This window comes from Actibacterium sp. 188UL27-1 (assembly GCF_016901225.1).
Taxonomy (GTDB): domain Bacteria; phylum Pseudomonadota; class Alphaproteobacteria; order Rhodobacterales; family Rhodobacteraceae; genus 188UL27-1.
In genome coordinates, this window is record NZ_JAFEUL010000004.1 from 230,687 (window position 1) to 286,897 (window position 56,211).

Below are 56,211 nucleotides of genomic sequence, written 5' to 3' on the forward strand. Positions count from 1 at the left end.
CGGCAATTCTTCTATCTGCCGCTTGAACATTCCGAAAGCCTGCAGCACCAATCCCGCGCCGTGCGGCTGATCCAGACCCGGATGCCAGAAGACGGGGCCCAGACCCTGCTCCATGCCCGAGCCCACCGGGATGTCATCCGCCGGTTCGGCCGGTTCCCTGGTCGCAATGTCGCATTGGGCCGCAACAGCTCCCCCGCAGAGATCGAATTCATCGAAAATCACGGATATGCTACAGTGTTGAAAGAACTCGCACCAAAACAGGGACTGGCGGCCTAGGCCAATCCTTGCGTCACGATCACGCGCAATTCCGCTCTTTCGGTCCTGCCCACAGATAGTTTAACATCAAACCAATTCTGGTGCAGGAGGCTGGCATGGCTACGCAATCATTCGATATGATCGTCATCGGGGCAGGGCCGGGCGGCTATGTGGCCGCCATCCGCGGTGCACAACTGGGCCTCAATGTCGCTGTGGTCGAACGGGAGCATATGGGCGGCATCTGCCTCAACTGGGGCTGCATCCCGACCAAGGCCATGTTGCGCTCATCAGAGGTGTTCCATCTCATGCACCGCGCCAAGGAATTTGGACTCAAGGCCGAGGGGATCGGCTATGACCTTGATGCCGTCGTCGCTCGCTCCCGCTCAGTCGCCAAACAGTTGAACGGTGGCGTGGGCCATCTGCTCAAGAAAAACAAGGTGACCGCCATCATGGGGGAGGCGACACTGCCCGCCAAGGGCAAGGTCAGCGTCAAGACCGATAAGGGCACCCAGGAACTGACCGCCCCCAACATCATCGTCGCCACCGGGGCTCGGGCCCGCGAATTGCCGGGGCTGGAGGCCGACGGGGAGCAGGTCTGGACTTACAAGGCAGCCCTGACACCGAAACACATGCCCAAGAAGCTGCTGGTCATCGGCTCGGGCGCCATCGGGATCGAATTTGCCAGTTTCTACAACACGCTGGGTGCCGACACGACTGTGGTGGAGGTCATGGACCGGATCCTGCCCGTCGAAGATGCAGAGATCAGCGCCTTCGCCAAGAAGAGCTTCATCAAGCAAGGCATGAAGATCATGGAGAAATCCATGGTCAAGAAACTCGACCGCGCCAAGGGCAAGGTCACCGCCCATATCGAGACCGGCGGTAAGGTTGAGAAGATGGAGTTTGACACTGTCATCTCTGCCGTCGGCATCGTGGCCAACACAGAAAACCTCGGGCTGGAAAAGCTGGGCGCCAGGATCGACCGTTCCTTTGTGGTGACGGATGAATATTGCCGCACCGGGATCGAAGGGCTCTATGTCATCGGCGACGCCACAAACGGCCCTTGGCTCGCTCACAAGGCCAGCCATGAAGGCGTCATGGTGGCCGAACTGATCGCAGGCAAAAACAACGTCCATCCGGTCAAGCCAGAAGCCATCGCGGGTTGCACCTACTGCCACCCGCAGGTCGCCAGTGTGGGCCTGACCGAAGCCAAAGCGAAAGAGCAGGGTCGTCAGATCAAGGTCGGTCGCTTCCCCTTCATGGGCAATGGCAAGGCAATCGCCCTGGGCGAACCCGACGGCATGATAAAAACCGTCTTCGACGCCAAAACAGGCGAACTGCTGGGCGCTCATATGATCGGCGCCGAAGTGACCGAGTTGATCCAAGGCTACGTCGTGGGCCAAAAGCTGGAAACGACTGAAGAGGATCTGATGGAAACCGTCTTTCCGCATCCTACGCTCAGCGAAATGATGCACGAAAGTGTCCTGGACGCCTATGACCGCGTCATCCACATTTAGCATGCTAAGTGCGGGTCCGGTTTTACCAACGCTATAGTTGGGCTGAAGGGAATTGCTTTGGTTCGGCTGGTGAGGGGATGGAAATCCTCTCTACGATCAGAAACTCAATTCTGCCTATACCGCCTTGGTATGCGCTTAAACAACACAAGCGAAAGGAAGCCCCAAAAACCGATCGGTTTTATGTTATTTGCCTCAGCCGCGGCGGCAAAGTCTTCTTCCGTCAACTCGATCCGTTCGATCTTGGCAAATGGGGTATCTGCCACAGCCTGATATACAGCCTTTTCCGCGTGGTCGAAATCGTTGACGGTAAATCCAAAGTTAACCTCACCAGATCCGATTTCGGCGCCCGCCCATTCACCCAAATTGGCTGCCTTCAAAGCGTGTTCAATATGAGCCATGGCCGAATTGCGAAAGTCCAATGCTCCCGGACTCCAAGCGCTCCGGTCAGTAAAATCGGGGATCTCGGCAATCTTGTAGTATATCTCGATGGATTTGTCGGTCATGGCCCGCTCGTATTGGTGAAAAATAGCTTTCGATAAGCGTGACGGTTTCGGAAGTCATTTTTGTGTCTACCGTAGAGCATTTCGCGGAAGCCCGGCCGCTATGTTCGGCGTCGCCGCCTGCCCAAGACCACGAGGTGATCCCACCCCTGGGGTTAACGGAATGTGGATCCTGCGCACAAATCGTATGCATGGTTTGTGCATCGGATGTGTATGATATGTGCGCCGCTGTTTTGGGCAGCGATGGGCGTGGAGCGGGTAGCGGGAATCGAACCCGCGCGTTCAGCTTGGGAAGCTGACAGGCTACCATTACATCATACCCGCGCGGACGTGGTGGTAGTGGTTTGATCGGAGGAAGACAAGCCCGGCCTGATCCGCAGGCATTGGCGCGAATGGTGTTCAAGCGCGTTGGGCGACCCTAATCGTCGTCAGATCCTTCGATCAGGGCATCAATCATCGACAGATGATCGCCGCGCAAGGCACGCGCTTCGGCTTTGGCTTTTTCGGCACGTTTTTCGGCTTCCTCCGCTTCGGCAGCGAGGCGTCGCGCCTGCATCAGGGCGCGAACGGGATCCTTTGACTGTGCGTCAGGATCAAATGCGGTTTCCTCTTCTGCAGCCGGTTCAGTGTCATTCGGTTTCGCGTCAGACGGGGCATCCATGGCCTGCTCGGGATCAGGCTCCGGCATCGGTGCGATATCCGCCTCGTCATCCTCTTCGACCTCAGCGGCGGCGGCGAGCAGAATGGCAGTTTCGTCAATGGGCTGGGGGGCCATGGGTTGCGGTGGCAGCGGTGTCGGATGAAAGGATCTGGCCGGGGCAGGGCGCAGGCCGTGCTTGGCCATATGTTCTGCCACGAGGGCCTGACCCCGGGCCGCTGCGCGGTGAAGCCGGACCATGGTCTGATAGGCTTCCTGCAAGGTTGGGGACATGTCGCCGATGCTTTTGGAGACGTCATCTACGATGGTGTCGTCACTGTCCCGCTCAGCCGCAATCGCATTGATGGCCAGATCATTGGCCAGGTTTTCAAGAACGCTCATATGGTTATCCCGTCACCAGAACCCACCCAAACGGATGGCCCGAAGCCGTGTTTTAGTGGTCAAACAGCCCGCAGGGGGCTTGTTCAACACCAATGTGGCTATCGTGTGGTCTCGGTCAACCGTCGCTGCACATAGTCGGTCACATGTTCCACCATCGTATCCATGAAGGGGTCTTCAAAGAAATGGCCAGATCCCTCGATTTCCGTATGGGTGATGGTGATGCCCTTTTGCTCATGCAGTTTGCCGACAAGCGATTGCGTGTCGCGCGGCGGCGCCACACGGTCTGCCGTGCCATTGATGATCAGACCAGAGGATGGGCAGGGCGCAAGGAACGAAAAGTCATACATGTTGGCGGGCGGGGATGCCGAGATGAACCCCGTGATCTCGGGCCGCCGCATCAGCAGTTGCATCCCGATCCAGGCGCCAAAGCTGAAACCGGCCACCCAGCAATGTTTGGCATTCTGGTTCATGGATTGCAGGTAATCCAAGGCGGAGGCCGCATCCGACAGCTCACCGATCCCCTGGTCGTATTCGCCTTGGGACCGCCCGACACCGCGGAAATTGAACCGCAGCACCGTGAACCCCATGTTGTAAAAGGCGTAATGCAGCGCATAGACGACGCGATTGTTCATCGTGCCGCCGAATTGCGGATGCGGGTGCAACACGATTGCGATGGGGGAGTCTTTCTCTTTCTGCGGGTGGTAGCGTCCTTCCAGCCGGCCGTCGGGGCCTGGGAATATCACTTCGGGCATATCTGCCTCTCTTTTGGTCAGGCGGGTCCTGGCGGCGGTTGACGGGTGACCCGGGGCAATCTAGAACTATTCTAAATCCGGCTGATATGACGGATAGAGTGGCAGGCAGTTAAGCGCTCCGGCCTGTATCGTCAATGGTTTGTCACGGGTTCTGGGCAGGCGTTGCAGGGAGGTTGCCATGAAACTAAGCACCAAGGGACGCTATGCCATGGTTGCGCTCTCTGACATTGCCCTGGCTCAAGCGGATGGTCTGGTGAATTTGACCGAAATCTCGAAGCGTCAGGATATTTCGTTGCCCTATCTGGAGCAGCTCTTTGTCAAGCTGCGGCGGGCAAACCTGGTCGAAAGCGTGCGCGGGCCCGGCGGCGGCTACAAGCTGGCGCGCCCCCCGAGCGAGATCAGGGTCAGCGAGATCCTGGCCGCCGTGGACGAGACCGTAAGCGCGCTGCATACCGGGGCGGGGGCCAAGGGTGCCGTTTCAGGCAGCCGGGCGCAGTCGATGACCAACCGATTGTGGGAGGGGCTGAGCGCCCATGTTTACGTGTTTTTGCATCAGACGCGATTATCGGATGTGATCGGCAATGAGTTGACGCCGTGCCCTGCTGTACCGTCGCTGTTCGAGATGGTGGACGAATGAGAGAGTTGGTCCCGTGGAGAGGCTGGGGGTTTTCCACCCCCAGACCCCCGGAGAGTATTTTTATCAATAAGAAAGCGGGATTGGACCTTTGACCCTGGCACGCGCTTATCTGGACTGGAACGCGACAGCGCCGCTGCGACCAGAGGCGCGCGACGCGATGATTGCCGCCATGGATGTTGTGGGAAATCCGTCGAGCGTTCATGCCGAGGGTCGGGCCGCTAAGGCAATTGTCGAGCGGGCGCGGGGGCAGGTTGCCGAAGCGCTTGGAGCCGATGCGAGCCAGTTGGTATTTGTCGCGAGTGCAACCGAAGCGGCGGCATTGGTCCGAGGATTGGTACGACCGCAGATCGATTTTCGCGATGAACCAAGAAAATTTATTGTCAGCGCGGTCGAGCATGACGCGGTCTATGCCCATAAAGGCGACGCTCCGGAAATTCGGGTGGATGGGTCTGGGATTTGCGATTTGGCATCCTCTGCCGCGGCGGAAACGGATCTATTCGCGTGTACCCAAGGCGATCATGTCTTTGCCATGCAGGCGGCGAATAGCGAAACCGGGGTTTTGCAGGATGTTTTGGAGAATATCGGCATCCTGAGGTCGTTTGGCGGCGGGCAGAGTTTCTTGCTTTGTGATGCCACGCAGATTTTCGGGAAGATGCCGTGGTCGTTTGCGTGGTCAGAGGCTGATTTGGCGATGGCATCGGCCCATAAGGTCGGCGGACCAAAGGGTGTTGGCGTGCTTGCGTTGCGGTCTGGGGTGGATGTTGTCGCTCAGATCGCTGGCGGTGGGCAGGAGATGGGGCGGCGTTCAGGTACGGAGAATGTAATCGGGATCGCAGGTTTCGGAGCTGCGGTAGAGGCGGCGGCGCGGGACTTGGCCGATGGTGTCTGGGAACGGGTGGCCCAACTTAGAAATATTCTAGAAATAAGTCTGGACGCCGCCGAAAAGGATATTATTTTTGTCGGGAAAGATGCGGCACGACTCCCGAACACCTCCTGTTTCGCGGTTCCCGGATGGAAAGGTGAGACGCAAGTAATGCAGATGGATCTGGCGGGTTTTGCGGTGTCGGCAGGGTCAGCCTGTTCCAGCGGTAAGGTCAAACCCAGCCGGGTGTTGCGGGCCATGGGATATGACGAGGTCACTGCGGCAAGCGCCATTCGCGTGTCACTTGGCCCGACGACGACGGAAGATGAGGTGCTGCGGTTCGCCGATGCGTGGATCGCGGCATACAGACGGCACAAGGCGCGAGCCGCATGAACAGAAACGTGCAAGTTATCGGATTTGCTCAGATAAAGGGAGACGGACATGGTTGCTTTGGACACGAACGCCGATCTTGAAGTCCGGGAAGGTGTGGACCGCGAAACGGTCGAGACCGTCCAAAATATGGGCACATACAAGTATGGCTGGGAAACCGAGATCGAGATGGAGTTCGCGCCCAAGGGCCTGAATGAAGACATCGTTCGTCTGATCAGCGAGAAAAACAAAGAGCCGCAATGGATGCTCGATTGGCGGCTGGCAGCCTACAGGCGCTGGACCGAGATGGAGGAACCAGAATGGGCGATGGTCGATTATCCCAAGATCGACTACCAGGAGCAGTATTACTATGCCTCGCCCAAGAGCATGGCAGAAAAGCCCAAATCGTTGGATGAGGTCGACCCCAAGCTGCTGGAAACCTACAAGAAACTTGGCATCCCTCTGAAAGAACAGATGATCCTGGCCGGTGTCGAAGGGGCCGAGGATATGCCTGCTGAAGGTCGCAAGGTCGCTGTGGATGCCGTGTTCGACAGTGTTTCGGTCGGCACGACATTTCAGGCGGAGTTGAAAAAGGCGGGCGTGATCTTTTGTTCGATCTCGGAGGCCATTCAGGAGCATCCCGATCTGGTGAAGCAATATCTGGGGACGGTCGTGCCGGCCTCGGACAACTACTTTGCCACGCTCAATTCGGCGGTCTTTTCCGATGGGTCGTTTGTCTATATTCCGCCCGGCGTGCGCTGCCCGATGGAGTTGAGCACCTATTTCCGGATCAATGCGGAAAATACGGGGCAGTTTGAGCGGACGTTGATCATCGCCGACAAAGAGGCCTATGTCAGTTATCTGGAAGGCTGCACGGCGCCGATGCGCGACACAAACCAGTTGCACGCCGCGGTGGTTGAGCTGGTGCTGCTGGACGATGCCGAGATCAAGTATTCCACTGTCCAAAACTGGTTCCCCGGCGACGAGAACGGGGTGGGCGGTATCTATAATTTTGTGACAAAACGGGCCGATTGCCGGGGGGACCGGGCCAAGGTGATGTGGACGCAGGTTGAGACCGGCTCGGCCGTGACTTGGAAATACCCGTCCTGCATTTTGCGGGGCGAGGAGAGCCAGGGTGAGTTTTATTCCATCGCCATAGCCAACAACTATCAGCAGGCTGATACGGGCACCAAGATGGTGCATCTGGGCAAAAACACCAAGTCGCGGATCGTCAGCAAAGGCATCAGCGCGGGCAAGGCCCAGAACACCTATCGCGGGCTGGTTTCGATGCACCCAAAGGCCAAAGACAGCCGGAACTACACGCAATGCGATAGCCTGCTGATCGGTGATCAGTGCGGGGCGCATACGGTGCCGTATATTGAGGTGAAGAACAATTCCTCCCGCGTGGAGCATGAGGCGACGACCAGCAAAGTGGATGACGATCAACTCTTTTACTGCCGCCAACGCGGCATGGACGAGGAAGAGGCGGTTGCCCTCGTCGTCAACGGCTTTTGCAAAGAGGTGCTGCAAGCGCTGCCCATGGAGTTCGCCATGGAAGCCCAACAACTTGTCGCGATCTCATTAGAAGGCAGCGTGGGTTAACATGATCAATTGGCCCAAACGGAGTGAGGTTATTGCAGGTGTTCTGTTAGCGTCTAGCTGGACCTTTCCAGGCCTGATAGTCCTGCTGTCTCTCCAGTTGACAACTGGTGGCAATATTGCAGGATTACTATTGGTTCCGTGGGCTATGATTGGACTATGGGCTCTCTGCATGTGGCACTCCTTCAAGTCGACAACTCAAGATGGTGGGACCTAGCGTTTGGCAAAAAATGGTCCTGGCCTCCATTGGCTCAACGGGGATGGTATTTTGCACCAACGATAGGGACCGCGGTTCATCGAGTATCGAGGGTTAGTAAAAAGCAGTGTCACCTTGGGGTAATTCGAAGATGATCGTGACGACGACACCGACGATTGAGGGAAAGGCCATCCGGTCTTACCACGGGGTGGTCGTGGGAGAGGCCATTCTTGGGGCGAATGTCTTTCGGGATATCTTCGCGGGGATCACCGACATCATTGGTGGTCGATCCTCGGCCTATGAAGCCAGCCTCGGTGAGGCGCGCGAGACGGCTTTGCGTGAGTTGGAGGAGCGGGCCGTCGCCGCGGGGGCCAATGCAGTGGTGGGTGTCGATCTGGATTACGAAGTGATCAACAACATACTCATGGTTTCGGCCTCGGGCACGGCGGTAAAGGTCGGCTGAGCCGTGATACTGCAAGTGATATATCCTTTGCGTTGCGGTCGCGCTGTTTTCGCGCTCTTGCCGTTTTGTCGCCGCATTACGGCGGCAGATTGTTCGACGTTAGGGGACAATGATGGGATCGCGTCGGGATATGGATCACCGGTTTGCAGAACGGATCAAACGGATCGAAGGCGGGACGCAGTGGGAGCCCGACGGCGTGCTGTTGCCCGACCGGTCGGTAGATCGCAAAAAACGCTCGAAAAAAGGCGAAGTGGCCAGCAACGCGGCCTATCCGCTGTCCATCGTGCTGGCCTTTGTGCTGGGCATGCTGACCGTTTTGATCGCCCGTTATGTGCGGTTCCAGATGTTTGGCATGCCGGGCGGCGGCGGAGATGTTTTGGCCGATCACCTGTTCATGGATGCGGCCATGTCATCATGCATCGGCTTTCTGATCCGCATGGTAACCAATATGAAATCGCCGATACATATGTCGGCAAAGGGTTTTGGGATCACAGCAGGTGTGCTGACCATGCATATGGCCGTGCACCGGATGCCAGACCTGTTCGAACGGTTGTTCAGCCCCGATTGGGTCTACCAGGTGATCGCGACGACCGAGCCCAACGGATTTTTGTTCTTCACCCTTGGCGGCTGATCCGTGCCCGAGCCGGATTTCGACTTTCAACAACGCGTCAAGCGGATCGTCGGGACAGAGGCGCTCAAGCCCGCCATCGCATCAAAACGGACCAGGGCAGGGCCGCTGGATTATCTTGGGACGCTGGCACACGCCCTGCGGCTGCCGTTTGCCTTTGTGATTGGAATGGCGGCGGGATTTGCGACACGGTGCGCCGGGTTCCACTACGGCGCGCCAAGCATTTTCTTTGGTGCGGGCAGCGGTCAGGTGTCGCTGTTTGCATCCGACATCCCGCTCGCGTTCTTCTTTGGACTGGCTTTCGCCGCGATCTTTCGCATGACCGGTTTCCTGGCGATCATTGTCCAGGTGACCGGGTTGGTCTTTTTCATCCTGGCCGAGGCGAGCCTGGCCGATCAGTTCCCATGGCTTTGGGAAAACGCGTTCTCACGCCGCTACATGCTGTCGATGACATCGGCATTTGGAGCACTGGCCCGGTAGCAAGGCTTGCTTTGGGGGCCGCGCGCTCCTTTCACCATATCTGTCAACGAACCGCGTTCAGCCATCCCCGTATGCGGGCTGTGGCAGCGCACCATTCTCAACGAGGGCACCATGCTTGAGATCAAGAACCTTCATGTGAAGCTGGAAGAAGAAGACAAGGCGATCCTGAAAGGGGTAAACCTGACAGTGGAGGCGGGCAAGGTCCATGCGATCATGGGGCCCAATGGCTCTGGCAAATCGACCCTGTCCTATGTGATGTCCGGCCGGGACGGGTATGAGGTGACCGATGGAACCGCCGCTTTGGGGGGCGAAGATATCCTGGATATGGATCCAGAAGAGCGCGCCGCGGCCGGTCTGTTTCTGGCGTTTCAATATCCGGTTGAGATCCCCGGTGTGGGCAATATGACCTTCCTGCGCACGGCATTGAATGCCCAACGCAAGGCCCGCGGCGAAGATGAAATGAGCGCCGCTGATTTTCTGAAACTGGTCCGTGCCAAGGCCAAGGACCTAAAGATTGATGCCGATATGCTTAAGCGTCCAGTCAATGTGGGTTTCTCGGGCGGGGAGAAAAAGCGCAACGAGATCCTGCAGATGGCCATGTTGGAACCTAAGATGTGCATTCTGGACGAGACGGATTCGGGGCTGGACGTCGATGCAATGAAGCTGGTCAGCGATGGCGTGAATGCCTTGCGCGACGAGGGGCGGTCTTTCCTGGTGATCACCCACTACCAGCGCCTGTTGGATCATATCAAACCGGATGTCGTACATATCATGGCTGACGGCCGCATTGTGAAATCGGGCGGGCCCGATCTGGCGCTGGAAGTCGAAAACAATGGGTATGCCGACATTCTTGCGGAGGTTGCGTGATGGGCGCCTTGAAACAGGTGAGTCAGGCAAAAACCAACGCGACCGAGGAGCGGTTAGCCAGGCTGACGCTGCCGCAGGGGGCCGGTTGGGCGACCGAAGCGCGTGAGGGGGCGTTGGCCCGCCTGCGGGCGATGGGTTTGCCGGGGCGTCGGGACGAATACTGGCGTTACACTAGACCGGATACCTTGGTGCAGCCATCGGCGCCCGAGGCAGCGTTGTTCCACAATGATGAAGGGCCGTTGTTCGACACCATTGATCGCGTCAAGCTGGTTTTTGTCGATGGCGTCTTTGACCCAGACCTTTCCGACGATCCGGCCCTCGGCGGGGTGGAGATTGAACGGCTGAGCGATGCAAGCCAGGCAGACATTCACTGGTCCAAGGATTTGTATGGTGTGCTTGAAACAGACGGTCAGTCCCATGTGGATCGCCCCTTTGCTGCGATGAACACGGCCTTTGCCGGCGATGGCATCGTCATCCGCGCAACCGGCAAGGCGGAGAAGCCGGTAAACCTCGTTTACCTTCATAAATCAGTGAGTTCTGATGCGATCCTCCACCATGTTGTCCGCGTGGAAAGCGGCGCTGAATTGACCATGCTGGAGACAGGCCCAGCCGCGGCCCGGTTCAACAAATGCATGGAGGTGGACGTGGCTGCCGGTGGCACTTTCCACCACATCCGTGCCCAGGGTCGTGACCATGAACGCCGGGCCGTCACCCATATTTTCGCCCGGTTGGCAGAAAAATCCGTGTTCAAGTCATTCACGATGACAGCCAATGGTGTGCTGACGCGGAACGAGGCCGTGATCGACATAACTGGCGATGATGCTGTGGCCCATATCGCCGGCGCCGCATTGGGTGATGGCGACTTCTTGCATGACGACACCGTGTTCATCACCCATGATGCCGTTGGATGCGAAAGCCGCCAGGTGTTCAAGAAAGTGCTGCGCAATGGCGCTGTCGGAGTGTTCCAGGGCAAGATCCTTGTCAAACAGGGCGCGCAAAAGACCGACGGCTACCAGATCAGTCAATCACTGCTGTTGGATGATGACAGCCAGTTCCTCGCCAAACCGGAATTGGAAATCTATGCCGATGATGTCGCGTGTTCCCATGGCTCAACATCTGGCGCAATTGATGAGGAGGGGCTATTCTACTTGCGCTCCCGCGGCATCCCCGAAGGTCCGGCGACAGATCTGATGGTGCTCGCCTTCCTGGCTGAGGCGATCGAAGAGATCGATGATCAGGAGATCGCCGCCGACATCACCGACCGTCTGGAAAGCTGGCTGGCGCGTCGGCGCGGGTAAGCAATGGCTGTCACGACAGAGATCCTAAGGACATATCGGGCGCCGCGTGCGGTCATGCGGCGCCTGCTCAGTGATGGGCCACGCGAAGATCGCGCCATCGCCTTTGTGATGGCGGCCTGTTTCGTGATCTTCATCGGCCAATGGCCCCTTGCCAGCCGTTTGGCGTTCGAAGAGCCCGACATCCCATTGCAGGCCCGTCTCAGCAGCGCGCTTTTGGTTTGGGTTTTTGCAATGCCGATTTTCTTTTACGGTCTGGCGGGTCTCAGCCATCTGATCGCCAAGGTAGTGGGCGGGCAGGGCAGCTACTACCGCGCGCGGGTGGCCCTGTTTTGGACATTGCTGGTGATATCGCCGCTGATGCTGTTGCGGGGATTGGTCGCGGGGTTCATCGGGGCAGGGCCGGAGTTGACAGCGACCGATATCGCGGTGACCCTTGCATTCTTCACGCTTTGGTTCATATCGCTCAGCGAAGCAGAGCGCGGCACCTGAATTCCCGCGCGTCAGGACACATCCATGGCAGAAACCACGTTTTCAGTCCCTGATTTGGTGCGCCGTTCGTTTACGGATGCGCGCGGCGCCGCGCGTCAGGTCATCGATCTGAACCTTCCCATCGCCGCCTTGGCCCAGGCACTGGTTCTGGTCGTGATCGCAAATGTTCTGCTGGAGCATGTCGCGGTCAGCATGGGAGGTGGTTTCCCAACCCTTCCTGAGGCCAATGATCCACGCACCGAAGCGGGCTATCAACTGGTCAAGACGTTCTATGACAACCCGTTTTACTATGCCCTAGTACAGGCCTGTTTACTTGGGATCACGGTCTTCGCAATCCACGTCATCGGGCGGGCCTTTGACGGTGTTGGCCGGTTGGAAGACGCGCTTGGCGTCATCGTCTGGTTCCAGGTCCTGCTGATCATCATGCAGGCGCTCCAGGCGGTCACGGATCTCATCCTGCCGCCATTGACCGTCTTCGTCAGCTTTGCGACGGTAATTTTGTTTTTCTATTGGCTCACCCAGTTCGTCATGGAAGTCCACAGTTTCGACTCCGCATTGTCTGTTCTGACCATGATCATCGTCTCCACCATCGGCATTCTGATTGCCGTGTCCCTGGTATTGGCGATCCTGGGTGTGACCATGATCGGAGATGTACCCAATGTATGATGTGACCCTGATCCGGAACGACTTTCCGATCCTCTCGCGTGAGGTCAACGGCAAGCCGCTGACCTATCTCGATAGCGGAGCGTCCGCGCAAAAGCCCCAGGTCGTGATCGATGCGATCACCCAGGCCTACGCCCAGGAATACTCGAACGTTCACCGCGGGTTACATTACCTAAGCAACCTTGCAACTGAGAAATATGAGGGCGTGCGCAGCACCATCGCGCGGTTCCTCGGCGTGCGTGATGAGGATGAGATCGTATTTACCAGCGGCACGACCGAGGCCATCAACATGGTTGCCTATGGGTGGGCCATGCCTCGGTTTGAAGCCGGGGACGAGATTATCCTGAGCGTGATGGAGCACCACGCCAACATTGTGCCGTGGCACTTCCTGCGCGAGCGCCAGGGGGTCGTCCTGAAATGGGTCGATGTCGACGTGAACGGCGATCTGGACCCTCAAGCCGTGCTGAACGCGATCACCCCAAAGACGAAGCTGATAGCCGTGACCCATATGTCCAACGTGTTGGGTACCGTGGTTGATATCGCGGCGATCACGGCGGGCGCGGAAGAGCAGGGGGTCGCTGTGCTGGTTGATGGCAGTCAGGCCGCGGTCCATATGCCGCTAGATCTGGATACGCTGGGTGCGGATTTTTACGCGGTAACCGGTCACAAACTCTATGGTCCCTCAGGGTCCGGTGCGGTGCATATCCGCAAGGACCGCATGGCCGAGATGCAGCCGTTCATTGGCGGCGGTGACATGATCCGCGAGGTTCACAAGGACAGCGTGATCTACAACGATCCGCCGATGAAGTTTGAGGCGGGAACCCCTGGGATCGTTCAACAAATCGGTCTTGGTGTTGCGCTTGACTACATGATGGCCCACGGGATGGATGCGATCGCTGCCCATGAGCGCGACCTCTGCGGGTATGCGCGCACACGGCTGGACGGGCTGAATTGGCTGACGGTTCAGGGCAATTCAAAGACCAAGGGCGCGATCTTCAGTTTTACGCTGGACGGTGCGGCCCATGCCCATGACATTTCCACGGTCCTCGACAAAAAGGGAGTGGCTGTCCGCGCCGGTCAACACTGTGCAGGCCCCTTGATGGATCATCTGGGCCTTGCCGCGACCTGCCGCGCGTCATTCGCCATGTATAACACTCGGGACGAGGTCGACGTGCTGATCGATGCACTTGAACTGTGCCACGAACTCTTCTCGTGACCCCCAGGCCAATTGTCGATTGCGGGCCGCATAACCACCCGCTATACGACGCGTTAGGCACCCGTAGCTCAGCTGGATAGAGCGCCGCCCTCCGAAGGCGGATGTCAAGTCTGGCGATCGCGAAAGGTGCTGGAAGAAAGACTTGACTAAACAACGGCTTGAGCGGATGTCGGGTTCGCTCTTCAAGAGGCCGAAAATCTCGCGTAAGCATGGCGTAAGCATCTCGCGAACGGTATGCACCCGTAGCTCAGCTGGATAGAGCGCCGCCCTCCGAAGGCGGAGGCCAGAGGTTCGAATCCTCTCGGGTGCGCCACTTTTTTTCAACAAGATCAGTTCCTTAGAAATTTCTGTTCAGCAGGAAATGGTGCTTACGTCGTGCTTACGTGGCCATTTCGCGGAAGCAAGTGGCTTACTCGACCACGTTGAACGTCCACCGGCCCTTTCAATCATGTTGCGCTTTCGGACTTGAATCTCATGTCTCCCAGCTGTCCCCACCCGAGGGCGCTTAAGTCCCCTTGCAGTTCCGTCCGGCCAAACCGATGCTTGAGCAACGCTACTATACGGCGTATAGTAAGTGATCGTACTTGCTAAAAGATCGTGCCAATGCCGACCCCCAACCGCCCCTCTGGCCACATCAATATGGCGATGACGCTCGACGGGTTCGTCGCGCGTGACGATCATTCGCTCGACTGGCTAATGAAGCAGCCCAACGCCGAGGATCCGTCTTTCGCCGAGTTCTCCGCGCGCATGGACGTGATTGTCATGGGGTCAGGCTCTCTACGGACAGTGATGGGCTTCGAGCCCTGGCCCTACGAGCTACCGGTGATCGTGCTGTCGCGCTCAATGACGACGGATGACCTACCGGAGGCCCTGCGCGAGAAGGTCGAGATCCGGACGGACTCCCCTCAGGATCTTATGGCGGTACTGCACGAACGGGGCGTGCGGCGGGTTTACGTCGACGGGGGGGCGGTGATTCAGTCGTTCCTGGCCGAGGGGCTGATCGACGAGTTCAATGTCGCGATCGTTCCAATCCTTATCGGTTCCGGCATCCGCATCTTCGGCGACATAAATGCGGATATCGACCTGAAGCAGAAGTCCGTGCAGCGCTACGACAACGGCATCGTGCGACTTACTTACACAACGGCCGAAGGGACTGGCGGATAACTATGACGTCCCTCCGCAAAGCACGTGGATCGCTGACGCAAGAGCGCGTACTCGACGTGGCGCTCGCGGGGCTGCGTCGCCGCGGCGCGGCAGGGCTGAGCTTTCGCGCTCTCGCGGCGGCTCTGGACGTCACACCGATGGCGGTGCACCATTGCGTCGGCAGCCGCGCTGAGATGCTGCGCCTGCTCTTTGCTCATACAATGGGTGCCCCGGTCGATGGGCTATCGGACGGACCGCCTGCCGAGCGCCTGCGCGCTCTGATGACGGCCTATTGTGCACGAGCAGTCGCCTATGCGCCGCTCCTACGCGAGGCGTTTGCTGATCCCGACCTTGCGGGAGGGCCGCAGACGCCCATCGTTGCGGCCTTGCGACAAGAACTGGCCGCGCTCAATCAAGCGGATAGCCCATTGCTCGATCTGCTAATTGATCATGCCCATGGCTTCGCGCTTTCCATATCGGCTCAACCAGCAAAGTTGAAACATGTCGAGGAGGCTTATGCCGAGGCTCTCGATTGGGTGATCCGGCGGGCCGTGGTCGTGGAGGGCAAGTGAAACGTCCCGCTTTCTTCGCCGCAATGAATCAGCAATCCCCTCGAAGTGATTATCGAACTGGAGAGCAGATCGCGCCGGACAGTATTAATGTGTTGGTTTTGCTGCAACGCGCAACGAGCGAAACAGGCCAGGTTCCGCAGGCAGGAGTCGAACTTCAATGCTTGGCTCGTCTGTCTTCATAATGAGGGAGAAAGGTAACCACGAGGGATTGACGCTCCCTGTGTCGGACATCGATCTCGCTCGCGTGGAAGTTTTGCAGCTTATCAGCTTCCTCACTGTCGCTGAGGCTGGGAGCTTCCGACAAGGTGCATTCAAGCTGGAAGTTGGACAATCGACGGTCAGTCGCCGGATGCAACGTCTCGAAGATCATCTTGGAGTCTCGCTCTTCGAGCGCCGCACCAACGGCGTGCGATTGACCTTTGCTGGAAAGCGCTTCTCAGCTCGTGGCCGCGCGGTCCTCGCCGATCTTGCGAGCGCAGTGGACACCGCCCGGGCCGGTGGCATAGCGGGCAATGGAGATCTAGCGGTCGGATTGATCACCTCCTTGTCGCGCGGCCCGGTTCGCGCGCTGATCAATCGGTTCAGAGCGGAACACGGAGACGTGGATCTTCATCTCACGGAGGCCGACAGAGGCGAACTCCTTTCATTGCTGTGCCACCGACGTATGGACGTGGTGCTAGCATCGGGTGAACCGAGCCCAGAAGATGGCGATGGCTTGCTCTTTGCCCGTGAACGGATCTTCCTCGCGGTCGCTTCCGACCACCGTTGGGCCGAATTAGATCAGCTGCGGTGGGAAGACGTTCGAAAAGCAACCTACGTCGTAAGCGCCCGCGAGCCTGGCCCGGAGATCCACGACTATATTTTGCGCCGGGTTAGCGATCTCGGTCGCAGCGCTAATGTCAGACGTCACCGTCTCGGTCGGGAGGGTATTATGAACCTCGTTGGACTCGGTCTTGGTGTCAGCCTCGTTGCCGACCATTGGCGAGGGGTACAGTACCCAAACGTGACCTTCGTGCCTATCGGCGAGGCGTACGAGACGATCCCGTTTTCGCTCGTGTGGCGTCCCGAGAATGACAACCCCGCCTTGCGCCGGTTCATCTCTCTGGCGCGGATCGAGGCGAAGCGGAACGGCGTTCTCTCCTGAGCTTCGCAAAGCCCCGATCCGTCTTCATGAAGCGCTCCAGCATCGGCGCGACCAGTTTTGCGGGTTCAAGCTCCTGCCCATTCTCCGCGCCAAGGATCTCCGCATAAGCGGTCAAATCGCGATGTACCTGCGCCGGTAGTTCTACGGTTAGCTTGATCGGCTTGTCGTCGCGTATGTCGCCCAGTTTCAGCTTGCTCATTGGGCAACTCCTTGTGGTTCGAGGATCAGATCGTGCGTAACCATCACCCGCACGGGAAATCCTGGTCGGATCGTCAGCGTCGGCGGGATATTGAGCTGGCGCTGGACGATGGCTTCGCCCGCGCGCCCAATCGTGTTCTGCGTGCCGTCGCGAATGGCCTCGGCAATCTCATCGCCGCCTTCTTCACCAGTCTCCAATCCGATATTGAGGATGGTCGCAAGACCCGCGGCCCGAAACAGCCTTCCCCAGTGATTGTCAACACTGTCTTCGAGGCCTGCATATCCGGCTTGATCGGTGCCGGGCTGGCGTTCGAGGACGATGGAGCGCCCGTCGGGCAGGATCAGCCGCGTCCATGCCAAAAGGACGCGCCGCTGACCGGTCTCGACGCGGCTGTCATATTCGCCGAGCAGACGCGATCCTTGCGGCATCAGCAGGAACTGCCCTGTTGGGCTGTCATAGACGTTGGCTGTGACCTGCGCTGTGATCTGCCCCGGAAGGTCGGAGCGCAGCCCGGTCAGGAGCGCGGCTTCGATGACTGATCCTGCTTGCAGGACGTAGGGACTTGGTGGGGATTGCAGCCGGTCCGCAGCGGTTGTCCTTCGGTCGACCTCGCGATCCAGAAATGCCTCCTGACGTTCAGTCGTGTCGGGTTGCGGAGACGTACCGGCAGATGCTGGAAAAAGACCTTGCAGCCCAGGCGCCGGAGATGTTCCGGATACTGACTGTGGGCGCGCAGCACCCGCGCCGCTCGTCCTCGCGTCTGCAAAGAGCGTTGCGAGCCGCGCGGCTTCGGCCTCTTGCAAGCGCAGTTGCTCTTCCGGATTGATCGCTGGACCCGTCGCTGGGACGACAGGCACGGGCTCACCCCGCCTCTGAGCAGACAGGACCGGACGCCCCAGTTCACCCGGTAGCGGTGGCCCGAGTTGTGGGATGGACGCATAGTCCCGCGGCAGCCCTAAAAGCCCCTCGGCCTCCTGGATTCGTTCGGTCGAGAAGAGTTCAGAAGGCTCATCGCCTGGATCTGAGCCTTGCAAGGCCACGATCAGGATCGCGCCGATGCCGAGCCCGCCTGCGACTGCGAGCACCGTGATGGCTTTGCGCGAGAGACGCATGACCCGCGGAGGATCGGGCCGCAGTCGCAGTTCCTTGGCGATGTCCTGTTCTGAGCGCGGCGGGTCGTCGGGGCGTTCGTCCGGTTGCTTATCATGGATCCCGGTCATGACTCAGCGGCCCTCATCGGGACGCCAGGCGGAGACGATCCGTTCCTCGCGTTGTGCCGAGCGCCGGACGCCATCCGTTCGGACGATCCTAACCACGCGCTGGCGATCGCCCAGACGCAGCTCGGCGGCGGCGAAGAGCCGATCAACGATCATGTAGTTGCGGCGGATGCGGTAATTGACGAGTTGGCCGTCCCCTTCCGGCCCGATCACGAAGAGCGGCGGCATCTCGCCCTGGCCGATCCCGCGCGGGAACTCGATGAAGACTTGCCGTCCATCGTCGAAGGCGCGGCGCGGCCGCCAGGGCGCGCGGTCGCCGGTGATACGGTAGCGGAAGTTTAGGTCGTCGAGATCGACGTTGCGCCCGATCGGAAGGCTCGCTTCCGCGCGATCGTTTTGGCGGCGGAGCGCGATCAACTCGTCTTCGGGATATTGCCACGAGACCGAGGCCATATAGGCCTGCGGCGTCGCGCGCAGTTCGAGGTGATAGGTGCGCCGGTCTGTGTTGATGACCAGATTGGTTAGAAGGTCGGGCCGTGTCGGCTTCACGAGCACATGGATGCGGCGGTTATCGCCGGAGCCGCTCTCGGTGTCGCCGATGATCCAACGGGCCGTGTCGCCTGCGGCGATCGGACCGCTCCCGACAAGGCTCTCGCCTGCCTGTAACGCGATGTCCGTGACCTGGCCGGGAGAGGTGTAGACCTGATAAAGCGCGCCAGAGCTGTAGGGGTAGAGCTGGACCGCGTTGATGAAGCCGTCGCGGACGGGTTCGATCCGGGCGGCGGCGTTGGCGTTGGTCACGCGCTCGGTCGGTTCCGCGGCTTCTGCCGGCCGATCGTCGGCATCGACCCGCATGAGCTGGCCCGGCAGCGGCAAAGGCTCTGGTGTTTCCACGATCCTGACTGGCCTTGGCGGTTCGGCAACGAGTGTCGCGACAACGGGATTGTCATAGCTGATCTCGGGTGGTTTGAAGGTAGCACAGCCGCTGAGCGCTGCTGCCGCTGCCATCGTTGTCAATAAGCGTGTCGAGCAAACGAAGTTTGTCATTGGGCGTTCTCCCGTGACCAGTTGATGGCGTGAACGAAGACGCCGAGGGGGTTCTTGCGGAGGCGGTCGGCATCGCGGGGCGGTTGGATGACGACGCTGAGGATGCCGGTCCAGCGTTCGGTGTCGGAGAGCTGGCCGTTCACGTAGCGGCGTTCGGTCCAGGCGACGCGGAAGCTGGAATCGGATGCCCGGATGACGCTGGAAATCTCGGCGGTGACCTGAACCTCGCCGACGCGGGCGAAGGGGTCGTTCTCGCGCGCGAAATCGTTGAGCGCGACAGAGCCGCGATCGGTGGTGAAGTCGTATGCACGCAGCCAGTTCTGCCGGAGCACGATCGGGTCGGCGGGAACCTGACGGACGTTCTCGATGAAGCGCGCGAGGTGGAAGGCGATCTGCGGATCGGTCGGGTGGTAGTTCGCGGTCGCGGGCGCGACGGCCTGGGCCGCGCCGAGCCGGTCGACTTCGACCACGTAGGGCACGATCGTGCCCTGGGTCGATTGCCAGACCAGCGCGAGGCCGAAGGTCGCCGTCGTCACGAGACAGCCGATGGCCATGAGCCGCCAGTTGCGGGCCTGGACGCGGGCCGAGCCCATGCGCTCATCCCAGACCTGTGCGGCTTTCTGGTAGGGGGTCACCGGTTCTGGAGTCTTGGCGTATCGCACGCTGGGTCGCTTGAATCTCATGATCTCTCCGAAAGGCTGATGGCCGTACCCGCGCCGCCGCCATCGCCGGAGCGGATGGCGTGAGCAGCGACGGCGGTGCCGTGCTGAAGGCTTTGTTGTCGTTTCATGCGGCGCGCCCAGGCGGGCGGGCCGTCATTGGCGGGCGTCGGCATGGAAGACGGGGAATTGCTGAACTTGCCGCCCGTAGCTTCGAAGGCGGCACGCGAGCCCGAGCGATAGCTATCGCCGACGGCGCGCTTCAGCGGGCTGACGGCAGTCGACATCCCGGCCTGACCGACCGCGGCTATGCCACTCGCGGCTTTCCCGGCGGTCGATGTGCCTGAGGCCGCGCCAATCTTGAAGGCGGTCGACGCGCCACCGGCGACGGCAGACCCGCCGCGCAGCGCGGCTCCACCGGCGGCCCCGGCCATCTTGGCACCCGCAAGGCCGCCCGCGACCACGCCGCCCGCTGCGAGGCCGGCTCCGACCGCCGCGCCTGCTCCAAGCTGCGGTCCGCCCGAGACGATGCCGTTGGCGATGCCGGGGCCGAAGATGCCAAGCGCGAGCAGCGACAGCGCAGCGAGGACAACGGCCATCGCATCCTCGATGGTCGGTTCGCCGGTGAACCCAGCGGTGAACTCGCCGAAGATGGTCGAACCGATCCCGACGATAACGGCGAGCACCAGCACTTTGACACCCGAGGAGATTACGAGTCCGAGCACGCGCTCGGCCATGAAGGCGGTCTTGTTGAAGAGCCCGAAGGGCACGAGGATGAAGCCCGCGAGCGTGGCCAGCTTGAACTCGATCAGCGTGACGAAGAGTTGGATCGCGAGGATGAAGAAGGACAGCAGAACCACGATCCAGGCGAAGAGCAGGATCGAGATCTGGATGAAGTTCTCGAAGAAGGAAACGAACCCCATCAGGTCGGCGACGGATTCGAGAATGGGCTGCCCAGCTTCCAGCCCGACGGCGGCGATGCGGCCCGGCTGCAGGAGCTCGCCCGCGCCGATTGCTCCGCCTGTGGCGACAAGCCCGAGGCCCGCGAAGCTCTCGAAGACGATGCGCGCGAGCGTGTTCCAGTTGCTGATGATGTAGGCGAACACGCCCACAAAGAGCGTTTTCTTCACGAGCCGCCCGATGATGTCGTCGTCTGCGCCCCAGGCCCAGAAGAGCGCCGCGAGCGTGACGTCGATCACGATGAGCGTCGTGGCGAGGAAGGCGACATCGCCGCCGAGCAGGCCGAACCCGCTGTCGATATAGGTCGTGAAGACCTCCAAGAACCGATCGATGACGCCGACGCCGTCCATGGCCTAGTCCGTTTCCGGATCGTTGGCGGATGTGCCGAAGAAGCGGCGGCGGTTCTCCTCCCAGGCGGCCTGACACTCGGTGTCGGCTTGCAGCGCTTCCGGAGTGAGCGTGCGGCAGCGCTGCAAGGTTTCGCGCAACGGATCGTCCGAGACCACGGCGGGTCGCTCCATCCGTTCCACTTCCAACGCGCGCTGGAGTTCCATCGCCGCCATGAGTGCGGCTACAGCGCCCATGGCGATCGCGATCCCCTTCAGCGTGGTCTCGGCGGTCAGCTTCATCGCGGCCTACCGGAACATCCGCACGGTCGTCGGCTCGTAGCCGGAGCCGTAATCGAGGAAGCGCGTGAGGTTCTCGCGCGCTTGCGCTTCGGCCGTCGCGACGCGCGCGGCTTCGAGCGATTGCGCGCGGTTCTGCGCAGCGATGGCGGCGGTCAGGTCGGAGATCTGTTGGCTCTGTAGAGCGAGAAGCTGATTGCCGGCCTGGGTCGCCTGCAAGGCGCCGGTGGCGGCCTGGCTGCGACCCACGAGCGCCTGCATCTCGGCGCGGGCCGTCTCGATATTGCCGACGACGCCGGCCTGGACCTTGAGCGCATCCTCGAACCCGGCGACCGACGTGCGCCAGCGATCCTGCGCACCCGCGATCATGTCGTCGAAATCGCCCCGTGCGGCAGCGGCGCCGTAATCCTGCGTGAAGGCCTGGTCGATCGTCGCCACATCATGGGCGATGCGTTGCGCCTGACCCAGAAGTTGCTGGGTCTGCTGCACCGAAGACTGTAGCCGCGACAGCGAAGAATACGGCAGGCTCGCGAGATTGCGGGCTTGGTTCACCAGCATCTGCGCCTCGTTCTGGAGCTGCGCGATCTGGTTGTTGATCTGCTCCAGCGTTCGGGCGGCGGTCAGCAGGTTCTCGGCATGGTTGGTTGGGTCATAGACGATCCCGCCGAACCCGCCGCCGAAGAACGCGTGGGCGGGCGGCGCAGTCGCGGGGGTCATCGCGACCGCGCTCGACAGCAACAGGGCTGCAGCGGCGCGGCCCGCCAGTTTACGTGTGTTAGTCTTGAACATCAGTTGTCTCCTCGTCGTTGGCTTCTGGGGTTGCGGATGGGGTGGCCTCGATCGCTTCGTCCGAAGGTCCAAGCAGCTCGGTTGCCCAGCCAAGATCGCGCCGGGCGAGCCAGGCGGCGGCGAAGCCGTCGCGCCCATGCTCTTCGAGGATCGCGTCGATGGCGGCGTGGTCGGATTTCGAGGAGGCCGCGGTAAAGGCGAGCGCGACCTCGCCCAGCCCGAGCGCGAACAGCCGGTTGCCGCGGCGCGACTGGCAGTAATAGTCGCGCTTGGGCGTTGCCCGCGCGACGATCTCGATCTGCCGGTCGTTGAGACCAAAGCTGCGATAGGTGGCGGCGATCTGGGGCTCGAAGGCGCGTTCGTTCGGCAAGAAGATGCGTGTCGGGCAGCTCTCGACGATGGCGGGTGCGATGTCGGACCCGTCGATGTCGGCGAGCGATTGGGTGGCGAAGATGACGGAGGCGTTCTTCTTGCGGAGCGTCTTCAGCCATTCGCGCAGTTGCGAGCCGAAGGTGGAGTCGTCGAGCGCGAGCCAGCCCTCGTCGACGATGATGAGGCTCGGTCGCCCGTCGAGCCGCGCTTCGATCCGGTGGAAGAGGTAAGCGAGAACGGCAGGCGCGGCGGCGGATCCGATCAACCCCTCGGTCTCGAAGGCCTGGAAGTCGGCCGTGCCGAGCGCCTCGCTTTCCGCGTCGAGCAAGCGGCCGAACGGACCGCTGAGGCAGAATGGGGCCAGCGCGCGTTTCAAATCGTTCGATTGCAGCAGGATCGAGAGGCCCGTCAGCGTGCGCTCTTCGATCGGGGCCGAAGCCAGCGAGGTCAGCGCCGACCAGAGATGGTCTCGCGCCACCGGGTCGATGGTGACGCCTTCGCGGGCGAGCAGCCCAGCGAGCCAGTCCTGTGCCCAGCTGCGTTCCGCCGGATCGTCGATGTGGGCGAGCGGTTGGAGTTGGACCGCATCGTCTTCGTCGGACAGGGCGAGGCCGAGATCTTCCCAATCCCCACCGCAAGCCAGTGTCGCGCAGCGGATCGAGCCGCCGAAATCGAAGGCGAAGATCTGGGCGCCGTCATAGCGCCGGAATTGCAGCGCCATGAGCGCCAGCAGGACGGATTTGCCCGCGCCGGTTGGCCCGACCATGAGTGTGTGGCCGACATCGCCGACATGGGTGGAGAAGCGGAACGGTGTCGCGCCCTGCGTCTCGGCATAGAAGAGCGGCGGACCGTCCAGATGATCGTTGCGCTGAGGCCCCGCCCAGACCGCCGATATCGGGATCATATGCGCGAGATTGAGCGTAGAGATCGGTGGCTGCCGGACATTGGCATAGAGGTGCCCGGGCAGCGAGCCGAGCCAGGCTTCGATCGCGTTCAGCGTTTCGGGAATGCAGGTGAAGTCGCGGCCCTGCACGACCTTCTCGGCGAGCTTGATCTTGGCGTCAGCCGCGCGTTCGTCCGCGTCCCAAACTGTGATCGTCGCGGTGACATAGGCCGCGCCGACGATGTCGCTCCCGAGTTCTTGCAAGGCTTCGTCCGCATCGAGCGCTTTGTTGTCCGCATCTGAATCCAGAAGCGTCGAGGCTTCGTTGGTCATCACCTCCTTGAGGATCGCTGCGACCGATTTGCGCTTGGCGAACCATTGGCGGCGGATGCGGGTGAAAAGCTTGGTCGCGTCGGTCTTGTCGAGACAGATGGCGCGTGTTGCCCAGCGATACTCGAACGCTTGCGCGTTGAGTTCATCGAGCAGACCCGGCCAGGTCGAAGTTGGGAAGCCAACGATGGAGAGCGTGCGCAGATGCGTGTCGCCGAGGCGCGGCGCGAGACCCCCGACCAATGCTTCGTCGGCGAGATAGGCGTCGAGATGCATCGGCGTCTCGGGCACGCGGACGGTCTGCCGCCGCGTCGAGATCGTCGAATGCAGGTAAGTGAGCTTGTCCGCGTCGTTGAGCCAGGCGGCTTCCGGCATGAAGCCTTCAAAGAGGTCGAGCAGTCGATCCGTGCGAGAGCGGAACGCGGCGAGATGCTCGCGTGGGTTCGCGCCCTTGCTTGGGGCGTCCTCAAAGAGCCATCCGCTCGCGCGGCTCGTGTCATCGGCGGGTGGCATCCAGGTCAGCGTCAGGAAATAGCGGCTCTCATAGTGGGATGACGCTTCCTCGAATTGCGCGCGGCGCTCGGCATCGACCAGCGCAGACACCGGATCGGGAAATTCCGACAGCGGATACTCGCGCGCCGGGATGCGCTGTGCTTCGATGAACACCGCCCATCGCGATCCCAGGCGTCGCAAGGCACTGTTGAGCCGAGCTGCGGTCGAGACCAGTTCAGAAGGCGTCGCGGAGTCGAGGTCCGGTCCCCGGAAGGTTGCCGTCCGCTGGAAACTGCCATCCTTGTTGAGGATGACGCCGTCAGCAATCAGCGCGGCCCAAGGCAGGAAATCCGACAGCAGCGCGGCTTTGGAACGGTATTCGGCGAGGCGCATCATTGGGTCACACCCCCATCCAAGTCGGATAACGGAGGTGACGGCGCGCGACGTCGGCGATCTGCGCGTCGCGCTTGGCGGCATAGACGGCGAGCATGTGGCCGATGGCCCAGAGAGCGAGCCCGACCAGCCAGAGCCGGAGGCCCAGACCCACGGCGGCCGCTATTGTGCCGTTGGCAATCGCGATGGTGCGCGGCGCGCCACCCAAAAGGATCGGCTCGGTCAGCGCGCGATGCACGGGCGCGGTGAAGCCGGGGATGTCGGTCGGATCGCTCATACGAGGACGCCGCCTCCGAAGGAGAAGAATGACAGGAAGAAGCTCGACGCCGCGAATGCGATCGACAGACCGAAGACGATCTGCACAAGCCGGCGCGCACCACCGGACGTGTCGCCAAACGCGAGCGTCAAGCCGGTGATGATGATGATCATGACCGCGACGATCTTGGCGACAGGCCCTTCGATCGATTCAAGGATCGCTTGCAGCGGCGCTTCCCAGGGCATGCCGGACCCCGCGGCCTCGGCCTGTCCTGCGGCGAGGAGGAAGCCGAACGCGAGGGCGGACGCGTAAAGCGGTGCGCGGGGATAGAGTTGGAGGGTTCGGGTCATGTGGCGGGTCCTTTCGGGGTAGTGAGAAGGGAGTGGAGCGCGTAGTCGCCGGTGTCGGTGAGCCTTATAACGCGTGTGAGGTCCGCGAGGCGGCGATCGCTGCCGCGTCCTTCCAGGATTGCGAGCACGTCGATGGTCTCCGCGATCAGTGCCCGCGGGACGGTGACGACGGCTTCCTGAATGAGCTGTTCGAGGCGTCGCAGCGCACCGATGGCCGAGCCTGCGTGGATGGTGCCGATCCCGCCGGGATGGCCGGTGCCCCAGGCTTTGAGCAGATCGAGGGCTTCAAACCCGCGCACCTCGCCGATTGGGATTCGATCCGGGCGCAGGCGCAGGGAAGAACGAACGAGATCGGAGAGCGTCGCGACGCCGTCCTTGGTGCGCAGCGCGACCAGATTGGGCGTCGTGCATTGTAGCTCGCGGATGTCTTCGATGAGGACCACGCGGTCGGCGGTTTTGGCGACTTCGGCGAGCAGTGCGTTGGTGAGCGTGGTCTTGCCCGTCGATGTGCCGCCGGCGACGAGGATGTTGGAGCGGGACACAACGGCTTCGCGAAGTGCGTCGGCGGCAGCGGCGTCCATGATCCCGGTGCGGACATAATCGTCGAGCGTGAAGACGGCGATGGCGGGCTTGCGGATGGCGAAGGTTGGGGCCGCGACGACCGGAGGGAGCAATCCCTCGAAGCGTTCACCCGTTCCAGGCAACTCGGCCGAGACGCGCGGCGCCTCGGCGTGGACCTCCGCTCCCACATGATGGGCGACCAAGCGGACAATCCGCTCGCCATCGTCGGCGGTCAGCGTCGCGCCCGTATCGCAGAGGCCGTCACCGAGCCGGTCGACCCACAGGCGACCGCAGGGATTGAGCATCACCTCGATGACGGCGTCCTCGTCGAGCCACTCTGCGATATCGGCGCCAAGCGCCGTGCGGAGCATGCGGGAACCGCGCTCGATCGCTGCTGATTTAAGAGTGTGGACGGTCATTCGCGGCCCCGCATCTGGTTACGGGGTCGATCAAGAATACCGGAATCAGGTCACCGGCAACAGGTTTGAGGGCGTAGTAGTGTGTTAGCGTAGAGAGGCAGGCGGCTGGGTATTTGGCTCCATTATCTTGTCGACGGCAGATGTCCGACGTACGGGACTTTTCGGACTTTCGCGGCGCTGCTTACGAATGTCCGGGCCCAAGAGCTTGCGTTGCCGAACGTCTCGCTACTTGACGGCCCGGACAGCCGCCACCTTTAGAAAGTCGATGATGACACGGAGCCGTTGCGCTCGCGCGGCGCCGGTCGGGTAGTAAAGGAACAAGCCCGGCACAGATGGGCAGAGTTCGTCGAAGAGAGAGACGAGACCGCCGTCCTCGATGTCTGCCTCGACCAGCGGTCGGAGAAGATAGCCGATCCCTACGCCTGCCAAGGCCGCCGCCCGTAGCGCATTGGGGTCGTTCACCACCGGTCCGCCGCGCGGATCGACCACTCGCCGCCCGGCGCGCGTCTCGAACGCAAATGGCGCGAGGGTGCCGGAACGGCCAAAGCGGTATCGAATACAGGTGTGATCCAGCAGGTCCTCCGGTGCCTCTGGACGGCCATTCCGGTCGAGGTAATCTGGCGAAGCGAAGACCGCCTCGGGCAGCGGCGGGCCAAGGCGGACGGCCACCATGTCCTCTTGTATTGCGTCCTGTATCCGGATGCCGGCGTCGATGCCCAAGGCCACGATGTCGGTGAAAGCGTCTTCGACGATCAGTTCGAGCGAAATGGCGGGATAGGCCCGCTGGAAGGCCCATAGCCTCTGCCCGAGGATATGATCGTGCACGATCCGCGGCAGCGTCACCCGCAAAGGCCCACTAGGCGTGTTGGCGCGTCCGCGCACCTCGTCGAGCACAGCGTCAAGCCGGCCAGTAGCCTGCGTTCCTCCGCGCAGGAGGATCTCGCCATACTCGGTCAGTGACAAGGATCGTGTAGTGCGCTGGATCAGCGTGACGCCAAGTGAGTCCTCAAATTGCTTGAGGCGTTGGCTTACGGCAGGCGGCTGGACGTTCAGCGCCGCCGCCGCGCCGCGCAGGCTGCCCGCACGCACGACTGCAAGGAAGACCTCCAGCCCGGCCCAGTCTGTACGCGCCATTGATAAGCTCCACTTATCTCTGTGCTAATTCCAAGCGGAATTTTCCGAAGTGTCAACCTCCGTCATTCTTTCTTCATTGAAACCCGGACGATCGTCCGAACCAGATGGAGAGACCCATGCAGATTGAGACACTGACCGCCGGCCAATCCCCCGAGGCCGTCCGCCACCACACCGCGCTGATCAAGCGCTACTTCGGCGTGCAGGAGACGCACGACATCGACACCTGGGCCGAGATGTGGACCGAGGACGCCGTGTTTCGCGCGCCCTACGGCCCGTCCTCGTTTCCCGACAAGTTCGAGGGCCGGGACGTGTTCGTGCCGATGTTCCGCGAACTCTTCGAAGGCTACGGCACGGTCAAGATCGGCGGCATCGACGTCTATGCCGCACCGGACCCCGGCGTCTTTGCCGCCGTCTGGGACGTTTCGATCGAGATCAAGGCGACCGGGCTGCGCTACGAGAGCCGCAACTTCGGCATCTTCAGGTTCCGGGGCGACCAGATCGAGGACTTTGTGGAGTACTTCAATCCGCTCAAGTTCGCCAAGGCCGCCGGCCTTGACCTGACCGCCGATCTCTAGCGAAGTTCGGCGCGGTGAACTGAACATGAGGGTCGCCGCGCCTCAAGCTATGGTGGGGATTCGACGCGTTCGATATCGTGAGGAACCCGTCTTGTTAGGTACGCCCGCGTAAGACGCCGACGAGAAACGGTTTCAAGGTTAAAATAGGGTCGTCGTCAGGTTTCGGCAAAGCTGGATAGGCACGTCTAGAGGCGTGGGAACGCCGGAAGCTGCCGTTCATCCACTCCGGCGCATCACGCAATTTGGGCTCGAAGCCGTCATTTGACATCCGCCGCGGGCAGATCCTCCGAGACTTCCTTGGTGAGCGTTTTGCCTTTCACCAATCGCCGCCCGAGCGCTTCGACGAATCCGTCATATCGTTCTTTGCCGGACGCCTGTGCTGCATCGCGCATTTCTTCGGGCAGCGGCGGCGTTGTGGTCAGCCAGAACTTGACGAACAGCGCCACGGCTTCGTTTCCAATGGAATGGTCACGCTCCAGCCGCTCGACAGCCCGGGTGAGCCGATCTAGGCGCCGGACAATCGCCGCCTCGCGCTGATCGGCTCCGTCAGGCGACAGGAATTCAGCGAGCGCCGCTTCCACGATCTGCGATTTCGAGACCTTCCGGCGGGCAGCCAGCGCTTCCAGCTCACCCGACAGAACCGGATCGAAGTACACATTCAGGCGCTCTTTCTTCACGGCCAACTCTTAAAGCTCGATCCCGTCATCGGGATCGAGCGAGGCCTGTCGTGCGACCGTGCCGAACCGGTCCAGCATGGCTTTCGCTCGTTGCGCGTCATCTTCCGGTTCGTCATCGAGATCGGCGAACTCGCTGCGTGTCGGTGTCGGCTGAGGAGAGATGTCTTCGTGCTCGGGGAGATCGGGCTCACGTCGAATGCCGCCATCGGTGTCGTCCGATGATTTCTTCCGCTTCCTAGGTGGTGGCGCGGCGATCGGTTCGCGACTGCTCCAATCGTCTGCCGTGCTGCCAACCAACTCATCGCTGGCAGTCCGATCCGGTGGCGGTGCGATCCGAGCCTTGAACTGCGGATCGGTGTAGTAGCGCGCCTTCTCTGCCCGCACCGGAGGCGCACCGGAAATCAGGACAATCTCGTCCGTCGGCGGGAGCTGCATCATCTCGCCGGGCGTCAGCAGCGGCCGCGCTGTCTCCTGACGGGACACCATCAAATGCCCAAGCCAGGGTGAGAGCCTGTGCCCGGCATAGTTCTTCATCGCCCGCATCTCGGTCGCGGTGCCGAGTGCGTCGGACACGCGCTTCGCGGTGCGCTCATCATTGGTCGCGAAGGCGACGCGCACATGGCAATTGTCGAGGATGGCGTTGTTTTGCCCGTAGGCCTTCTCGATCTGATTGAGCGACTGGGCGATCAGGAACGCCTTGATGCCGTAGCCTGCCATGAAGGCGAGTTGGCTTTCGAAGAAGTCGAGCCTCCCGAGCGCCGGGAATTCGTCGAGCATCAGCAGCATGCGGTGGTTGCGCTTGGCGTGCAGATCTTCGGTTAGCCGTCGACCGATCTGGTTGAGCACGAGCCGGATCAGCGGCTTGGTGCGCGAGATGTCGGAGGGCGGCACGACGAGATAGAGCGTCACCGGCCTGTCGCCGGTCACGAGATCGTCGATCCGCCAGTCGCAGCGGCGCGTGACTGTGGCCACGACCGGATCGCGATAGAGCCCGAGGAAACTCATCGCCGTCGAGAGGACGCCTGATCGTTCGTTCTCGGATTTGTTCAGGAGTTCGCGCGCGGCCTGCGCGACGACAGGATGCGGGTGATCTCCGAGATGCGGCGTCCGCATCATGGCGGCTAGGGTCGACTCGATCGGCCGCTTTGGATCGGACAGGAACGCCGCGACCCCGGCCAGCGTCTTGTCGGCCTCGGCGTATAGCACATGCAGGATCGCGCCGACGAGAAGCGAGTGGCTCGTTTTCTCCCAGTGGTTCCGGCGTTCGAGCAATCCTTCGGGATCGACCAGGATGTCGGCGACATTCTGGACGTCGCGCACTTCACTGTCGCCGCGCCGCACTTCGAGCAGCGGATTGTAGGCTGCCGAGTTTGGATCGGTCGGATCGAAGAGCAGCACCCGGCTAAAGCGGGAACGATAGTTTGCCGTGAGTTGCCAGTTCTCACCCTTGATGTCGTGGACGATCGCCGAGCCCGGCCAGGTCAGAAGCGACGGCACGACCAGGCCAACTCCCTTGCCGGAGCGCGTCGGTGCAAAGCAGAGCACATGCTCTGGTCCGTCGTGCCGGAGGTAGCGGGACCGGTAGCGTCCGAGGACCACGCCATCATCCACGAACAATCCCGCCTCGCGCATATCCTTCTCGGTCCCCCATCGCGCGGAGCCGTAAGTCGTCACGTTGCTCGCTTCGCGAGCGCGCAGAACGGAGAGGAAGATCGCGACGCAAACAGAAGCGATGCCGCCCGCGCCCGCGATGATTGCGCCCTCCATGAAGACGCGCGGCGCATAGGCGTCGTACCAGTACCACCAGACAAAGACGTTCCAGGGCGGGTAGATCGGCAGGCCGAAGATGGTCGCCACCGGGTCGCCCAGTTCGGACTGGAAGCCGAGCCGGAACGCCACCCATTGCGTCGCCGCCCAGACGAAGAGCAGCGCGACCGTCGAGACGACGAGGATCTGGCCCCAGAGGATGGCGGTGGCCGGTGATGCATGTTTCTTCGAGGTCATAGAGTTCTCCGGGTCAGATCGACAGGCCGCGCTTGCGGCCGAGCGACCAGTCGATGCCGCCGCCGGCCGCGACGGTGCCAGAGACGGTCTGGCCGAGATGCTTTTCCAGCTGGGGCTTCCAGGGGACGAGCTCGAAGCCCATCCCGTCATCGATCATGGCGAAACGGCCCGACGCGAGATCGAGGCGTTGGCGATACGTGCCAGCCACGGTCTCGCCGTCACCGGACTTGCGGAAGGACAGACCGGTGTCGTCGGCGATCTTGCTTGCAGCTTGATCGAGATCGCGCCGGCGCAGTGTCTTCAGGAGATCGCGGTTGAAGGTGAAGCGCTGACCTTGCCGCGTCGCCAGACCCTGTCCAACCAAATGCTCGGCCCGCTTCTCCAATGCGTCGCGGACCTCCGCGCCAAACCCGCTCTGCGCGAGCGGCGCGCGAGTCTTGGCGAGCGCCAGCCGATCGACCCAGGTCGCGCCATCGGCATCGACCTGCTTTTCCAACGCAACGTCCGACCGGCCGACCAGCGCCAACCGTTTCGCCCCTCCATCCTTTCCGGACCAACTCCGCGTCTCGACGATTCCGCCGACCGGCGTGTCGCCGGTGAGATCGAGATCGCGGAACCGCAAGTGATGAAGACGTCCGTCGACTCCGTCGATGATGGCGTAGGCTTCGCCGGAGAGTTCGTTGTGCAACCCGCGATCGACCAGCTTTCCGAGAATCGGTGTGTCCGGCTGCCCCTCGATTGCAAAGTCGGTTTGTGCGCGGGACTGACCATCCATCGCCTGGTGCATTGTCTTGATGATGTCGCCGCGCACGGCCATCTCGCGCAGCATTTCTTCCATGCCGGGCTTGAGCTGCCAGACCGCGGGCGCGAGCTTTTCGGCGAGGCCGAACCGTTCCAACGTCTGTGCCCGTCCGATCATTCGGCGCTTGAGGCCTTTGTCGTCGAGATCGGGTGCGCCTGGCCGCAAGTCAGCGACGCCGAGGGTGTCATCGGCGTAAGACCGCAGCACTCGGTCCAGACCGGTCCAGCGCTCGGCTTTCACTTCGGCATCCAGCCCGGCCGCGATCTCCTTCTCACTGCGGGGACCGAGCTCCAGCTCCACAAGCTCTTCGGCCCGGCCCCGCAGACCGCGGCTGATGTAGTCCCGGGAGATAACCAGGTCTTTGCCGTCATCGGCCCTGCCGCAGACCAGGACATGGACATGCGGATTGTCGGTGTTCCAATGATCGACGGCGACCCAATCGAGTTCGGTGCCGAGATCGCGCTCGGCCTGGGCCATGAGGTCGCGAGTGAAGGCGCGCAGATCCTCCATCTGTCCGGCGTCTTCCGGCGAGACGATGAAGCGGAAATGATGCCGGTCATCTTCGGTGCTCGCGGCGAAGGCGCGATCGTCGGCCTGGTCGTGCTCCTTGTCGAACATCGCCGCATCTCGGCCGTCCTTGGTGACGCCCTCGCGTTTCAGATAATCGAGATGCTTGGCGAGCGGTGCGGACCGATATTTCTGGCCGCGATGTCGGACGATCCGCGCATTCACCACGACCCGGCGCTGCGTCCGCGCAAGCCCGCGAGACACTCTGACGAAGCGCCCGCGTCCGAATGTCGACCGACCGGCGCGAACGCCGCTCGTCCTGAAATGATTGCCGGTATGCCCGGCTTTCTTCGCGGCGCGCATGACCTGTCCGACGAAGCTCTTGGCCCGTTTGGCCGACGGTCCTTTGTCGCGGATACGCCCTGGCTTGATGCGGATGTCGCTATCGCGCTGGCTCACGCTCGTACCTTCCCAAAATCTGGCATGGCACGATGAAAGGCGCATATAATCAGAGGGATAGCTGGGAGTGCAGCACTGTGACCAAGTGCGCAGCACGCAAAAACCCCAAAAACAACAACGCCGTAGCGCCCCCGCGCGTCCGGCCTTTTATCTTGCCCTCCCGTCGTTGATATCGGGTGGAATCCTTCGTCTACCGCATTCCATACGAGGCAGCACGACGGAACGGGGCGGAGCCAGATCACTGCGCTCATCGCTCTGGCTCCCCGGTTCTGGAGACGAAAAGCGGGTTCGATTGGCTGTGCTGTGAACGCGGCAGAGGCGGTTCTTCGGCGGTCTGAACATCGGCTGATGTGCGGTCTGGTTCGGCTCCGAGTTGCGTTTCACGCGAAGTTGAGACGGGCGCAAAGAGCGGCGCGGCTTGCCACCGGTCGGCAGATACGGTGCGGATTGGCTGCAGCGGCAGTGCATCCGAGAAACCGAGTTCTTGCGAAAGCGATGCAACGTAGCGGCGTGTCTCGCGTGGCAGAGAGCGCCCGGTTCGCAGATGCTCGGCATACCGTCCGGGGCCAGCATTATAGGCCGCGAGAAACCCCGGCGCGCCGAATTGGTCGTACATCTGGCGCAGATAGGCCGTACCCGCGAGGATGTTCTCGCGGCGGTCGAACGGGTTCGCGCCAAAGCCATGGGCTGCACGAAGCTCGGCCCAAGTGCCCGGCATGATCTGCATCAGGCCCATCGCACCGGCACTGCTGACGGCGCGTGCATTGCCCGCGCTCTCGGCCTCCATGACGGCGCGTATCCAGCGCTCGGGAATGCCGAAGCGTTGCGCAGCTTCGGCAATATGAGCGTCGCCATCGGAGGCTGGCGTCGCAGTCTCCGCGGAGCGCGAGACCCTGTCCTGTGCGCCAGCGGCGGGCGGATTGGCGCAGCCGGAAAGCGCGAACAAGATCGCGGAAGCGGCAGCGAAGCGACGGCCGGAAGGAGGGAGGAAGGTCATCGTGTCAGCCCTCCCGTGTCCAGATCGGCACCGCACGACCGAGGATCGTGTCGCGCGGCAAAGGCCCGAAATACCGACCGTCGAGGCTCGCCTCGGTGTTGGGATTGAGGAAGAAGATCTGATCGTCGGTGAGCCGCTGGCAGCCCTGCCAGACGGGCAACAGGCGATCGATACGGTCGCGTGTCTTGGCGATCGCGACGGTCTCGCCATCGATGCTGATGGTGACGCCCGCGCGGCAGACGCGCTGTCCGGGGAGCGCGGCGACATGCTTGATGAGCGGGACATCGGCGCCGAGATAGCCGTGCTCCAGGAGCCAGTCGCCGAGCGGCGATGGTGGTTCGAGAACCACGAGATCGCCGACATTCGGCGCGTCGAGCGGCTGCACGGCATAAAAGCCGATTGGCACGCTGGCCGACGCATTCCAGACCAGGATAGGGTTGGCGCGGATAATCGCCGAAAGTGCGATCAAGGCTATGCCGGCGCTGCCGATGATGAGCGAGGGGCGCGCGCGTCTCATGCCGCCAGCGCCCGACGTTTGAGCCAGGCCTCATGCCGAAAAGGCGTGTAGCGGCGCGGCTCGAGATTGCAGCTGAGGCGGTTGTGGAGGTGCCGCCAATGGTCCGGGCAGGCATCCTCCGGTGGGATGTCTTCGGCCTCGATCTGGTCGATTGAGAGCAACACCGCTTCGACCTTCGGCCAACCGGAAAGCCGTAAGAGCGACATCCCGCCGGGCGTCACGAACGGCACCGTCGAATAGCGCTCGTCGGGACTGACGGCTTTCAAGATGTCGATCCGGCTCTCGACAGTGCCGTAGTCGTTCGCGGCCCAGCGGACGAAGGCAAAGACACTGCCGGGATCGAGCCCGACAACGCGAACCGATCGGTTGAGAACCGTTTCTTGAACGATCCGGCCGAAGCGCAACCAGCGCTCGATGCGGCCTTCGATCCACGTCAATTCGATGGTCGTGCGCCCGCTCATGAGCGCTTCTCGCCGCTATAGGCCGGCGAAATTGCGGCATGGCGCTTGGCGGGAAGGACGGTGTCGCCCGTGTCGTCCGAGGTCGAGCTTTTCTCGCCGCGGCTGACCCAGGCTTGCAGATCTTCGACCGCGTAAACGACCCGTCCGCCGATCTTGGAATACTTCGGGCCGGTTCCGTAGGTGCGGTGTTTCTCGAGCGTGCGGCCGGACAGGCCGAGAAAACGGGCGGCTTCGGGGGTTCTGAGATAGCGCGGCGGCAGGCCGGCATTCGGATCGGGCATCGGGGGCTCCTCTGGTCATCGCGGGTCCGTCGCGGGATGCGAGGGACGGCTGATGGTCAGAGAAGCGGAGAAGAGCGCCCAGGAGGGATGACGAAGATTCTCGCGAGAAATCGTCACCCCCTCGATAAGGGCGAGAAGTGTCTCGATAGAATCTGTTTGGGGGACGGTGGGACGGTTACTTTCGACGCAATCGGGTTGCCGATTTTCCGCGCAATAGCTGTCGATAGCCGTCGCCGACGAGAGTGCGTCCGTATACGGCGAGACGCGCGACCTGCGCTTTCAGAGCGCTCGTCTTCCAAGGTTCGGCGGCGACCCGTCGTGCGCCGAAATAGGTCACCGCAATGTCGCGCAGACGCGTCCCCGATTGCCGCGCATCGTTCGTGCGCAGCGCATGACCGATGCGTTTACGCCGTTGAAGGGTGAACAGAGCGCGCGAGGTTTGACCGCGCCAGACACGCCTTAGACGCTCTGCCGTGGCGACTCTGATGGACCAGTCAGGCGTCAAAGGAACGATGACGGCGCGGGGGCGGTCTTCGGTCAAGGCGTCGTCCGAAACAACGATCAATCCGGTACGAACGCACGACCAGTAGCGACCACGGGCGCCGCGCCTTGTTTCGACGATGACCTGATCAAAAACGGCGTTTTCCGCCTCACCGAGGCTTCTGGCCGTCATCAAACATGTCACGGCTGGTGCAACAGAAGGTCGCCAGTAGAGTTTCGCATCCGTTGCCTTTAGCTCAGGATCGACTGGGAAATCGCAACCCCCAAGCGACCGCCTCGTTCTCGGTCATATTTGGAAACGCGGCGCGGTAGTCTGGATTGCGCCTGAGGCATTCCCACGCCAGACCTGAGGCATCGAGTTTTTCGATGTAATCGTAGTCGGTTTCGTCTCGCCAGTTCGTCGGCATATCCGCTCTCCAACTGTTACGCGCCGAGCGTCAGACGCTTTGGACTCAGCAATATGCTCGCGTTAAACGGGAAAGCGTAGGGAGACGGACGGCATAGGGCGATGCGCGAAAGGCATCACGCGCAAGCTCGCTTATTGCGGCTTCAGGCGTTGGTCAGGAGGTCGCGGTAGCCTTGCTCAGCGACCCAGTGAGCGCGCACGAGATGATTGTCATGCACGCGTCTGGCGCGCTCCGGTTCGTCTTCGGCGTCGATCCCGAACAGGTGGTGCGCGACTTCCGAAAGCGCCGCCCCATCGGCTTCCGCGTCGAGGAGGCGTGCGTAAAGCTTGAGTTGGGCCCGGTCATAGTCGGTCAAGTGGTCGCTGTTTGGCGGGGCATCGGTAAGTCTTCGACTAATCTCACTGCTCATCTTATCCCCCACGAGCACCGTCGATGCCCATATGGTTAATGCCTCATTTACATGGCTTCGCGCAACTGCCGCACGGCTGAAAGGCTGCATTTCCGTATCTGATCGCTGAACGAAGTGGCATAGAGCGAGCATTATAATACGTCGCACTAAAATACGCGATAGGTCTTTTGTCGTCGGATGGATATCCGGCAGATTTTTGGGAACAATCTCAAGCACTACAGAACTTTAGCTGATATGAGCCAGGCGGCATTGGCCGTGAAGATGGGCGTGGATCGCGCCCATGTGAGTTCGATGGAGCGCGGCCAACAGAACGTCACGATCATCACGCTCTGGCACGCCGCGCTGGCGCTGGATGTGCGACCGGATCTCTTGTTGAAAGAAGACATACCCGACCGCGGGTAAACCTTAGGCAGCAACCTGCCAAGATGTCTGCAATGCGGAACGCAGCTGCCTCTCGTCGCGGTATGGGCGAAGGTCCGGTTTCATCTGGCTACACCTAACGCGACGTTTCAGTCCCGGAGACGCAGCAGTTTTGGGCAAGACGGTGGACCGCTACGTACCTTAGTCACACGCAGCCGGGCGAAGGCGCCACCAGAGGGTCAGCACGAAGGCGATGACGGCGAGGAAAGCGGCGCTGTACCAGTAGGGAAAGGCGGCGAAGACGTCCGTCGCCTCCTCCGAGAACCACGATCGGCCGTGCAGCACCACGCTCAGCGCCACGTAGCCGAATGAGACCCAGAACAGGATCCGTTCGCCCATGCCGCGCCAGTCGATCGCGTTCTTGGCACGCCAGAGAAGGACGGCCGCGACGAGCATCACGACCGCGAAGGCCGAGTCAAAGGCGCGGGTTAGGACGAGATCCTGCACCGCCTCGACCCCTAGGATCAGGCGCGTGGTGTGGACCGCGATGCCGACAGAAAGGAGGGCGGTGAGGCCGATCTGGGCCTGGCGCAGGCGGGTCATGTCGGGGACTCCGTGGTGCGGCCCATGCGGAGGGCCGCGAGGTTGAGGACGACGAAGGCGGCGTGCAGCGCGGTCGTGACGATCCCCATGAGGTGGAGGCCCGAGAGCGCGAAGACCGGCCAGAAGATCAGGTTGCAGGCGAGCAGCAGGCCATGGGCTGCGGCCGCGAGGCCGTGGCGGAAGGGCTGCGCGAGGTCCTCGCGCAGGAAGACGAGCGCGAGAAGCGCGGCAAGCCCGTGCGCCTCCGTCGCCCAGATCGCCTTGGGGTCGCCCGCAAGAAACGTACCCAAGGGGCCGACGCCGAACGCGTAGCCGAGAAGGTCCACCGCTACGCCCGCGAGGCCGGTGAGGCCGGTGAGGCCGAGAAATGCGGCGTCGAAGCGCAGGACAAGGCGTCGGTTCATGCGGCCTCCAGCGCGCCGAACAGCAGCGCGTCGATGTCGGCTTCAAGGTCCGGCGAAAGGCCCGCGCGGTGCTTCAGGACGAGATGCGACATCAGCATCGCCCCGAACGCCCGAAGGAACCGCATGCGGTCCAGCCGCATCCGCTCCGCGGCGACGGCCTCCACCCGGTCGAGGAAGGGCGCGACTGCGGCGATCAGCTCGGGCAGGACGTCCGACAGGTGGATCCCTCGCAGGTCCACCAACTCCACGAGGAGCAGGTCAAGAAGGGCGGGGCGTGTGTCCACGGCCGCGACCACGAGACCCGCCGCCTCACGGACCAGCGCCTCGGGCGTCTCGCCCTCCAGCGCAGCGAGGCGGGGCGCGAGGGCGGCGAACGGATGTCGCTCGCGCACAGCGGCGGCGACGAGGTCGTCCTTGCCCGCGAAGTGGTTGTAGAGGCTCGGCGCGCGGATGCCGGCGGCCTTCGCGACCTCGCGCATCGAGAGGGCGTGGTAGCCCCGGGCCGCGATCACATCGACGGCGGCGTCGATGGCGGCAGCCCGGGTTCCGCCCCCCTCAGCCATGGGACGGAGCCCGGCGCATGCGCCAGAGCGAGGACGCCTCGACTGCGATCCAGCCGCCATGTATGATGAAGCTGGCGGGTGCGGTTTCGGTGGCGCCGACGGTGCCTAGGATGCTCCAGAACACTGGCAGGAGGCTGAGCGGCACCATGTGCGCACCGATGCCAAGCCAGTGGAAGAGCGTCGTGTCCTTGGCGCGGTAGGAGCCGAACCACAGGACGAGGCCGATGAGCAGCATCAGCAGGTAGGCCTGAACGAGGCCCGGCGCGGCGATGGGCGCGCCGGTGATCCAAGAGAACGGGCCCGCCCCTGTGGCAAGCCCGACGAACCCTCCGATCGTCAAGGCGACGGTGAGGAAGATCAGGAAGCCGCCGTGGAGGCGAAGGAGGAATCGAGGACTAGTCATGCCTCATTACTAACGAACGTTCGTTAGTTACACAAGGGTGCGCCGTGGCGGGACCTTGCCGCGGAACATGTAGACCTTTTCAACATGGGCGTTCTTGCGCTTTGGAACAGAACAAATCGCTGGTCTAGATCCATCTGAAATCGCCGAAGCTTCCGTTCAGCCTCTGCGCAGGATCGGCGACTCTGGGCTCGGAGCGGCCGTTGGCCTCCAGCAGGAATGCAGCCCCGCCCGGTCTCCCGGGCGGGGCTGAGGTCGCTGGGCTCAGTCGCCGTTCTTCCGGCGGGCCCGGGACCAGATGAGGCTGAAGGTTTCCTCGCCGCCTTCGACGACGGTGTCATCGAAGAGGTTGGCGTAGATCGGCTGGGTGAAGCTCGGATCGTCCAGCTTGAGGCTCAGATAGTCGCGGTCCTCGTTCGAGCGTTTCGACCATGCGGCGCCGATCTCGGCGCGGCCGACGAAGACCCGGTGTGAGGGAGCGTTCTCGCCGGAGGTGCTGTCCTCGGGGACGATGCGGACGTTCTGCGCCTGTACGTTGAGAGTGACGATTTCTCCGACGTATTCGTTGCCGGTCTTCTTGAAGGTTCCGATGGTGGCCATGTCATTTCTCCTATTGGCTTTGGATCCCGCGCCCGTCGCGGTCTCGATGGCGATCGTCAGGACCGGGACGATCCGCCGACGCAGCCCTTGGCCCGCAGCGCACGCGTAGGACGCCGGGGGCGGACTTTCTTGGACCCGCCAGGGTCGTCCCGCGAGGAATGGGCAAAGCCCAGGGGAAGAAAGTCCGAACCCGGCGTTGCGGCTGAGGCGGTCGAGGCGTCAGCCGATCCCGGTCAGATCAGCCCAATGAGAGGCCGTGACGGACGCGGGTGACGAGGGCATGGGATGAGAAATGACCGCCACCCTCGAACCCGGCAATCCACCGGCAATGTCGATCGGAGAAAGACAGGCTCTGGCGTACAGAACGGCGCAGAGCCGGATTGTCGCAGGACATTCCCGGCAAGCCGAGAATGCTCTTCTCATAGCGTGCGGCTGCACGTGACATGTGCTGAGCTAGGTCCAGGCTCTCAAACGAGATTAGACCCGCCATGCCAGAAGCTCGTATTCGAGCTTTATGCTGCCTCGCTCCATACCGTGATACTGAGTCGTCGTAGGCGGCGTGGTTTCAGCGATCGTTCGCGAAGGGGCTCGCTTGAATAGCATCTGCGTGCCGCACTTCATCCTCGCCCGGGGGACCGGCGAGGCTTGCGATCCGCACCCAGGCGGTTCCAGCGGTGACGATCCCACCGATGATGGCGAAGGCGAGCGTCCAGCCTTCGGAAGCGCCCCCGATCTGCGACAGCCCCTTGATCGCGGAGAAGCCCGCAACCCCTGCGGGGGCGGCGAAGAGCGCGCCGATGGCGAGACGGATGGGGATGGACTGGACCTTGGCGAAGATGATCTGCCCGATAAGATAGGTGAAGACGGCTGCAAACATCCCGGCGACCAGAGCCGCGATCACACCCGCTTCGGTGTCATGGACATGCATGCCGACGCTTACGCCGACGAAGGCGGGTAGCGCGTAGACGGCCAATGCGAACAGCACCCAGACGAGGAAGCCGAGGCCAATAACGCTTAGAAATGCTGATACGAACATGGGCGGTTCCTCTCATGGGCTGCGCCTCCACCACCGCCACGGCGCTGATCGAGCATACCACATCGGCGGTGTTCACGGAATATTCCCGTGCAGCGCATCGCGATGCTATATGCGCATCACGGGTCATAACGACCCGCCTTTCGCTGCGCGGAAATCGTAGAGCGGGATGCCGAGAACCTTGGCCTTGTCGGCGAGATTGTCGGTGATGCCGGAGCCCGGGAAAACGATCAGACCGATCGGTAGCGTCTCCAAAAGCAGATCGTTGCGCTTGAACGGCGCGGCCTTGCCGTGGCGACTCCAGTCGGGCTTGAAGACGATCTGTTGGCACTTGCGATTGTCGGCCCAGCAGGCCGCGATGCGTTCGGCACCCTTCGGTGAGCCGCCATGCAGGAGCACCATGTCATCGTGTTTGGCGCGGACCTTGTCGAGCGCGGCCCAGATAGCTCCAGTGTCATTCACGTCCTGCCCGCCGGTGAAGGCGATCTTGGTGCCTGTCGGAAGCAGCGGTTCGAGTTCGGTCTTCCGCTTCGCGTCGAGATAGTCGCGGCTGTCGATCATCGCGGCGGTCATATGCTTACGATTGACGTGGCTGCCGGAACGCGGATGCCAGGTCTGTCCGAGATGCGCCTCGAAATGCTCGGCGGCGAGGTCACGCATGCTGTCGTAGGCGTTGCGCTGTTCGGTGAGCGTCAGCCCTTCGGCGATGAGGCGTTCCAGTTCGACCGAGCGCACCTCGGAGCCGTCCTGGCTGCGCTGAGACCGGCACTGCGCCTGTTCGTTGTCGTCGAGCTTGCGGTCGATGCGGGTCGCCATCCGGTGGAAGACGTTGGTGGTCGACCAGAGCAGGTCTTCGAGGTCGGGTTCGAGCCGCGTGTCGCCGAGGGCGACGACAAGCGCGTCGAAGATGTCGGCGATCGCGCCTTCGACGGTGTTGGCGTCTGGGAGTGGCCGCGGATCGGGTTCGTCGGCAAATGGTCGATGTCCGAAGAGCTGCAACTCGTCGAGAACGAGCGCTGTGGCGGAGCGGGTTTCGGGTTCGTGCTGGGTCATGGCGAAAGGCCTCCTTGTCGCTGACCGCGCCTCGCGCGGCCTTCATGGGCGACGGAAAGCGGGACGCGACCGGGCCTGCATCCCTCGCCAGAGGGACCGGAGCGCCAGCGGAGAATGGCGGAGGCGGCGCCGTTTTGGATCGCGATGCAAAGCCGGGGCATCCATGATTGGTGTCCCACGCGGCACGCGTGGGTGGCCCGGCGGCGGAAAACGGTGTCGCCGCAGCCATTGCCGGACCGGGCGGGTTCCGCTCCGGCTCGCCCCTCTCGGGAAGGCCGTCAGGCGCGGCTCCGTGGCGAGGGCTCATTCAGCCTGTCCCGCTGACGAGACAGGTTCTCGACTTCAGCCGGTCTCAACCGCCGGCAAGGTCGGAACATCGACCGGTGAGAGCTGGGGACGCAAATGGCTGCGCATCTCGTCGATGCCGCATTTCCGGAGATCGCCGTTGAAGTCATCCAGCATGGGTCGCAACGGCAAGAGGTGCAGGTCGCTGTCCGCGAAGCGCTCGACCAGTGCATCGAAAGCCGCCTGACCGGCCCCGTCATTGTCGATGGCGACATAGAGTCGGCGGCGATCTGCGGGCGGATCGAACGCTGCGAGATGGTTGCCGGAAAGCGCTGCGGCAACCGTAAGACTGGAAAGTGCTTGCCTTAACGAGAGCATCGTCTCCAGGCCTTCGCCGACAGCGAGAATGTCGGTCGGTGATCCGATCCTGGCGGCGTGGCCGAGCAGATTGCCCATCGCCTTGCGGTTGGGATCGAGCGGAGCCTTTTCGGCCGTCTGCGGATCAAGCCAGATCCGATGAACTCCGGTCAGGGTTCCGGCAGTGTCGGTGACCTTGGCGAGTAGTGCGGGCCAAGCGTCGGGTGCGTCGTCGACATCTGCATCCTCTCGCCAGTAGTAGCAGTTCGGATGAAACCGGAGTGCGCCCACACTTCGAAGGCCTTTCAGACCGCGTGCGGAGAGATAACGCTCCGCCAACGTGCCCGCGATCGGCCGACCCATCGCCCAAAGCCGCCGTGCCGCCTCGGGCGATCCACGCGCTACTGGCGTCTGGGGCTGTCTTGCGGGCGGTTCGGGACGTGGCAGGCTCAGAAAGCGTCGTGCCTCGTCGAGCGTGTCGCGGAGTGTGGAGAGATTGAGATTGGCTGCTATGAGGTCGAGCAGATCACCATGTTCGCCGGTGGCGGCATCGGTCCATTTGCCCGCTGCGCCCTTGCCGCGGGTCGGCCCGGAGAGACGGATGTAGAGGCTGCGACCGGGAGTGTTGTCGACGTCGCCGACGACCCAGTAATTGCCATGCTTTCGACCATTGGAGAGGTATTGGCGGCACACAGCCTCGGCCTCGCGGCTCAGCTTTTGCGATAGGTCCGTTGCGGGACTGTCCATGTCGGTCTCCTGAAAAATACACAAAAAAAGGGCCTGCCGCGTCCGACAGGCCCCAGGGTGAGGGAGTTGGGGGAGCGTCTCCCTCGGTTGGTGGTCGCCAACTGCTCGAAGAATTGGGCGAAGGCGGCTTCGGCGACAGGTTGATCATCACCCAATCGGGTGGTTCGAACCATCGACCAAGAGCCGCCGAACGCCTGCCTTTGTGCCCTCACTCGGCGGCTTGGAGCGCGACCGCTTCCTCGTCGTCCTCGACGGCGGGTTCCTCTGACGCGACATCGCCGTCATCGACGATCTCGAACTCCAGCTCATCGGGGTCTTCCGCGAGTGCAGCCGTGCGCAGCGGCTGCGGGAGCCAGCCCGTGCCCGCCAGCAGTTCTTCAGCAGCTTCGACCATGTCGGACTTCTTGATCCCGGCGATACGGTCGGCGTCCTTGTCGCCCTTCGCCTCGCGGACCGCGGCGAGGATCTGCGCCTTGGTCACGCGGCCGAGATAGCTGTCCGCCGTCGGCGTCCAGCCCGCCTTCACCATGTCGAGACCCAGCGTCGATGCGAGGACATCGGCATGCGCGATCTGGCGCGGCTTGCGATGATGCGGTTCCTGCACCGCGTTCACTGTCATTGCCACGCAATGGGCGAAGAGCGCGTCGCGGCTGTCGCTGTCCCATTCGGTCAGCGCACCCCACAGGTCCTCCGGTTGCCTTGGAAGATTGCCCGCCCAGGTCTCGATGCCCAGATCGACCGACTGGACATAGGGCATGTCGGCGAGACCTTCCGCCTGCGCGCCGAACTGTGTGCTCTTGGGCGTGATCTCGATGCAGCTGTCCTGGCCATAATGGTAGAAGAGTTGCAGCACCATCGCGTGGAGACAGGCGAGCCGCGCGAGTTCGGGATCGCTCGCCAGCGCATTGCGCAGCGCCATCGTGCGATGAACCGTCAGATCGCAGACGAGACGATCGGACAGCGGCTTGGTGCCGTCGTCGTCCTCTTCTTCGTCCGGATCGGTGGCTTGGCCCGTGCCGTCGACGGCGTCGTCATGGGTCACCGGATCAGTCACGTCGCCCTCGGAGTCGACGTCGGTCTCCGCCACCGGTTCGTCCTCGGCCCTGACATAGCCGCGTTCGACGCGCAGACCGCCTGCGGTGTCAATGCTGACGAAGGCGCCCGCGATCGCATAGTCCCCAGCTTCGAACCGGATGGGTCGATCCTGCAGCGCTTCCATCGCCGTTTCGATCTCGCCAAGCCGCGCGTCGACTTCCTCGGGGAGTTCATCCGCCTCGGCGTAGTCGTCTTCGAGTTTTTCGTATTCGGCCTTGAGCGCTTCGTATGTCTTCTCTTCCTCCTCGCTCGTCGGCTCGGCTTCGCCGCGAATACGCCGCAGGTCGAAAGTGTGGCCGTAGGGGAAGTCGGTGCCGACCTCGATCCAGTGCCAGCCTTCGGCGCGGATGGTCTCAGCTTCCTCGTTCAACTTCTCAGTGACCATCGTCTCCAAGAGCGCCGCATCTTGCAGCCAGCCGCCATCGTCGGTCTGGAAGAGATCGCGCAGCACTTCGCCTCCGGCTTCGACGTAGTTGTCGAGGCCGACGAATTGCGCTCGCCGGTCGGAGGCACGCACGGCACCTTCGGTAAGCATGCGGCGGATTTCATAGGGCTGTTTGGAATAGTGCTGCTTGAGCGCCTCCCAGACCTGCTCCTGGCGCTCGTGGTCGGGATTGACCGTGAAGGCCATGAGTTGGTCGAGGGTCATCTCCTCCTCGGCATAGGCGTCGAGCAGTGTCGCCGAGACGGCGGCCAGCTTGAGGCGCTGCTTGACGACACCCACCGAGACGAAGAAGGCCGCGGCGATCTCTTCTTCCGACTTGCCCTTCTCACGCATCGCCTGGAAGGCGCGAAACTGGTCGAGAGGATGGAGCGGCGCGCGCTGGATGTTCTCGGCGAGGCTGTCCTCTTCGGCGAGGCCCTCGGTGCGCACGATGCAGGGCACCGGCGCGGTCTTGTTCAGCCGCCGCTGTTTCACCAACAGTTCGAGCGCGCGGTAGCGCCGCCCGCCCGCCGGGATCTCGAACATGCCGGTTTCCGCGCCATCGTCGTCGGGGACGGGCCGGACGGTCAGGCTCGCGAGGAGCGTGCGCCGGGCGATGTCCTCGGCGAGCTCCTCGATCGAGACGCCGGCCTTGATTTGGCGGACGTTGGACTGGCTGAGTACCAGCTTGTTGAAGGGGATGTCGCGCGAGGCGCTGAGGGTGATTTTCTTGGACTTCGTCATGGGATTTCTCCGCGACGGGCGGTCACGAGACTCTCTCTGACCTCCAAACCCGTCACGAAAATCCCGGCCCACCTCTTCCTTTAAAGGGAGATGGACCGGGGACGGACGTTTACGATTGAGGCGAGACGGCAGTGCCTAGACGGCCGCCTCCAACAGCTTCTTGGCGCGGGTTTCCATGGTAAGGCGCGCGTCCTGCTGCTGCTTCGTTCGCGCGACGGCGGTGATGCCCTGGACGAAGTCGAAGACACTCTCAGGCGGGCGGCCTTCCTCCGCGAGAACTGTCTCGACGATCTTGCCGGTCTCCGCCTTGGAGAAGCCGCGCTTGCGCAGGAAGTCGGTGCGGTCCTCGTCGCTGCGCGCGACGATCCGTTCGCGCGCGGAACGGATGCCTTGGATGAAGGGCTGCGGTGAAGAGTCGGCGAAATTAGCGAGTGCGGGCGCTGCTTCGTGGGCGAAGCGATTGGCCGCGTATTTCGAGTGCCGGATCGTGATCTCCTGGAAGTCTTCGACGCCCCAGAGATTGCGGTTCTGGCAGACGGCGCGGAGATAGAAGCTCGCAATGCCGAGCGTTTTGGCACCGACCTCCGAGTTCCAGCAATAGAAGCCCCGGAAGAAGAGATCAGGCGACCCGTCGGGCAGTGTGCCCGCCTCGATCGGGTTCAGGTCATCGACCAGGAAGAGGAAGACGTCGCGATCCGACGCGTAGAGCGTGGTCGTGTCCTTGGTGACGTCGACTGTCGGATTGTAGACGCCGGTCGACCAGTCGAGCACACCCGGCACCTTCCAGCGCGTGTCGCCGACGCCGTCGCCTGCGATGCGTTGGACGGCCGCGACCAGCTCGTGGTCGTAGATGCGGCCATAGTCGGGGCCGGTGACGGCGCGCAGTTCGGTGCGGCCGTTTGCGACCTCCATCGTCTTCACCTGCTCGGCGCGGTGATTGGTGAGGCCGTATTGCAGGTTGATGCCTGCGAGCGGTGCCGGAAGCTGGCGCAGATAGGCCGCCGGAGCGCTGACCAGGCTCGCGAGTTGGCCGAAGCTCCAATGTGTGGGCGCAACTGGCGTTTCGGTGTCGGGCAGGACGAGCGCCAGCTTTTCCGGATCATCGCGATGGGCCTCCACCCGTATCGCCGCACTCTCGACCGTGCGCGTCTTGCTCCGCTCGGCGCGACTCTGCACCGAGGCGTAGAGGTCCGAAAGCGAGAGATACTTCTCGTCGTCAGGCCGGGAAAACCATTCTGACGACACCCTCCCATTATGCCCACCGCGGGACACATCCACCTTGTAGCCGCCGCTCTCGGGGCGGCCGTTCATGATCTCAATCGCTGTCATGGCTGATCTCCAGGACGGGCGGTCCGAGAGCCTCTCTCTCGACCTCCAAACCCGTCACGGCGACAGCCGCAGTCCTCGTACTCAAAGGGGGCGTTGCGGGGTCTCCCCGCAGAAGGGGTCGGACGAGACTAAAGGCTCGACCGCAGGGGAAGGCTTTCCCCTCTAGGAGCCTAGCGCGATCCTGCATGCGAGTTTCAAACGGTCGGCTCATCACTTTCAATTAGTCAGCCGTTGACTTTCAGATGGTCGCATGCGTACTTTCATCCGGTCGAAAGTAAAGGGCCGTGAATGTACGATCGTTTTGTGAAGGACAGAATTCAGGAGGCGCTGACTGATACACGCGTTGTACTGATATCAGGGCCCAGACAGTCCGGTAAAACGACGTTGGCGACCGACATAGCTGCCGACGATATCCCATTCTTCACCCTAGACGATGCGACTGTCATGACGGCCGCAACCGAGGATCCTGTGGGATTTCTGCGCGGCCTTGAACGGGCGGTCATAGACGAGATCCAACGTGCCCCGGAGCTACTGTTGTCTATCAAGGCAGAGGTAGACAAAGACAAGAGCCCAGGCCGGTTCCTTCTCACTGGCTCTGCCAACCTTATGACAGTCCCCAAGGTAGCCGATTCTCTTGCCGGCAGAATGGAGGTGGTGAAGCTCCTTCCTCTTTCTCGCTCAGAGATACAGGGTGCGAAGTCGACGTTTCTGGACAACGCATTCAATGGCGCTGCGCCAACGGTTGAGACCACAATAATTGGTGACGATCTTATCGAGATGGTTCTAGCTGGCGGTTATCCCGAGGCACTTGATCGCCGAAGATGGACTCGTAGGCAAGACTGGTATCATGGTTATGTGGACGCACTCGTTCAACGCGACGTTCGTGATATTGCACAGATCGAACAGCTCGCGATCATGCCAAAGCTACTCAGCATTTTGGCCGAGCATTCCGGGCAACTTGTGAACTATTCCGGCGTTGGTGGCGCAATAAGTCTCAATCATGTGACGACGCAGAAATATGTCCGCGTCTTCGAGAGCCTGTTTATTGTTCAAACCCTGCAACCTTGGTTTACCAATAAGCTGAAACGTCTAACGAAATCACCGAAGCTTCATTTCTTGGATGCGGGCTTACTTGCTGCACTGCGCGATATTTCCCCAGATGTTGTCCGCAAGGACAAAACGTCATTCGGTGCAATCTTGGAAACATTCGTCTTCAGCGAATTACAGAAGATAGCCACCTGGAACGAACAGAGGTTTTCATTCTCCCATTTTAGAGACAAGGATAAGAATGAAGTCGACGTTGTGATCGAAAACAGGCGCGGAGAAGTTGTCGGTGTCGAAGTGAAGTCATCGGCCACAGTGTCAGCAGGCGATTTTTCGGGAATTCGCAGACTCGCAGAGGCATGTGGAGATCGGTTCGTTCAGGGGATCGTCCTCTATGACCATGATCAAGTCGTTCCATTCGCAGAAAATATGCGCGCAGTTCCACTCTCGTGCTTATGGTCGTCAAAATGAATGTGCCCTGCGAACAGGTCAAAACGGACCGTATAAAAAATCATTGCCATTCTCCGCCAAAAGAAAGGGAAATATCAAAAAGAAATTCTTTCTCATGGGGGCGCAGTAAAAAATGAAAGCCTTTGAATTCGATCAGCACCTTATAACAACCTATGAGCAGTTCTCACGCTCCTTCACGTCAATTCGATCGGAAGATTTGAGGTCTGAAATTGATCGCCAGTATGACGAAGGGCGTTTCTGGCCCGAGGCATTGTTGTCACTCAATCCCCGCTATCGGTCGGACAAGGATATCGATGAACTTGTAGAGTCGGGCGATTTGGATGACGCCACGGGCAAGGTGTTTCGTTTCGGCGACGCTCCTATGACGTTCTATCGGCATCAAGCCGAAGCAATCGCAAAAGCGAAAGCGGGCAAGAGTTATGTCGTGACGACCGGCACAGGATCGGGAAAGTCCATGTGCTTTTTTGTGCCGGTGGTGGACGCGATTATCCGGGCCTTGCGCGCAGGAAAACCAAGAAGAACAAGGGCGATCATCGTTTATCCGATGAACGCGCTTGCAAATAGCCAGTTGAAGGAGATCGACAAATTCCTCAGCCAGTCGGGCCTTCCGGAAAATATGCGCCCAGTGATCAAGCGATATACCGGACAGGAAAGTCAGGAAGAGCGCCAGAAGATTGCGGCCAATCCACCGGATATACTTCTGACAAACTATATGATGGCTGAACTCCTTCTGACGCGTCAGGATAAGCTTGACGCACAAGTGGTCGAGAATGCAAGCGGCTTGGAATTCATTATTCTGGATGAGCTGCATACCTACCGGGGACGACAAGGTGCAGACGTTGCCGTTCTTGTCCGGCGACTTCGAGACAGATGCGCACCCGACAGGGCGCCTGTATGCATCGGTACTTCGGCCACGATGGCATCCGAGGGATCAGATGAAAGCAGAGCTGTTGCCGTGGCAAAAGTCGCCTCCCGTTTGTTTGGCGCGGATATCGGTCCCGATGCCGTTATTGATGAGTCCCTTCAGCGTGCTACGGATGACAATATCAGTTTGGCAGAAGCTATTTCTGCTTTGTCATCGGTTCTTGCTGACGGCGTTCCGGATGTTTTGGATGATCAGACACTCAGAACGCATCCATTAGCGGTCTGGACCGAGCTTGCTCTTGGTCTTGATGATGGGCTCGAGCTCAAACGACAAAAGCCGGCACCTTTCCAAAGTGCGGTTGATCGCCTAGCCGCAGACAGCGGCTCAAGCTCTGAGGTTTGCAAAAGTGTTCTCCAGGATTTCCTGACCAAGGTCAGCCTCCCGGAGTGTGACAGAGGAGGAATCGGAGAGCGGGCATTTCTCGCGTTCAAACTTCACCGCTTTATCTCCGGCGCTGGTGAGGTCTTCACGACGCTGACAAAACATCCGCGAACCGTCCTGTTTGAAGGGCAGCTGGAGGATCCAAACGCACCCGGCAACCGACTCTACCCAACGCGTTTCTGCAGAAACTGCGGTCACGAGTATCATGTCGTTACGAAGACTGACGATGACGGCCATACGAGATTTCTGCCGCGAGGCATCGACGATACTCCGCTTGAGTCAGAAGACGGTTCTGAAGTTGCTGGTTATCTCTGCCCCGTGCCAGAAGGCGACGCCGATTTTGTATTCAACGGAGACCTGAGCACGTTTCCCGAAAGCTGGCTTGAGGAACGCAATGGCGTGGAGCGGTTGCGGTCCTATCGCAGAGCGCGTGCTCCTATTTCGTTTTTTGTTGAACCCGATGGACGTCACAGTTCAGGCGGCCGGGCGTTCTTCTTTGTGCCGGGCAAATTCGCGTTCTGCCTTTGCTGTCAGGATGAACCTAATCAGGGCATGCGGGAGCGCAGCAAACTTGCTGGGTTATCGGGTGAAGGCCGTAGCTCAGCAACGACGCTATTGGTGTCGAGCGCCCTAGAATGGATGAATTCGGCCGAGAGTGGCGTTCCGGATACGAAGCGAAAGCTTCTCGGATTTACGGATAACCGGCAAGACGCGGCGCTTCAGTCCGGTCATTTCAATGACTTTCTTTTTGTCAGTCTTTTGCGCGGCGCCATATTGCGGGCAATACTTGACGATGGCCATGACGGCCTGAGTGAGGATGAATTCGGCCTCAGGGTCGTCAAGGCGCTTGGCTTCGTCTCATCCAATGCAGGCGCGCGTGTTCATTGGATGCTGGATCCATCTGCGGGCGCCGTCATTCGTGAGGATGCACAGCGCGCCCTCGCCAAAGTGCTTGCCCATCGAGTCTGGACAGATCTCCGTCGCGGGTGGCGTTACACGAATCCCAGCCTCTCAGTTCTCAATCTGATTGATGTGCGATTTGTTGGTCTCGAGGAAGTTGCCAACGACCGCGAACGAATGATGGCTGTGCTGCCGGAGTTGGGAGAAGTCTCCGCCGACCAACGGCAACAACTCCTCAAGGAACTGCTCAGCGCAATGCTCGCCGGTCTTGCTGTCAACACAGAGTCGCTCGACCTCGCGGTGCTCGACGGTGTGGCGCAGAAATCCAGATCGCTGCTCCGTTCGCCCTGGGCCATCGACAGTAAGGAAAAGCCTCGAGGAAGGTCTGCGCTGGTTCAGCGCGCACCTGGCAAGGGCGTGGTCAGCCTGCGCGAAGAACAAACGCTACTCCGCGCGGGTCATAATTCTCGTATAGCCAGACTGATCAACAAGAATAGCGTCATCGGAACAAAACTGGGCAAAAATGACTACCTGGATTTCCTCGGGCGCCTTCTCGAACTTCTTTCCGATGAAGGTCTCGTTGTTCCCGTCGAGATCGACACAAATGTCATGGGCTGGCGGCTTACGCCGTCGGCTGTCAGGCTCGTGCCAGGGGCAGCGCTACGGGACGTGGCTGCGCGGGGAAATGAGTATTTTCATAACCTGTATCTCTCCATTGCGAATGATCTCGAGTTGGGGCGGAGCGCATATTGGGGGCTGGAAGGCCGGGAGCACACCGCACAGGTATCCCAAAAACAGCGCGAGTGGCGCGAATGGCGCTTCCGGTTCGAAAACGACGACCAGAGCAATCTGCAAGGTTCTGAATACAGAACCGAGATAAAGGCGACAGGTGAGTCAGACCAGTTCCTTCCGGCGCTCTTTTGCTCCCCGACAATGGAACTCGGTGTTGATATCTCAGCACTGAACGCCGTTTACCTACGCAACGTGCCGCCAACGCCGGCCAACTATGCGCAACGCGCAGGACGTGCCGGGCGCTCTGGTCAGGCTGCTGTGGTGGTCGCGTATTGTGCTTCAGGGTCGCCGCACGATCAGTATTTCTTTGATCGCCGCAATGATATGGTTGCCGGTGTTGTGAGGCCGCCAGCTCTCGACATCACAAATGAGGAACTCGTTCGCTCCCATCTTCATGCCGTCTGGCTTGCAGAATCTAAGCTGGCCCTGTCTCCGGACATTCCAGAAATACTGGATCTGCAAGCGGAGAAATTCCCGCTCAAAGATGACGTCGTAAGCGCCATATGCAAACCATCGCTGGTTTCGTCCGCAATGGTACCCATGAAGCGCGTATTGCATGCTATTCTGACGGCTGATGGCGGAGCGCTCCCAACATGGATGGATGATGCCGATGACTTCGTCCTCAGCGTAGCCATGGAGGCGCCGAAGTCGTTTGACCAGGCGTTTGGTCGATGGCGGGACCTCTATAAGTCAGCACGCAGTCAACTGTCCGAGGCCAATGCTCGATCAGAGATCACGGGACTCTCAGGCGCTGATCGGCGGAAGATCAAGTCGGCGCAGATTCAGGCGAGTGATCAGATCGCCATCCTTGAGCAAGGCAAGGCATCGAATGGTTCGGATTTCTATTCATATCGGTATCTAGCAACCGAGGGCTTTTTGCCGGGGTATAATTTTCCGCGACTTCCGCTTTACGCTTTTATTCCGGGTGAAGATAAAACCGGATCGTTTTTGTCGCGAGCCCGGTTCCTGGCGATTTCCGAGTTCGGCCCACGGAGTCTGATTTATCACGAGGGCCGCGCCTATCGCGTCATGAAAGCGAAGCTGCCCCCGGAGGCGCGAGGTGGCGACGGTTCGGAGCTTGCAACAAAGGATATCTTTATCTGCCAGGATTGTGGCGCTTGCCATGAAAATGAGGTGGAACGTTGCCATGGCTGCAACGCGCATTTGGCAGGTGAAGTGCCGATCAAGAAGACACTGCGGATCGACAATGTCGAGGCCATGCCGACCGAGCGCATTTCGGCAAATGATGAAGAGCGGGTGCGTCAGGGTTTTGACATTCAGACGGTCTTCTCCTGGCCTCGCAAGGAAGGACAGATTCAGGTCACCGATGCTGATTTCCGGTGTGGTGAGAAAAGTCTGTTGGCGCTGCAGTATGCCAACAGCGCCGAGATCAGTCGTTTGAACAAGGGGCTCAAGCGCCGACGGGATCAAACCGTCTTCGGCTTTTATATTGACCCAAGAACAGGATACTGGGCCAAGTCCGAGGATGAAGACGTGGAGACTGACGCGGCGCCGGACGTTGTGAGGCCTGTGCGGATTGTTCCGATCGTCAGGGACCACAAGAACGCGCTTTTGTTCCGGATTACGGAGCCGCAAGCCTACGCGCCTGAAACGATTACTACTCTGCAGCATGCACTGCTCAGGGGCATTGAAGTCGTCTACCAGCTGGAAGAAGGTGAAGTTTTGGGCGAGCCCTTGCCCGCACAAGACAATCGCCGGGCGATCCTTGCATATGAGGCGACCGAAGGCGGCGCGGGTGTTCTGACGCGCCTCATCGATGATCCAAAGGCAATCGCGCTGGTGGCCAAGACGGCGCTTGAGCTGATGCACTTTCAAAACATCGACGAGGCGATTGACGCAGGTGACGCTGCATTGCTCACGGACATAGACCATGAGGCCTGTGTCAGAGGATGTTATCGGTGCCTGCTCTCATATTTCAATCAGCCCGATCACGAGCAGATTGATCGGGCGAGCGATGAAGTGAAGCAGTTTCTGATTGACCTTGCCCGTGGCGAAACAATTATTTTGCAAGGGATAAAGCCGGATGCAGGGGCGCATTTATGGCTCAATGCCTTTGCTGCAGCCAATTTGCCTGAACCAGATACGTTGCATCTTGAACTCGGTGATTCGACGATCGAGTTTGGCTGGAAAACACATCGTGTCGCGGCAACTCTGCAACCGGTTACCAATGAGCTGTCAGGCGAGGCCCTGGAAAAGGGTTGGGAAATCGTCTCTCTGCCCTCAAGTCCTGACGGTGGACTGCCATCTCAGCTGGTGACACTGTTGGGGGGCGACGCATGAGTTTCAACGTATCACCGGGAGATCTTGTCCGGGCAAGAGGACGGGAGTGGGTCGCACTTCCTGCACCTGATAGTGACGTGCTGGCATTACGTCCGCTTTCTGGGAACGAAAACGACATCGTTCTGCTCAACCCTGAACTCGAATTGACGGCAGTGGAGCCTGCTCGTTTCGATCTGCCGACTGATGCGGTGCCAACTGTTCAATCGAAGGCGGCTCTGCTCAGCGACGCGCTGAGACTTACACTGCGTCGCGGCGCCGGCCCGTTCAGGTCGGCGGCTCATCTGGCCTTCGAGCCTCGTACTTATCAACTTGTGCCCTTGCTAATGGCTCTGAGGCTTCAGGTTCCGAGACTACTCATTGCTGATGATGTGGGGATTGGGAAAACCATCGAAGCCGGACTGATCCTCCGAGAGTTTATGGACCGGGGCGAGGTAGACTCTTTTTCTGTACTGTGCCCGCCGCACCTCGTGGATCAATGGCTCGTTGAGCTCAAGGACCGGTTCGGGATTGATGCGGTCCCGGTGACCTCGGGAACAGCGGCCCGTCTTGAACGCAATCTGCCCCTCGCCCAGACGTTGTTTGACGCATTTCCGTTCACTGTCGTCAGTCTTGACTACATTAAAGCAGAGAAACGGCGGGACGGATTCGCAAGGGCTTGCCCCGATTTCGTTATTGTGGATGAGGCTCACGCCTGCGTCGGCACCCACAAGGGCAAACAGCAGCGCTTTGATCTCCTTCAGGGGCTTGCAAAAGACGTCAGTCGTCGCCTGATCATGCTGACTGCAACGCCGCATTCGGGCGATGAAGAGGCTTTCGCGAGGCTCCTATCACTGATCAATGGTGAGTTCGCCAGCGCAGACTTTGACAATGTGCGTTATCGGGAGCGCCTCGCGCGGCATTTTGTTCAGCGCAGACGTGTGGACCTGATTGAAGGTGACTGGGATGAGACGCGTTCCTTTCCAAAACATGAGACCACGGAGTTTTCCTATCGGCTGACGGGACTGCACCTGGACTTTCAGGAGGCGGTAATCGACTACTGCCTTGGGGTGGTGTCACGCGCGGGGAGCCAGCGGCGCGATCAAAGGTTGGCGTTCTGGGGAACGCTCGCGCTCATGCGCTGCGTTGGGTCGTCACCGGCTGCGGCGCTCAGTGCCCTGAGGAACCGCGCCAGCAATGAGACTGAGCGCCTCGAACCCCAGATATACGATGAAGACGGCGATGACGAAGATGCCGTTGACCTCGAGCCGGGCACGGTCTTCACATCGGACCCTGAACTGCTTGCGCTGCTTGATAGAGCATCAGACCTTACAACCGAGACAGACCCGAAAATTGACGCGCTCGTCAGTGCCTTGAGACCTCTGATCAAAGACGGGGCAAATCCGGTCGTGTTTTGCCGGTATCTGGCAACTGCGGAATATGTGAAGACACGGCTCCGCAAAGCGTTTAGCAAACTCACTGTTGAAGCGGTAACTGGTGAACTGACACCTGATGAGCGCCGTGACCGGGTTGCCGAAATGGCGTCCGAAGACTCAAAAAAACAAACCCAGCGAATTCTTGTTGCCACCGATTGTCTGTCCGAAGGCATCAATCTTCAGCAACTCTTCGACACCGTGGTTCACTACGATCTTTCGTGGAACCCGACGCGACATCAGCAGCGAGAGGGCCGCGTTGACCGTTTTGGTCAGCCTGCCGAACTGGTTCGGTCAATCATGATGTTCTCGCCCGACAGCGCAATCGATGGCGCGGTTCTGGACGTCATCTTGCGAAAAGCAGAAGAGATTAGGAAAGCCACCGGCGTCACTGTTCCGCTACCGGAAGAACGGGGAGCGGTCACAGACGCATTGATGGCGTCGATGATGCTGCGTCGCGGCGGGCAGCAACAGCTTGCTCTGGATTTACGGCTCGATGACGGCACGCGCGCCATTGAGGCGCGGTGGCGCGATGCCAGCGAGAATGAAAAGAAATCACGCGCACGATTTGCCCAGAACGCAATGAAGCCGGGTGAAGTTGCACCGGAATGGAATAAGGTGAAAGACCTGCTCGGTTCGCCTGATGACGCCAGGTTATTTGTTGATCTGACCATGAGGAAATTCGGCGTACCGCTCGAGAAGAAGGGCACCGTTCATCTCGCCCATATCCACGCATTGCAGCCGAGCCTGAAAGAGAAACTGGATCAGCGCGGACTAAGGGACTCGGTGAGGCTTGCCACCGCCGAACCTGCGCCTTCGGGAACCAGCCTTCTGACTCGGACCCATCCCTTGACGTCCTCGCTGGCGGAAAGCCTTCTTGAAGCCTCCCTTGAGCCAGAGTCGTTGCCCGATCTTGGTATTGGCCGTGTCGGCGCTTGGCCAACGCCAGCGGTCTCCGTGCTGACGCGCATTGCCTTGCTTCGTCTGCGATACAAGCTGACCATTCATGCTAGAAAAGAACGACTGCTCCTCGCTGAAGAAGCAGCGCTTGTTGCTCTACACGGCAATGAGATCATTGCGTCCGGAAACGTAGTCCGGGAGTGGCTCGGCACATCGGCGACAGCCGACCTAGCCGACATTGCACGCAAGAGACTATCCGATGCGGCCAAAGCCGATTTGCCGATGATGGTTGCGGGTCCGCTGGCCGACTTTATCAGGCAGCGTGCGGACGAACTTGTTGAAGATCATGCCCGTCTGCGCGCGGCTGCGGGATCCGCCTCCAGGGTCAGCGTCGAAGCGGTGCTGCCGCCGGATGTGATCGGGCTCTTCGTTCTCATCCCGGACGAGGCCTGAACATGGCCCGTCGTCCTGTCACCGACCTTTCCGCCTGGCCGTCGATCAGCCTCGAAGGCAATCTGATTGCGCCCGCCATGCTGGCGCGAATTGATGAACGCGCTGCGCCTGAACAGAGCCCGGAAGACTATGGTGTCCGCAAGGGTCTGACGCTTCGCGAGGAAGTCTCCACCGCCTTCCGGGTCGGCCAATCGCATTTTGATGCCTTCAGTAAGCTGAGCAATCCCTCTGCCGACGCAACGCGCCGCTTCATGAGGGCCTTCCTCAAGGAGACGTTTGGGTTTGATGACATTGAGGACGGCGGCGGGCTGATCGCGCACTCTGCTGGCGGTCATCGCATTCCTGTCATCGTCGTGCCGCCGGATGAAGACCGGCTCGACCGGCGCAGCCCGACGCTTTCGGGCGAGCGCTCCCGCTCGCCCGCCTTTGCGTTGCAGGACTATCTCAACGAAGAGGATGACGCCCTCTGGGGACTTGCCACCAATGGCATGGTCATCCGCCTGATGCGGGACAACGCCTCTCTGACGCGCCCAGCCTTTATCGAGGCCGACCTTGCCCAGATATTCTCCAATGAGGATGCCGCCTCCTTCGGTTTGCTCTGGCTGCTGGTTCACCGCAGCCGCTTCGACAATGCAGGCGCCCCCGCCACCGACTGTGCGCTGGAGCGC

Annotated in this window: 57 protein-coding genes and 2 tRNA genes (2 of these 59 only partly in view); 23 read left to right on the top strand and 36 right to left on the bottom strand. The window is 61.1% G+C overall.

Features of this window, described 5'->3' with window-relative positions:
• Both IU397_RS07975 and lpdA read left to right on the top strand, forming a co-directional pair.
• On the top strand, positions 1–276 hold the end of the coding sequence (locus IU397_RS07975) for a DUF924 family protein (protein ID WP_204412182.1). It extends 315 nt beyond the left edge of the window; only the last 276 of its 591 coding nucleotides appear in the window; its start codon lies beyond the left edge, outside the window; its stop codon occupies positions 274–276.
• Between the two features lie 95 nt (positions 277–371).
• The gene (gene lpdA, locus IU397_RS07980; protein ID WP_204412183.1) at positions 372–1,769 is read left to right on the top strand and encodes a dihydrolipoyl dehydrogenase; all 1,398 of its coding nucleotides are present in this window, start codon (positions 372–374) and stop codon (positions 1,767–1,769) included.
• A gap of 104 nt (positions 1,770–1,873) precedes the next feature.
• Here lpdA and IU397_RS07985 read toward each other — a convergent pair whose 3' ends face one another.
• The 4 genes from IU397_RS07985 to IU397_RS08000 form a co-directional block, all read right to left on the bottom strand.
• The gene (locus tag IU397_RS07985; protein ID WP_204412184.1) at positions 1,874–2,272 is read right to left on the bottom strand and encodes a hypothetical protein; all 399 of its coding nucleotides are present in this window, start codon (positions 2,270–2,272) and stop codon (positions 1,874–1,876) included.
• A 247-nt stretch (positions 2,273–2,519) separates the two neighbouring features.
• Positions 2,520–2,593: transfer RNA gene (locus IU397_RS07990), tRNA-Gly, on the bottom strand.
• A 94-nt stretch (positions 2,594–2,687) separates the two neighbouring features.
• The gene (locus IU397_RS07995) at positions 2,688–3,308 is read right to left on the bottom strand and encodes a hypothetical protein (RefSeq protein WP_204412185.1); all 621 of its coding nucleotides are present in this window, start codon (positions 3,306–3,308) and stop codon (positions 2,688–2,690) included.
• 98 nt (positions 3,309–3,406) lie between these two features.
• A complete protein-coding gene (locus tag IU397_RS08000; RefSeq protein ID WP_204412186.1) occupies positions 3,407–4,060 on the bottom strand; it encodes an alpha/beta hydrolase in 654 nt (217 codons plus the stop codon).
• Positions 4,061–4,238: 178 nt separating this feature from the next.
• Here IU397_RS08000 and IU397_RS08005 point away from each other — a divergent pair, with 178 nt between their 5' ends.
• The 15 genes from IU397_RS08005 (at position 4,239) to IU397_RS08075 (ending at position 16,686) form a co-directional block, all read left to right on the top strand.
• A complete protein-coding gene (locus IU397_RS08005; RefSeq protein WP_204412187.1) occupies positions 4,239–4,697 on the top strand; it encodes an Rrf2 family transcriptional regulator in 459 nt (152 codons plus the stop codon).
• Between the two features lie 94 nt (positions 4,698–4,791).
• The gene (locus tag IU397_RS08010) at positions 4,792–5,952 is read left to right on the top strand and encodes a cysteine desulfurase family protein (RefSeq protein ID WP_204412249.1); all 1,161 of its coding nucleotides are present in this window, start codon (positions 4,792–4,794) and stop codon (positions 5,950–5,952) included.
• 48 nt (positions 5,953–6,000) lie between these two features.
• Positions 6,001–7,530 (top strand): Fe-S cluster assembly protein SufB, encoded by a 1,530-nt coding sequence (sufB, locus tag IU397_RS08015; RefSeq protein WP_204412188.1) that lies wholly within the window; start codon positions 6,001–6,003, stop codon positions 7,528–7,530.
• A gap of 344 nt (positions 7,531–7,874) precedes the next feature.
• Complete coding sequence (locus tag IU397_RS08020) at positions 7,875–8,186, top strand: heavy metal-binding domain-containing protein (protein ID WP_204412189.1); 312 nt, start codon at positions 7,875–7,877, stop codon at positions 8,184–8,186.
• A gap of 112 nt (positions 8,187–8,298) precedes the next feature.
• Positions 8,299–8,817, top strand: a complete 519-nt coding sequence (locus IU397_RS08025) for a hypothetical protein (protein WP_204412190.1) — start codon at positions 8,299–8,301, stop codon at positions 8,815–8,817.
• Positions 8,818–8,820: 3 nt separating this feature from the next.
• The gene (locus tag IU397_RS08030) at positions 8,821–9,294 is read left to right on the top strand and encodes a hypothetical protein (RefSeq protein WP_204412191.1); all 474 of its coding nucleotides are present in this window, start codon (positions 8,821–8,823) and stop codon (positions 9,292–9,294) included.
• A gap of 111 nt (positions 9,295–9,405) precedes the next feature.
• Positions 9,406–10,161 carry a Fe-S cluster assembly ATPase SufC gene (gene sufC, locus IU397_RS08035; protein WP_204412192.1) on the top strand — a complete coding sequence of 252 codons (756 nt, stop codon included), beginning with the start codon at positions 9,406–9,408 and terminating at the stop codon, positions 10,159–10,161.
• Positions 10,161–11,459: a SufD family Fe-S cluster assembly protein gene (locus IU397_RS08040; protein ID WP_204412193.1), complete on the top strand. Its 1,299-nt coding sequence runs from the start codon at positions 10,161–10,163 to the stop codon at positions 11,457–11,459. Before sufC ends, IU397_RS08040 begins: the two co-directional genes overlap by 1 nt.
• A 3-nt stretch (positions 11,460–11,462) precedes the next feature.
• Positions 11,463–11,948, top strand: coding sequence for a YIP1 family protein (locus IU397_RS08045; RefSeq protein WP_204412194.1), 486 nt, complete (start codon positions 11,463–11,465; stop codon positions 11,946–11,948).
• A 24-nt stretch (positions 11,949–11,972) separates the two neighbouring features.
• Positions 11,973–12,614 carry a YIP1 family protein gene (locus IU397_RS08050; protein ID WP_204412195.1) on the top strand — a complete coding sequence of 214 codons (642 nt, stop codon included), beginning with the start codon at positions 11,973–11,975 and terminating at the stop codon, positions 12,612–12,614.
• Positions 12,607–13,827: a cysteine desulfurase gene (locus tag IU397_RS08055; protein WP_204412196.1), complete on the top strand. Its 1,221-nt coding sequence runs from the start codon at positions 12,607–12,609 to the stop codon at positions 13,825–13,827. Before IU397_RS08050 ends, IU397_RS08055 begins: the two co-directional genes overlap by 8 nt.
• 236 nt (positions 13,828–14,063) lie before the next feature.
• Positions 14,064–14,140: transfer RNA gene (locus tag IU397_RS08060), tRNA-Arg, on the top strand.
• Between the two features lie 290 nt (positions 14,141–14,430).
• Positions 14,431–14,991: a dihydrofolate reductase family protein gene (locus tag IU397_RS08065; protein ID WP_204412197.1), complete on the top strand. Its 561-nt coding sequence runs from the start codon at positions 14,431–14,433 to the stop codon at positions 14,989–14,991.
• A gap of 2 nt (positions 14,992–14,993) precedes the next feature.
• The gene (locus IU397_RS08070) at positions 14,994–15,542 is read left to right on the top strand and encodes a TetR/AcrR family transcriptional regulator (protein WP_204412198.1); all 549 of its coding nucleotides are present in this window, start codon (positions 14,994–14,996) and stop codon (positions 15,540–15,542) included.
• A gap of 220 nt (positions 15,543–15,762) precedes the next feature.
• Entirely contained in the window at positions 15,763–16,686 is a 924-nt protein-coding gene (locus IU397_RS08075; protein ID WP_204412199.1) for a LysR family transcriptional regulator, read from the top strand.
• Here the strand turns inward: IU397_RS08075 and IU397_RS08080 are convergent.
• The 12 genes from IU397_RS08080 to IU397_RS08135 form a co-directional block, all read right to left on the bottom strand.
• On the bottom strand, positions 16,637–16,885 hold the full coding sequence (locus IU397_RS08080) for a DUF2274 domain-containing protein (RefSeq protein WP_204412200.1): 249 nt from the start codon (positions 16,883–16,885) through the stop codon (positions 16,637–16,639). The two genes, IU397_RS08075 and IU397_RS08080, sit on opposite strands and share 50 nt — an antisense overlap.
• Entirely contained in the window at positions 16,882–18,105 is a 1,224-nt protein-coding gene (locus IU397_RS08085) for a TrbI/VirB10 family protein (RefSeq protein ID WP_239479670.1), read from the bottom strand. The genes IU397_RS08080 and IU397_RS08085 overlap by 4 nt, the downstream gene beginning before the upstream one ends.
• 3 nt (positions 18,106–18,108) lie before the next feature.
• Positions 18,109–19,149, bottom strand: a complete 1,041-nt coding sequence (gene trbG / locus IU397_RS08090) for a P-type conjugative transfer protein TrbG (RefSeq protein ID WP_204412201.1) — start codon at positions 19,147–19,149, stop codon at positions 18,109–18,111.
• Positions 19,146–19,835, bottom strand: coding sequence for a conjugal transfer protein TrbF (trbF, locus tag IU397_RS08095; protein WP_204412251.1), 690 nt, complete (start codon positions 19,833–19,835; stop codon positions 19,146–19,148). The genes trbG and trbF overlap by 4 nt, the downstream gene beginning before the upstream one ends.
• Positions 19,829–21,118 carry a P-type conjugative transfer protein TrbL gene (trbL, locus tag IU397_RS08100; RefSeq protein ID WP_204412202.1) on the bottom strand — a complete coding sequence of 430 codons (1,290 nt, stop codon included), beginning with the start codon at positions 21,116–21,118 and terminating at the stop codon, positions 19,829–19,831. The genes trbF and trbL overlap by 7 nt, the downstream gene beginning before the upstream one ends.
• Positions 21,119–21,121: 3 nt before the next feature.
• A complete protein-coding gene (gene trbK-alt, locus IU397_RS08105; RefSeq protein WP_204412203.1) occupies positions 21,122–21,397 on the bottom strand; it encodes a putative entry exclusion protein TrbK-alt in 276 nt (91 codons plus the stop codon).
• Positions 21,398–21,403: 6 nt separating this feature from the next.
• Positions 21,404–22,183 carry a P-type conjugative transfer protein TrbJ gene (gene trbJ, locus IU397_RS08110; RefSeq protein WP_204412204.1) on the bottom strand — a complete coding sequence of 260 codons (780 nt, stop codon included), beginning with the start codon at positions 22,181–22,183 and terminating at the stop codon, positions 21,404–21,406.
• Entirely contained in the window at positions 22,170–24,656 is a 2,487-nt protein-coding gene (gene trbE, locus IU397_RS08115) for a conjugal transfer protein TrbE (protein WP_204412205.1), read from the bottom strand. The genes trbJ and trbE overlap by 14 nt, the downstream gene beginning before the upstream one ends.
• 4 nt (positions 24,657–24,660) lie before the next feature.
• Positions 24,661–24,930: a VirB3 family type IV secretion system protein gene (locus IU397_RS08120; protein ID WP_081533694.1), complete on the bottom strand. Its 270-nt coding sequence runs from the start codon at positions 24,928–24,930 to the stop codon at positions 24,661–24,663.
• Positions 24,927–25,259, bottom strand: coding sequence for a TrbC/VirB2 family protein (locus IU397_RS08125; protein WP_204412206.1), 333 nt, complete (start codon positions 25,257–25,259; stop codon positions 24,927–24,929). The genes IU397_RS08120 and IU397_RS08125 overlap by 4 nt, the downstream gene beginning before the upstream one ends.
• Positions 25,256–26,239 (bottom strand): P-type conjugative transfer ATPase TrbB, encoded by a 984-nt coding sequence (trbB, locus tag IU397_RS08130; RefSeq protein WP_239479672.1) that lies wholly within the window; start codon positions 26,237–26,239, stop codon positions 25,256–25,258. The genes IU397_RS08125 and trbB overlap by 4 nt, the downstream gene beginning before the upstream one ends.
• Positions 26,240–26,464: 225 nt before the next feature.
• The gene (locus IU397_RS08135; RefSeq protein ID WP_204412207.1) at positions 26,465–27,373 is read right to left on the bottom strand and encodes a LysR family transcriptional regulator; all 909 of its coding nucleotides are present in this window, start codon (positions 27,371–27,373) and stop codon (positions 26,465–26,467) included.
• A gap of 116 nt (positions 27,374–27,489) precedes the next feature.
• Here IU397_RS08135 and IU397_RS08140 point away from each other — a divergent pair, with 116 nt between their 5' ends.
• On the top strand, positions 27,490–27,948 hold the full coding sequence (locus IU397_RS08140; RefSeq protein WP_204412208.1) for a nuclear transport factor 2 family protein: 459 nt from the start codon (positions 27,490–27,492) through the stop codon (positions 27,946–27,948).
• A gap of 257 nt (positions 27,949–28,205) precedes the next feature.
• Here the strand turns inward: IU397_RS08140 and IU397_RS08145 are convergent, their stop codons facing one another.
• The 10 genes from IU397_RS08145 to IU397_RS08190 form a co-directional block, all read right to left on the bottom strand.
• On the bottom strand, positions 28,206–28,625 hold the full coding sequence (locus IU397_RS08145) for a CopG family transcriptional regulator (protein WP_204412209.1): 420 nt from the start codon (positions 28,623–28,625) through the stop codon (positions 28,206–28,208).
• A 9-nt stretch (positions 28,626–28,634) separates the two neighbouring features.
• The gene (locus IU397_RS08150) at positions 28,635–30,629 is read right to left on the bottom strand and encodes a conjugal transfer protein TraG (protein WP_204412210.1); all 1,995 of its coding nucleotides are present in this window, start codon (positions 30,627–30,629) and stop codon (positions 28,635–28,637) included.
• Positions 30,630–30,642: 13 nt separating this feature from the next.
• Positions 30,643–32,397 (bottom strand): relaxase/mobilization nuclease domain-containing protein, encoded by a 1,755-nt coding sequence (locus tag IU397_RS08155; RefSeq protein WP_370541641.1) that lies wholly within the window; start codon positions 32,395–32,397, stop codon positions 30,643–30,645.
• A gap of 247 nt (positions 32,398–32,644) precedes the next feature.
• On the bottom strand, positions 32,645–33,394 hold the full coding sequence (locus tag IU397_RS08160; protein ID WP_204412211.1) for a lytic transglycosylase domain-containing protein: 750 nt from the start codon (positions 33,392–33,394) through the stop codon (positions 32,645–32,647).
• Positions 33,395–33,398: 4 nt separating this feature from the next.
• Positions 33,399–33,911: a S26 family signal peptidase gene (locus IU397_RS08165; RefSeq protein WP_204412212.1), complete on the bottom strand. Its 513-nt coding sequence runs from the start codon at positions 33,909–33,911 to the stop codon at positions 33,399–33,401.
• Complete coding sequence (locus IU397_RS08170) at positions 33,908–34,372, bottom strand: DUF2840 domain-containing protein (RefSeq protein WP_204412213.1); 465 nt, start codon at positions 34,370–34,372, stop codon at positions 33,908–33,910. Before IU397_RS08170 ends, IU397_RS08165 begins: the two co-directional genes overlap by 4 nt.
• Positions 34,369–34,653: an AlpA family transcriptional regulator gene (locus IU397_RS08175; protein WP_204412214.1), complete on the bottom strand. Its 285-nt coding sequence runs from the start codon at positions 34,651–34,653 to the stop codon at positions 34,369–34,371. The genes IU397_RS08170 and IU397_RS08175 overlap by 4 nt, the downstream gene beginning before the upstream one ends.
• Before the next feature lie 175 nt (positions 34,654–34,828).
• The gene (locus IU397_RS08180; RefSeq protein WP_204412215.1) at positions 34,829–35,326 is read right to left on the bottom strand and encodes a DUF2285 domain-containing protein; all 498 of its coding nucleotides are present in this window, start codon (positions 35,324–35,326) and stop codon (positions 34,829–34,831) included.
• A 64-nt stretch (positions 35,327–35,390) separates the two neighbouring features.
• Positions 35,391–35,561, bottom strand: a complete 171-nt coding sequence (locus IU397_RS08185) for a transcriptional regulator domain-containing protein (RefSeq protein WP_204412216.1) — start codon at positions 35,559–35,561, stop codon at positions 35,391–35,393.
• Between the two features lie 142 nt (positions 35,562–35,703).
• A complete protein-coding gene (locus tag IU397_RS08190; RefSeq protein WP_204412217.1) occupies positions 35,704–35,970 on the bottom strand; it encodes a DNA -binding domain-containing protein in 267 nt (88 codons plus the stop codon).
• 177 nt (positions 35,971–36,147) lie between these two features.
• Between IU397_RS08190 and IU397_RS08195 the strand changes: the two genes are divergently transcribed.
• On the top strand, positions 36,148–36,372 hold the full coding sequence (locus tag IU397_RS08195; protein WP_204412218.1) for a helix-turn-helix domain-containing protein: 225 nt from the start codon (positions 36,148–36,150) through the stop codon (positions 36,370–36,372).
• Positions 36,373–36,531: 159 nt separating this feature from the next.
• Here the strand turns inward: IU397_RS08195 and IU397_RS08200 are convergent, their stop codons facing one another.
• The 10 genes from IU397_RS08200 to IU397_RS08245 form a co-directional block, all read right to left on the bottom strand.
• Positions 36,532–36,933, bottom strand: coding sequence for a hypothetical protein (locus IU397_RS08200; RefSeq protein WP_204412219.1), 402 nt, complete (start codon positions 36,931–36,933; stop codon positions 36,532–36,534).
• The gene (locus tag IU397_RS08205; protein WP_204412220.1) at positions 36,930–37,337 is read right to left on the bottom strand and encodes a hypothetical protein; all 408 of its coding nucleotides are present in this window, start codon (positions 37,335–37,337) and stop codon (positions 36,930–36,932) included. Before IU397_RS08205 ends, IU397_RS08200 begins: the two co-directional genes overlap by 4 nt.
• Entirely contained in the window at positions 37,334–37,900 is a 567-nt protein-coding gene (locus IU397_RS08210; RefSeq protein ID WP_204412221.1) for a TetR/AcrR family transcriptional regulator, read from the bottom strand. Before IU397_RS08210 ends, IU397_RS08205 begins: the two co-directional genes overlap by 4 nt.
• The gene (locus tag IU397_RS08215) at positions 37,893–38,303 is read right to left on the bottom strand and encodes a hypothetical protein (protein WP_204412222.1); all 411 of its coding nucleotides are present in this window, start codon (positions 38,301–38,303) and stop codon (positions 37,893–37,895) included. The genes IU397_RS08210 and IU397_RS08215 overlap by 8 nt, the downstream gene beginning before the upstream one ends.
• A gap of 261 nt (positions 38,304–38,564) precedes the next feature.
• Positions 38,565–38,900 carry a DUF736 domain-containing protein gene (locus tag IU397_RS08220; RefSeq protein ID WP_204412223.1) on the bottom strand — a complete coding sequence of 112 codons (336 nt, stop codon included), beginning with the start codon at positions 38,898–38,900 and terminating at the stop codon, positions 38,565–38,567.
• 565 nt (positions 38,901–39,465) lie between these two features.
• The gene (locus IU397_RS08225) at positions 39,466–39,936 is read right to left on the bottom strand and encodes a hypothetical protein (protein WP_204412224.1); all 471 of its coding nucleotides are present in this window, start codon (positions 39,934–39,936) and stop codon (positions 39,466–39,468) included.
• Positions 39,937–40,059: 123 nt separating this feature from the next.
• Positions 40,060–40,986, bottom strand: coding sequence for a DUF2493 domain-containing protein (locus IU397_RS08230; protein ID WP_204412225.1), 927 nt, complete (start codon positions 40,984–40,986; stop codon positions 40,060–40,062).
• A gap of 342 nt (positions 40,987–41,328) precedes the next feature.
• Positions 41,329–42,375, bottom strand: a complete 1,047-nt coding sequence (locus tag IU397_RS08235; protein ID WP_204412226.1) for a toprim domain-containing protein — start codon at positions 42,373–42,375, stop codon at positions 41,329–41,331.
• 208 nt (positions 42,376–42,583) lie between these two features.
• On the bottom strand, positions 42,584–44,638 hold the full coding sequence (locus IU397_RS08240) for a ParB/RepB/Spo0J family partition protein (RefSeq protein ID WP_204412227.1): 2,055 nt from the start codon (positions 44,636–44,638) through the stop codon (positions 42,584–42,586).
• Between the two features lie 135 nt (positions 44,639–44,773).
• The gene (locus IU397_RS08245; protein ID WP_204412228.1) at positions 44,774–45,967 is read right to left on the bottom strand and encodes a DUF932 domain-containing protein; all 1,194 of its coding nucleotides are present in this window, start codon (positions 45,965–45,967) and stop codon (positions 44,774–44,776) included.
• A 288-nt stretch (positions 45,968–46,255) separates the two neighbouring features.
• Here IU397_RS08245 and IU397_RS08250 point away from each other — a divergent pair, with 288 nt between their 5' ends.
• From IU397_RS08250 to IU397_RS08265, 4 genes are all read left to right on the top strand, one after another.
• Positions 46,256–47,482, top strand: a complete 1,227-nt coding sequence (locus IU397_RS08250) for an ATP-binding protein (protein WP_204412229.1) — start codon at positions 46,256–46,258, stop codon at positions 47,480–47,482.
• Between the two features lie 112 nt (positions 47,483–47,594).
• Positions 47,595–52,781: a DEAD/DEAH box helicase gene (locus IU397_RS08255; protein WP_204412230.1), complete on the top strand. Its 5,187-nt coding sequence runs from the start codon at positions 47,595–47,597 to the stop codon at positions 52,779–52,781.
• Positions 52,778–55,543 (top strand): DEAD/DEAH box helicase, encoded by a 2,766-nt coding sequence (locus IU397_RS08260; protein WP_204412231.1) that lies wholly within the window; start codon positions 52,778–52,780, stop codon positions 55,541–55,543. The genes IU397_RS08255 and IU397_RS08260 overlap by 4 nt, the downstream gene beginning before the upstream one ends.
• A gap of 2 nt (positions 55,544–55,545) precedes the next feature.
• Positions 55,546–56,211: the beginning of an N-6 DNA methylase gene (locus IU397_RS08265; protein WP_204412232.1), read on the top strand. It continues 2,013 nt past the right edge of the window; the window shows 666 of its 2,679 coding nt (coding positions 1–666); its start codon is at positions 55,546–55,548; the stop codon falls past the right edge of the window.

Bases quoted from the DNA above. Each gene is read 5' to 3' on its own strand.
- lpdA (WP_204412183.1), top strand. From the start codon at position 372: ATGGCTACGCAATCATTCGATATGATCGTCATCGGGGCAGGGCCGGGC.
- IU397_RS07985 (WP_204412184.1), bottom strand. From the start codon at position 2,272: ATGACCGACAAATCCATCGAGATATACTACAAGATTGCCGAGATCCCC.
- IU397_RS07995 (WP_204412185.1), bottom strand. From the start codon at position 3,308: ATGAGCGTTCTTGAAAACCTGGCCAATGATCTGGCCATCAATGCGATT.
- IU397_RS08000 (WP_204412186.1), bottom strand. From the start codon at position 4,060: ATGCCCGAAGTGATATTCCCAGGCCCCGACGGCCGGCTGGAAGGACGC.
- IU397_RS08005 (WP_204412187.1), top strand. From the start codon at position 4,239: ATGAAACTAAGCACCAAGGGACGCTATGCCATGGTTGCGCTCTCTGAC.
- sufB (WP_204412188.1), top strand. From the start codon at position 6,001: ATGGTTGCTTTGGACACGAACGCCGATCTTGAAGTCCGGGAAGGTGTG.
- IU397_RS08020 (WP_204412189.1), top strand. From the start codon at position 7,875: ATGATCGTGACGACGACACCGACGATTGAGGGAAAGGCCATCCGGTCT.
- IU397_RS08025 (WP_204412190.1), top strand. From the start codon at position 8,299: ATGGGATCGCGTCGGGATATGGATCACCGGTTTGCAGAACGGATCAAA.
- sufC (WP_204412192.1), top strand. From the start codon at position 9,406: ATGCTTGAGATCAAGAACCTTCATGTGAAGCTGGAAGAAGAAGACAAG.
- IU397_RS08040 (WP_204412193.1), top strand. From the start codon at position 10,161: ATGGGCGCCTTGAAACAGGTGAGTCAGGCAAAAACCAACGCGACCGAG.
- IU397_RS08045 (WP_204412194.1), top strand. From the start codon at position 11,463: ATGGCTGTCACGACAGAGATCCTAAGGACATATCGGGCGCCGCGTGCG.
- IU397_RS08050 (WP_204412195.1), top strand. From the start codon at position 11,973: ATGGCAGAAACCACGTTTTCAGTCCCTGATTTGGTGCGCCGTTCGTTT.
- IU397_RS08055 (WP_204412196.1), top strand. From the start codon at position 12,607: ATGTATGATGTGACCCTGATCCGGAACGACTTTCCGATCCTCTCGCGT.
- IU397_RS08065 (WP_204412197.1), top strand. From the start codon at position 14,431: ATGCCGACCCCCAACCGCCCCTCTGGCCACATCAATATGGCGATGACG.
- IU397_RS08070 (WP_204412198.1), top strand. From the start codon at position 14,994: ATGACGTCCCTCCGCAAAGCACGTGGATCGCTGACGCAAGAGCGCGTA.
- IU397_RS08080 (WP_204412200.1), bottom strand. From the start codon at position 16,885: ATGAGCAAGCTGAAACTGGGCGACATACGCGACGACAAGCCGATCAAG.
- IU397_RS08085 (WP_239479670.1), bottom strand. From the start codon at position 18,105: ATGACCGGGATCCATGATAAGCAACCGGACGAACGCCCCGACGACCCG.
- trbG (WP_204412201.1), bottom strand. From the start codon at position 19,149: ATGACAAACTTCGTTTGCTCGACACGCTTATTGACAACGATGGCAGCG.
- trbL (WP_204412202.1), bottom strand. From the start codon at position 21,118: ATGGACGGCGTCGGCGTCATCGATCGGTTCTTGGAGGTCTTCACGACC.
- trbK-alt (WP_204412203.1), bottom strand. From the start codon at position 21,397: ATGAAGCTGACCGCCGAGACCACGCTGAAGGGGATCGCGATCGCCATG.
- trbJ (WP_204412204.1), bottom strand. From the start codon at position 22,183: ATGTTCAAGACTAACACACGTAAACTGGCGGGCCGCGCCGCTGCAGCC.
- trbE (WP_204412205.1), bottom strand. From the start codon at position 24,656: ATGATGCGCCTCGCCGAATACCGTTCCAAAGCCGCGCTGCTGTCGGAT.
- IU397_RS08120 (WP_081533694.1), bottom strand. From the start codon at position 24,930: ATGAGCGATCCGACCGACATCCCCGGCTTCACCGCGCCCGTGCATCGC.
- IU397_RS08125 (WP_204412206.1), bottom strand. From the start codon at position 25,259: ATGACCCGAACCCTCCAACTCTATCCCCGCGCACCGCTTTACGCGTCC.
- trbB (WP_239479672.1), bottom strand. From the start codon at position 26,239: ATGACCGTCCACACTCTTAAATCAGCAGCGATCGAGCGCGGTTCCCGC.
- IU397_RS08135 (WP_204412207.1), bottom strand. From the start codon at position 27,373: ATGGCGCGTACAGACTGGGCCGGGCTGGAGGTCTTCCTTGCAGTCGTG.
- IU397_RS08140 (WP_204412208.1), top strand. From the start codon at position 27,490: ATGCAGATTGAGACACTGACCGCCGGCCAATCCCCCGAGGCCGTCCGC.
- IU397_RS08150 (WP_204412210.1), bottom strand. From the start codon at position 30,629: ATGACCTCGAAGAAACATGCATCACCGGCCACCGCCATCCTCTGGGGC.
- IU397_RS08160 (WP_204412211.1), bottom strand. From the start codon at position 33,394: ATGACCTTCCTCCCTCCTTCCGGCCGTCGCTTCGCTGCCGCTTCCGCG.
- IU397_RS08165 (WP_204412212.1), bottom strand. From the start codon at position 33,911: ATGAGACGCGCGCGCCCCTCGCTCATCATCGGCAGCGCCGGCATAGCC.
- IU397_RS08170 (WP_204412213.1), bottom strand. From the start codon at position 34,372: ATGAGCGGGCGCACGACCATCGAATTGACGTGGATCGAAGGCCGCATC.
- IU397_RS08175 (WP_204412214.1), bottom strand. From the start codon at position 34,653: ATGCCCGATCCGAATGCCGGCCTGCCGCCGCGCTATCTCAGAACCCCC.
- IU397_RS08180 (WP_204412215.1), bottom strand. From the start codon at position 35,326: ATGACGGCCAGAAGCCTCGGTGAGGCGGAAAACGCCGTTTTTGATCAG.
- IU397_RS08185 (WP_204412216.1), bottom strand. From the start codon at position 35,561: ATGCCGACGAACTGGCGAGACGAAACCGACTACGATTACATCGAAAAA.
- IU397_RS08190 (WP_204412217.1), bottom strand. From the start codon at position 35,970: ATGAGCAGTGAGATTAGTCGAAGACTTACCGATGCCCCGCCAAACAGC.
- IU397_RS08195 (WP_204412218.1), top strand. From the start codon at position 36,148: ATGGATATCCGGCAGATTTTTGGGAACAATCTCAAGCACTACAGAACT.
- IU397_RS08200 (WP_204412219.1), bottom strand. From the start codon at position 36,933: ATGACCCGCCTGCGCCAGGCCCAGATCGGCCTCACCGCCCTCCTTTCT.
- IU397_RS08205 (WP_204412220.1), bottom strand. From the start codon at position 37,337: ATGAACCGACGCCTTGTCCTGCGCTTCGACGCCGCATTTCTCGGCCTC.
- IU397_RS08210 (WP_204412221.1), bottom strand. From the start codon at position 37,900: ATGGCTGAGGGGGGCGGAACCCGGGCTGCCGCCATCGACGCCGCCGTC.
- IU397_RS08215 (WP_204412222.1), bottom strand. From the start codon at position 38,303: ATGACTAGTCCTCGATTCCTCCTTCGCCTCCACGGCGGCTTCCTGATC.
- IU397_RS08220 (WP_204412223.1), bottom strand. From the start codon at position 38,900: ATGGCCACCATCGGAACCTTCAAGAAGACCGGCAACGAATACGTCGGA.
- IU397_RS08225 (WP_204412224.1), bottom strand. From the start codon at position 39,936: ATGTTCGTATCAGCATTTCTAAGCGTTATTGGCCTCGGCTTCCTCGTC.
- IU397_RS08230 (WP_204412225.1), bottom strand. From the start codon at position 40,986: ATGACCCAGCACGAACCCGAAACCCGCTCCGCCACAGCGCTCGTTCTC.
- IU397_RS08235 (WP_204412226.1), bottom strand. From the start codon at position 42,375: ATGGACAGTCCCGCAACGGACCTATCGCAAAAGCTGAGCCGCGAGGCC.
- IU397_RS08240 (WP_204412227.1), bottom strand. From the start codon at position 44,638: ATGACGAAGTCCAAGAAAATCACCCTCAGCGCCTCGCGCGACATCCCC.
- IU397_RS08245 (WP_204412228.1), bottom strand. From the start codon at position 45,967: ATGACAGCGATTGAGATCATGAACGGCCGCCCCGAGAGCGGCGGCTAC.
- IU397_RS08250 (WP_204412229.1), top strand. From the start codon at position 46,256: ATGTACGATCGTTTTGTGAAGGACAGAATTCAGGAGGCGCTGACTGAT.
- IU397_RS08255 (WP_204412230.1), top strand. From the start codon at position 47,595: ATGAAAGCCTTTGAATTCGATCAGCACCTTATAACAACCTATGAGCAG.
- IU397_RS08260 (WP_204412231.1), top strand. From the start codon at position 52,778: ATGAGTTTCAACGTATCACCGGGAGATCTTGTCCGGGCAAGAGGACGG.